Genomic DNA, 57,471 nt, shown 5'->3' with positions numbered 1-57,471 from the left:
GCGAGATGCGGATCGGTCCCAGCTTCGAACTGACGTCGCACCTGATCCAGGCCGTGCGGGCCGGAATGGGGATCGGCCTCGTGCCGAAGGTGCTGGTGGAGGACGAGCTGAGCCGCAACGAACTGGTGTCGATCGGCGATGCGATCACCAGCCAGCGCAGCTATTACCTCGTGTATCCGCCGGAAAACGACACGCTGCCGTCGCTGGTGGCGTTTCGGGAATGGCTGCTGAAATCGTGCTGACGCGCGGGCGGACGGACCGCGCGATCACGCGCGCCATTCATTGAGAATCTGTTCGGCGAGGTAATCGCACGGCGGGCGCGCCGACTGCGCGCTGCGCGCCAACACGACGTCGAGCGCGTCGAGCGGCGGCAACCCTTCGTTCGGCGACAGTTGAACCAGATGCGCGGGAATGCTGCAGCGCGCGAGCGGCGCGACCGCGAGGCCGGCCTCGACCATGCTGAGCAAGCCGAGGAAGCTCGGGCTCTCGTATGACATCCGGAACGGAATCTTCTGCCGGTTCAGCGCCTTGATCGCGTGATCGCGCGCCATGCTGCCGCCGTGCGTGAAGAACGCGACCGGCAGCGGCCGCTCTTCCCACACGTTCCGTTTTGCAGAGCCCGTCCACACGATCGGCTCGCGCCGCACCAGTTCGCCGCTCACGCCCTTGATGCGCGTGAGACAGGCAAGGTCGACGGTGTTGTCCTTCAGCATCGGCACGAGCGCGCTGCTCGGCTGGCCGATCACGCGCACTTCGACGCGCGGATGCATCGCGGCGAACTTGCCGAGCACCTGCGGCAGCAGCGACGAGATGTAATCGTCCGGCACGCCGATCGTCACGCGCCCGCGGATCTCCGGGCGCACGACCGACGCCCACGCCTCGTCGCGCATCGCCAGCATCCGGCGGCCGTAATCGGCGAGCATGCGGCCGTCGTCGGTGGCCGTGACGTTGCGCGTGTCGCGAATGAACAGCGGCTTGCCGAGCGCATCCTCCAGCGCCTTGATCTGCATGCTCACCGCCGACGGCGACCGGTGCACCGCTTGCGCGCCCTGCGCGAACGAGCCGGACTCCGTCACCGCCACCACCATTGCCAGCACATCGAGATCGAGCTTCTTCATGGCATTCAGAAAATCTGATCAATCGATTCAGTTTATCCCGTTTTACTGGCTGCCTCCATCGCTGGACAATGAATGCCATCGACATTCATCGCGGGAAGCAGCAACCATGCACACCTCCGGCTCGCTCTACGGATTCCTGGTCATCGGCGGCATGCTCGCGATCACGCCGGGGCCGAACATGGTCTACGTGATGTCGCGCTCGATCGCGCAGGGGCGCACCGCCGGGCTGATTTCGTTGGCGGGCGTGATGGTGGGCTATCTGTTCTACATGTTCGGCGCCGCGTTCGGGATCACGACGCTGTTCCTGAGCGTGCCGTACGCGGGCACCGTGCTCGGCGTGGTGGGCGCCGCGTATCTGCTCTATCTCGCGTGGCAGGCGGTCCGGCCGGGCGGCCGGTCGCCGTTCGAGGTGAAGACACTGCCGAACGAGCAGCCGCTGCGGCTGCTCGCGATGGGCGCGACGACCAGCGTGCTGAATCCGAAGCTCGCGATGCTGTTCGTGTCGCTGCTGCCGCAGTTCATCGATTACCGGCAAGGCAGCGTGTTCGGCCAGTCGCTCTTTCTCGGTTCGTTGCTGATCGCGGCGTTCGCGTCGGCGAACGGGCTGGTCGCGATCTGCTCGAGCGGCATCGCGAAATACCTGCATGGGCGTCCGGCGCTGCTGCTCGCGCAGCGCTGGGCGATGGGCGCGGTGCTCGGTGGCCTCGGCGTGCAGATGCTCGTCGAGGCATCGAAAATGGCGGGTGCGGCGTGACGCGGGCGGCAGGACGCGGATCGGATGAATTCACGCCCGGCCCGCGCCGCTCGTCGTGACGCAGCGTTCGTCGACGGCCGGCGGCACGCGGCGCCGGCCGTGACGTTCACACGATCGCCACGTCCTGCACACCCGCGCGCATCACGCGGCAACTGCCTGCCGCTGCGCTTCGAGCTCGCGCACGAGCGGCAACACGCGCTTGCCGAAATACTCGACTTCCTCGATGAAATGCAGGAACCCGGCGAGCACGAGATCGACGCCGATCGCCTTCAGCGCGACGATCCGCTCGGCGATCTGTTGCGGCGTGCCGATCAGGTTCGTGCGGAAACCGTCGTTGTACTGCACGAGATCCTCGAACGTGGATTTCGCCCAGTTGCCCTCGCCTTCCGGTGACGCCTTGCCGGCCTCCTTCACCGCATCGCCGAACGCATGCACGGCCTCGACGTGTGCGTGCCGGACGATGTCGTCGAGCACGGCCCGCGCCTCTTCCTCGGTGTCGCGCGCGATCACGAACGCGTTGACGCCGATCCGCACGCGATGGTCGTTCGCGGCGGCCTTCGCGCGGATGTCGTCGATCTGCGCCTTCAGGTTCTCCGGCGTATTGCCGTTCGTGAAGTACCAGTCCGACACGCTCGCCGCGTTGTCGCGCGCCGCGCGCGAACTGCCACCCTGGAATATCTCCGGGTGCGGTTTCTGAATGGGCTTCGGGCTCAGCGTGTAATCGTTGAAGCGGTAGAAGTCGCCCTTGAACGTGAAATTGTCCTGCGTCCAGATGCCCTTGAGCGCCTGGATGAATTCCTTCGAGCGCCGATAGCGTTCGTCGTGCTCGAGCCACGGCTCGCCGATCGATGTGAATTCCCCCTTGAACCAGCCGCTGACGACGTTGATCGCGATGCGTCCATTGGAAATGTGGTCGATCGTCGCGAGCTGCTTCGCGACCACGGCCGGATGCCACGGCCCCGGCAGGATCGCGGCGAGCACCTTCAGTTTCGTCGTCGCATGCAGCAGCGCCTGGCTGAACGAGACCGACTCGTGCTGGAATTCGGCGCCATAGCCGGCCGTGAAGCGGATCTGGCTCAGCGCGTAGTCGAAGCCGGCCGCCTCGGCCGTGCGCGCGAGCTTCTGGTTGTACTCGAGGCTCCAGTCGGTACGCTGCTCGATCGTGCTGACGACGAGGCCGCCGCTGACGTTCGGCACCCAGTACGCGAATTTGACGCCGTCGGCTGCTGGTTCGTGAATGCTCATGAGAGGTCCTGATCGAAGGGGAAAAACGAAAGACGGGCTACGCGGCGGCGACAAGCGCGCGGATGCAGGTCGGGTTCGCAAGGAGCGTGCCATTGTCGACGGATGCACGATCGCGCAGATCATCTGCATCACGAAGTTTCATTCGATCGCCCATCTGTCAAAGCTTTCGCGGCCAAATAACCAGTCATGGAAAGCGTTTCGCCAGCCGCATCGCATCGATATTCCGCAGCGCGATGAACCGACGGAAACAGCGTTGCTGATGCGCTGCTGCTCGATCAGCAGATTCGCGCCCGCCATTCGGCGGATCGCCGCGATCGGACACCATTGCATCGAACGCGATGACGTCGAATCCGCTGTCGCGACAGCGCGCTTCCGCGCCGTTGCATCCTGCGCAGCAATCCGGCTTTCGTTATCAGAAATCGATGTTTCCCGTGCGGCGCAAAACACTGAACACTCTGCTGATCAGGCAGCAACCGGACTGCGGCGCCAGTCGACGCTGGTTCGAACCGTTCGATCGACTTACGTCCTCATCGCCATGACTTCTCTCTTTGCAACGCCGCGCCCGGTCAACCTTCGTGTCGTCACCGCGCAGCCGGACGAATCGCGCGGCGCGCCCGTTCTCGAGCGCTCCACGCACCATGCGCGAGCCCGCACCCGCACGCCCATGTTCGTCGATCCGCGTTCGCTCGCGCTGCTCGAACGCGTGCGGCTCGTCGCGCCGAGCGACGCGAACGTGCTGATCGCCGGCGAGACCGGCACCGGCAAGGAGTTGATCGCGCGCCACGTGCACGACGTCAGCCATCGCGGCGGCGGCCCGTTCGTCGCCGTGAACTGCGGCGCGCTCTCCGACGCGCTCGTCGACAGCGAACTGTTCGGTCACGAGAAAGGTGCATTCACGGGCGCGGTCGGCGCGAAGCCCGGCTGGTTCGAAGCCGCGAACGGCGGCACGCTGTTTCTCGACGAGATCGGCGACCTGCCGCTGTCGATGCAGGTCAAGCTGCTGCGCGTGCTGCAGGAGCGCGAGGTCGTGCGGCTCGGCTCGCGCACGGGCGTTCCTATCGACGTGCGCGTGGTGGCCGCGACCAACGTCGACCTGCAGCAAGCGGTGGCGGACGGACGGTTTCGCGCCGACCTGTTCTACCGGCTCAACGTCGTGCGGCTCGACGTGCCGACGTTGCGCGAACGGCCGGGCGACATCGTGCCGCTCGCGCGCCACTTCCTCGACGAATACCGCAGCCGCGTCGGCCACGGGCCGCGCAGCATCGACCCGCGCGCGGCGCGCCGCCTCGAAGCGCATTCGTGGCCCGGCAATATCCGCGAACTGGAGAACGTGATCCATCACGCGCTGCTGGTGAGCCGCCACGATGCGCTGCAGGACACCGACCTGAACCTGTCGACGTCATGCGTGCGGGTCGTGGTTGCCGGCGCGCGGGAAGCGGCGGGCCGCGTGCCGGGTCAGGAAGCGCTCGAACTGGCACTGTGCGCGCTGTTCGACGAGCCGCACGAGAACCTGTTCGAACGCATCGAGGACACCGTGATGCGGGTCGCGTTCGACTTCAGTCACCGCAATCAGGTCCAGGCCGCGCGACTGCTCGGCATCAGCCGGAACGTGCTGCGTGCGCGGCTGATTCGCGCGAAGGCGATCGCAGCACTCAAGTAAGCACGATCGCGCTGCAGCACGCGGCGCCGCGCGTCGGCGATGCGGGCGCCCGAAGCTTCGGCTTTTGGCAATCCATCGGCGGCATGGACCGGCCAGGCCGATGCGCTGCTCGCCTTCCCCACGGCGAGCAGCGCGTGGTCCAGCCGCTCGCCGTGCAGTACGCCACTATTTCCCGACGACGCCCGTCACGCCGCCGAGCAACGACGTAACGGGCGCGAGCGGATTCGCCGAGGAGCCGGCCACGCCCCCCGCGCCACCGAGCGTGCCAGTGACCGACGACACGAGATTCGCCACCGGCGCCAGCGGGCTCGCCGCACCGGCACCGGTCGTGCCGCCGAGCGCACCGGTCAGCGACCCGAGCGGCGTCGAGCCCAGCCCCGACAGCACGCCGCCGAGCGGGCCGGACGCGCTCGAACCGTTCGACGGACCGTTCTGCACGGTGGTGATGGAAGCGCCCGCGAGACTCACGATCAGGCCGGGAATCGGCGCGACGCCGTTCGGGCCGTTGTAGTTCACGAGTCCACCCGCGTTCGTGACGGTATTGCCGAGCGCGCCGACGAGCGCCCCCACCGCGCCGACGGCCGGCTGCGACGAAACGGACCCCATCCGCGAGCCCGTCGTCGCCAGCGCGCTGCCGACTTGCCCGAGCAGACCGGCCACCGGCTGCCCGAGGCCCGTGGTCGCGCCAATCTGCTGCGTCGCCTGGCCGGCCGTGATGACGAGCGGCGTGACGGCCGAGCTGAGCGGCTGCGTGACCTGTTGCACGGCGCCCGACGCCAGCGTCGCGCCGACCGTGTTGCCTGCCGTGCCGAGTCCGCCGGCCACGGTGTCGAGCACCGCGCCGACGGGTGTCGTCACCGGCGCGAGCGGCGCCAGCGGCCCCGAGCCGAGCGCGCGGACGGTCTGCGCGAGGCCCGCGACCGGATTCGCCGTCGCGCCGACGACGTCGCCAAGGCCGGCGACCGCCGTGCCGACCGGGTTCGACGTCGAACCGATCTTGCCGAGCCCGTCGCTGAGCGCATCGGTCGCGGCGCGCGAAATCGTGCTGACGCTCGAGATCGTGTCGCCCGCGCTGCGCGTCACGGTATTCCCGAGTACCGGCAACGATATCGCACCGACGGTCGAGCCGACGCCGATCGCGAGCGCGCCGGCAGTACTCACGACACCACGGGTGCCGGGGGCGCCACTGGTGCCCCAGCCCCCGTCCGAGGTGTTGCTGCCCGGCGTATTGCCGGCGATGCTTGCGCCGCTGGTGCTCGCGTTCGCGCTCGACGGCGCGGCGACGTCGTTGCCGCCACAGGCGGCCAGCATGCCGGCGGCGGCGAGCAACGCCGCGGACGTGACAATGCGGGTTCGATACATGGTGGTCTCCTCGCGGTCCGGGCGATGGAAATGTTCGATTGAGGACCGGGGGAGAAACAGCATTTTCCATGCCATTGGCGCCAGGCGAACGGGCCTGCCCGCCGCAACGCCAGCCTCAGCGCGCCCGTGCGAGTGCTGCCCGCAATCATGCTCGATACGTTTCGGCCCCCATGAGCGGCTCTGTTTTCGTTACATTCGTGCTACGAATGCTTCGATGTTACGTAACGCCGGCCGCGCGGCGCGCCGCTTTCTGAGCGCGCCGTCTACCATCCAAAGTTCGAAGCCCGGCGGCACGGCATGCGTGCCGCCGGGCTTCGTCCCACCGTCAGGAACCCGTTGCCATGAAAAAGCTCGTGAACCACCCGTCCGATGTCGTGCGCGAAATGCTCGAAGGCATCGCGCGGCAGTCGCCGCATGTCGCGATCCTCGGTGACGAGCAGGTGCTCGTGCGCCGGCCGTTGCCCGAGCCGTCGCAGCGCCCCGTCGCGATCCTGTCCGGCGGCGGCAGCGGCCACGAGCCCGCGCACGGCGGCTATGTCGGCGAAGGGATGCTGAGCGCGGCCGTCTGCGGCGAGGTGTTCACGTCGCCGCCCACCGACGCCGTGCTCGCCGCGATCCGCGCGTGCGCCGGCCCGAACGGCGCGCTGCTCATCGTGAAGAACTACACCGGCGACCGCCTCAATTTCGGGCTGGCCGCCGAACTTGCGCGCGCCGAGGGCATTCCCGTGGAGACCGTGATCGTCGCCGACGACGTGTCGCTGCGCGGCCGCGTCGAACGCGGGCAACGACGCGGGATCGCGGGCACCGTGCTGATCCACAAGCTGGCCGGCGCGGCCGCTGCGCGCGGGTTGCCGCTCGCCCGCGTCGCGGCAATCGCGCGCGACGCGGCCGCCGAACTCGGCACGATGGGTGTCGCGCTCGACGGCTGCACGATCCCCGGCGCCGACAAGTCGGGGTTCAGCCTCGCCGATCACGAGATCGAGCTTGGCCTCGGCATCCACGGCGAGAAAGGCGTCGAACGCACCGCGCCGCTGCCGGCCGACGCGCTGGTCGAGACGCTGCTGTCGAGCATCGTCGCCGACCTCGTGCTCGATCGCGGCGAACGCGTCGCGCTGTTCGTCAACGGTCTCGGCGCGACGCCGGACATGGAACTGGCGATCGTGCTGCGCGCCGCGTACGACAACCTGAGCCGGCGCGGCATCGCCGTCGCGCGGGCTTGGGCCGGCACGTTCCTGTCGGCGCTGAACATGCCCGGCTGCTCGATCTCGCTGCTGCGGCTGAACGACGAACGCGCCGCCCTGCTCGACGCGCCGACGCAGGCGCGTGCATGGCCCGGCGTCGGCGCGGTCAACGCGCACATCCAGGTGGCGGCGGCAGCGGCGCCCGACCAGCCGCTGCCGCCGCTCGATGCGGCCGGCCACGCGTGGGCAGCGCGGCTGCGGCCGGCGCTGCACGCGGTCGCGCAAGCGTTGATCGACAACGAAGCAACGCTGACGGAGCTCGACACGGCCGCGGGCGACGGCGATCTCGGCGCGAGCATGTATCGCGCCGCGCAGGCGATCCTCGCATTGCCGGAAGCCGCGTACGGGACGCCGGCCAGCACGCTTGCGGCGCTGGGCACCGCGTTGCGCCGAGCGATCGCGGGCAGCTCGGGACCGTTTTATGCGACCGCGCTGCTGCGCGCGTCGCGGCGCCTCGTCGATGCTTCGGATACCGCCGCACCCTCGGCGCGCGACTGGGCCGCGGCATTGCGCAGCGCGGTGGACGCGATCTCCGAATTGGGCGGCGCACGTGCCGGCGACCGGACGATGCTCGATGCGCTGGTGCCGGCCGCCGATGCGTTCGATCGCGCGCTCGATCATGAGCGCGCCCCAGCTGACGCATGGGCGCAAGCCGTCGAGGCGGCGGAACACGGCGCGCAGCGAACGGCCGGCATGACGCCGCGCGCGGGGCGAGCGAGCTATCTCGGCGAACGCGCGATCGGCACGCCGGATGGCGGCGCGGTGGCGGTCGCGTGCTGGCTGCGCGCGTTGCTGCCGTACGTGCGGTAAACAGCGACCACGGCACGGGAAAACCCCGATCCCCACATCGTCCTATGACATCGGGCATCGCTAATTGGCGGGATTACTTTGATCCTCGTCGGCGCCCGCCCGGGCGCACGCTGATAGCGAGGACCCCTCATGCGATACGTGCCATCGTGGACTTCCGTTTCCGCCGCCACGTCCGTTCCGGACGAGACGGCTTCCCGCGGCGACGAGCCGCACTGCCTGCCGCGGGTCGCGATCGCGGCCGCCGCCCTCGGCAATGCGACCGAATGGTTCGATTACGGGATTTACGCGTACGGACTCGCCTACATCTCCGCCGCGCTGTTTCCCGGCAACACGGCCAGCGCGACGCTGTTCGCACTCGGCACCTTCGCGATCTCGTTCCTGATCCGCCCGCTCGGCGGCCTGTTCTGGGGCCCACTCGGCGACCGCCTCGGCCGCAAGCGCGTGCTCGCGCTGACCGTTCTCACGATGTCGGGCGCGACCCTGCTCGTCGGCGTGCTGCCGACCTATGCGAGCGCCGGCTGGCTCGCGCCGGCCGCGCTGATCGTGCTGCGCATGGTGCAGGGCTTTTCAACCGGCGGCGAATACGGCGGCGCGGCGACCTTCATCGCCGAATACGCGCCGGATTCGCGACGCGGCCTGTGCGGCAGCTTCCTCGAATTCGCGACGCTTGCCGGGTTCTCGCTCGGCGCGCTGCTGATGCTCGGCTTCGCGCTGCTGCTCGGCGACACCGCGATGCATGCGTGGGGCTGGCGCCTGCCGTTCCTCGTCGCGGCGCCGCTCGGGCTGGTCGGCTTCTATCTGCGTTCGCGCCTCGAGGAAACGCCGGTGTTCCGCGAACTCGAGGAGCAGGCGCACCGGCGCGAGCAGAGCACCGCCGCGACCGCGCTGCCGATCGGTCAACTACTGGTCCGCTACGCGCGGCCGCTGCTGCTGCTCGGCGGGCTCGTCGTCGCACTGAACGTCGTCAACTACGTGCTGCTCGCGTACATGCCGACCTACATGCACAAGGAGCTCGGCGTCAGCGAGAACATGTCGTTGCTGATTCCGCTGATCGGCATGCTCGCGATGATGGTGCTGCTGCCGTTCGCCGGCTGGCTGTCGGATCGCGTCGGCCGCAAGGCGATGTGGTGGATCTCGCTGGTCGGGCTGTTCGTCGCGGCCGTGCCGATGTTCACGTTGATGACGCACGGCGTGCTCGGTGCATTCGTCGGCTTCGCGGTGCTGGGCCTGCTTTACGTGCCGCAGCTCGCGACCATCTCCGCGATGTTCCCGGCGATGTTCCCGACCCACGTGCGGTATGCGGGCATGGCGATCGCGTACAACGTGTCGACGTCGCTGTTCGGCGGCACCGCGCCGATCATCAACGACTGGCTGATCGGCAAGACCGGCAATGCGTTGATTCCCGCGTATTACATGATGGCGGCCTGTGCGATCGGGCTGGTGGCGCTGTCGGGGGTGATCGAGACGTGCGGATGCTCGCTGCGCGGCGAGACGGTGCCCGGGCGACAGCCGGGTTGATACCGGATGCGGCGCGCGCGCCGCTCCCATAAACGGCATCCCTTGCATCGCCCGCGGTCCGACGACGGACGGCGGGCGATGTGCATTTCAGCGCCATGAACCCGCCGGCGGATTGTTGGCGCGAGGACAACACGATGTTCGCAGGCGCGGTGCTTCAGGCGTTCGCCTGGCCTACCTACAATCGCCGACATGCTCGATCGGCATGCGCGCGACACGAAAAGCGCATCATGCACGATCGCGCGCGAACCGCGCTGCGCAGCGTGGAAAGCCCCACTCGATGAAGAGGACGATTGAACATGAACGGATCAATCCACAACGTGCGGCCGGTAACGCCCCCTCTTGGCAAGGAAGCGGCTGGTGAGCTCGTTCCATCCCGCTACGCGGTGCGCATCGGCGACGTCGACGTCGTGCTGATCAGCGACGGCGTTCTGTCGCTACCGACTTCCACGATGTCCACCAATGTGAGCGAGGCGGACCGCAACGAATGGTTCGACGGACGGTTCCTGCAACGCGACATGTTCGACTGGGCGCTGAATATCGCGCTGGTGCGCAGCGCCGATCGCCTGATCCTGATCGACTCGGGCATGGGCGACGGCTTCGAATACTTCACGCGCGCGGGACGGTCGGTGATGCGTCTCGAGTCCGCAGGCATCGATCTCGCCGCGATCACCGACATCGTGATCACCCACATGCATATGGATCACGTCGGCGGCCTGAACGTCGACGGCGTCAAGGCCCGGCTGAGCCCCGACGTGCGCATTCACGTGTCGGCCGCGGAATTGGCGTTCTGGAAGAATCCGGACTTCAGCAAGACGGTGATGCCGGAAACCGTCCCGCCCGCGCTACGCAAGGCCGCGGCGCGATTCGTGGAGCTGTATCGCGAGCACATCGTACCGTTCGACCACACCGTGGAAGTTGCGGCCGGCTTATCGGCGCGCGTGACCGGCGGCCATACGCCGGGACACTGCGTGGTCGATATCGCATCGAACGGCGAACGACTGACGTTCGCGGGCGACGCGATCTTCGAAGTGAACTTCGACCATCCAGACTGGCAAAACGGCTTCGAGCACGATCCGCAAGCGGCTACCAACGTCCGGATCGCGCTGTTCAACGAAGCCGCCGAAACCGGCGCGATGCTGGCTGCGGCGCATGTCGCGTTTCCGTCGATAGGCCACATTGCGAGAGACGGCGACGGCTTCCGCTTCGTCCCTGTCGTGTGGGACTACTGAGTGACGCGTGGAACGCAGCGGGCGCCGTGCGGACCATATTGACGATGTTCGAGCGATTGATGCGATGGTGTTGCGTCGTGGCAAGAAGCACCGCTTTCGCGAATGATCCCACGTGAAGCAAAAACGCCGCCGCACTTCCGTGCGACGGCGTCACTTCGCGCGCTTGCGCGCGCATCGGACCCACAGAAAACTCAGGCTACGATCGAAACATTGCGCTCCGCGACCTCGTCCACCGCTTCCTTCACGATACCGACGATCTCGTCGGCTTCCGCCCGCGTCATCACGAGCGGCGGTGCGAAGCCGAGAATGTCGCCGTGCGGCATCGCGCGCGCGATCACGCCACGCTGCAGCGCCGCGGCCGATACCTGCGCGCCGATCTTCAGCGCCGGATCGAACGGCGTGCGTGCATCCTTGTCGGCCATGAATTCGAGCGCCGCCAGCATCCCGACGCTGCGGACCTCGCCGACGAGCGGATGCGCGCCGAACGCGTCACGCAGCTTCGCGCCGAAATACGCGCCCACTTCGGCAGCGTTGCCGACCAGATTCTCGCGTTCGAGGATCGCGAGGTTCGCGAGTGCGGCGGCCGCGCACACGGGGTGGCCCGAATACGTCCAGCCGTGCCCCATCGGCCCGTGCGCCTGCGAGCCGCGCGCGATCACGTCCCACACCTTCTCGCCGACGATCACGCCCGACAGCGGCGCATACGCACTCGTCAGCCCCTTCGCGACCGTGATCAGATCGGGCGCGATCCCGAAGTGCTGCGCGCCCATCTTCGAGCCCAGACGCCCGAACCCGCAGACGACTTCGTCCGAGATCAGCAGGATGTCGTGCTTGCGCAGCACGGCCTGGATCGCGGGCCAGTAGCCGGCCGGCGGCTCGATGATGCCGCCCGTCCCCATCACCGGCTCCGCGATGAACGCGGCGATCGTGTCGGCACCTTCGCGCGCGATCAGCTTTTCGAGTTCGTCGACGCAGTACGCGACGAACTGCGCTTCGCTCACGCCGGCCGGCGCCTTGCGATACCAGTGCGGACACACCGTATGCTTCACGCGGTCGATCGGCAGGTCGAAATGCTGGTGGAAGCTCGGCAGGCCCGTGAGGCTGCCGGTCACGATGCCGGAGCCGTGATAGCCGCGCTCGCGCGAGATGATCTTCTTCTTGTTCGGGCGGCCGAGCACGTTGTTGTAGTACCAGACGATCTTGACCTGCGTCTCGTTCGCGTCGGAACCCGACATCCCGTAGTAAACCTTCTTCATCCCGGCCGGCGCCCAGTCGATGATGCGCGACGACAGTTCGATGATCGCATCCGACGAGTGGCCGACATACGTGTGGTAGTACGCGAGCTGCTTCGCTTGCGCGTACATCGCGTCGGCGACTTCGGTGCGGCCGTAGCCGATGTTCACGCAGTAGAGGCCGGCGAACGCATCGATATAGCGCTTGCCGTGGTGATCCTCGATGTGAATGCCTTGCGCGCCGCGCACGATCTTGCCGGGCAGCGCGCCGGTCTCGTGGTCGTATGCGTGCGTCGACGGATGCATGAAGTGGGCGCGGTCCTCGCGCAGCAGTGCGTCGATCGATTGTTTCATGATGGGCTCCTTTGAATGGGTCAGGCCGTCGCCGCGACGGGCAGGCCGAGATTGCCGAGGCAGAAATACTTGGTTTCGGTGAACGGTTCGAACCCTTCGGCGCCGCCTTCGCGCCCGAGGCCCGACGCCTTCATCCCGCCGAACGGGATCGGCGCGCCGGTGAATTTCACGCCGTTGACCGACACCATCGCGAAATCGAGCCGCCGCACGAGCTGGAAGATCGTGTCGATGCGCTTCGCGCACACGTAGGCGGCGAGGCCGTATTCGGTGTCGTTGGCCTTGTCGACCACTTCATCGAGCGTGTCGAACGCACACACCGCCGAGATCGGCGCGAAGTTCTCCTCGTCGTACACGCGCATGCCGGGTGCGGCATCCGCGATCACGGTCGGTTCGTAGAACCAGCCGCCGAGCGCGTGCGGCCGCCCGCCCGTGACGATGCGCGCGCCGCGTGCACGTGCGTCGTCGACGCGTGCCGCCGTCGCGTCGAACGCGGCCTGGTGCATCAGCGGACCGACGTCGACATCCGGCTCGAACGCCGGGCCGGTTTTCAGTTCGCGCACCGCGTTCGCGTAGCGGTTGACGAATGCTTCATAGAGCGGGCGCGCGACGAAGATCCGGTTCGCCGCGCAACAGTCCTGGCCGGAGGTCTGGAACTTCGCGCCGACGGCGATCCGCACCGCCTGCTCGAGGTCCGCGTCCTCGGTCACGATGAACGGCGCATTGCCGCCCAGTTCGAGCGCGACCTTGCGAATGCCGGCCTTGGCGGCGGTCTCGGTGACGAGCCGCCCGACGCGCGTCGATCCGGTGAAGCTCACCGCGCGCACGCGCGCATCGCCGACGAGCGTTTCCATCGCCATCTGCGGCTCGCCGAGCACGACGTTGAACACACCGGCCGGGAAACCGCCTTCGTCGGCGAGCTGCGCGAGCGCGAGCGCCGAAAATGGCGTCTCGTGCGCGGGCTTCACCACCACCGCACAGCCGGCCGCGATCGCGGCGGCGGCCTTGCGCGTGATCATCGCGGCGGGAAAATTCCACGGCGTGATCAGCGCCGCGACGCCGACGGGCTCCATCAGCGTGCCGAGATGCGCGCCGTCGATGTGCGACGGGATCGTGCGGCCCGCAACGCGCTTCGCCTCGTTTGCGAACCACTCGACGAAGCTCGCCGCATAACGGATCTCGCCGCGCGACTCGGCGAGCGGCTTGCCCTGCTCGAGCGACAGCAACGCGGCGAGATCGTCGAGATGCCGCAGGATCAGCGCATGCCAGCGCAGCAGCGCCGCGCTGCGCACGGCTTGCGGCGTCCAGCGCCACGTGTCGAACGCACACTGCGCGGCGTCGACGGCCGCGACGATCTGTGCGCGCTCGAGCATCGGCACATGGCCGATCACGGTCTGATCGGCAGGGTTCACGACGGCGACCGTCGCGGCACTGTCGCTGTGGATCCAGCGACCGTCGACGTAGCACGTCGACTTGAACAGAACGGGGTGTCCGGGCAGCATGCTGCGTCTCCTCGTTTGGGTGGGCACGAGCTTCATTCTGTCGTGCCGCCGGGTGCGGAAATTTCGGTTTCGGCGCCCACGCCTTGCGGTTTTTTCCGTATTGGCCCGCGTTCGCGCGAAGTTTCAGTGCCAGTCCGGCGCGCCGCCCGATTCGCACTTCACGACCTTCGTCACGACGTACGTGAAGTACCGCTCGATGCCGAGGTCGTCCATCAGCAGACCATCGATGAAGCGCTGGTAGTGGTCGATGTCGCGCGCGACCACGTGCAGCACGTAGTCGACGCCGCCGCCCGTCGCATAGCACTGCGCGACTTCGGGCGCCGCGCTCACCCGATCCTCGAAGCGCCGCATGTCGGGCGCGGTATGACGCGACAGCGTCACCTCGACGACGATGCGGCTGCCCGAGAACGTGCCGATCCAGTCGACGTCCGCGCGATAGCCGCGGATCACGCCGCTTTCCTCGAGCTTGCGCACGCGCTCCCACGCGGGCGAGATCGACAGGTTCACGGCCTCCGCGAGCTTCGACTTCGTGATGCGCCCGTCGCGCTCGAGGATGCGCAGGATCGCCAGGTCGTATCGGTCGAGCTTGATCACGTCGTGCGCATCCTCATGCGGCCACCGGAATGTTGCGCTCGACGATGTCGGCGACCACCGCGATCGTGTCGCCGGCCTGCACGATGCCCGGGAAGTGCCGGGCCGCGAGCAGGCCGCGCCGCCGCGCGACGTATTCGACCGGCGCGACGCCCGTTCGGTCGATGTCGTGCACGCGCGCGAGCACGTCGCCCGCGTCGACCTCGCTGCCGAGATCGCGGCACATCTCGAGCAGACCGCGATGCTCGCTGGTCGTGAAGCACGAGCCGTCCGGCATGTCGAGCAGCGTGGTCATGCGTGGCGCGGCGCGCGTGCGGCCGCGCTCGCCGTCGCCGTTCGCGAGCACGCCCGCATGCGCGAGAAAGCCGCGCACGCCGCGCTCGGCGATCGCGACGCTCGCGGCCGTCGACGATCCGCCGCCGCCGAGCTCGGTCGACACGAACACCTTGCCGGCTGCCTCGGCCGCGGTGTCGAAAAGCCCGACGCTGTCGAGCTCCAGCATGCGCATCGAGTACGGCGCGCCGAACGCGCGCATCGCGCGTTCGCAGCGCGCTTCCTGGTCGCGGTCATCCAGCACGTGGATCGCCGCGAACGGCACGAAATCGAGCGTGCGGCCGCCTGCATGGATATCGAGCACGTGCGTCGCGAGCGGCAGCAGATGCCGCTGGAAGTAGTCGGCGATCTTCTCGGTGACGGTGCCGTCCGGACGCCCCGGAAAACTGCGGTTGAGGTTGCCTGCATCGATCGGCGACGTGCGGCAGCCGGCGCGAAACGCCGGGTAGTTCATGAACGGCACGACGATCACGCGGCCGGTCACGTCGGCCGCCTTCAGCGAGCCGGCAAGCTTCGACAGCGCGACCGGCCCTTCGTATTCGTCGCCGTGGTTGCCGCCGGTCAGCAACACAGTCGGCCCGTCGCCGCGCTTCACGACGGTCACCGGAATCATGATCGCGCCCCACGCGGAATCGTCGCGCGAGTAAGGCAGCTTCAAAAAGCCATGCTGTTCGCCGTCCGCGTCGAAATCGACGGTCGGCGTGATCGGAGAAGCACGCATCGCCCTACTCCTTCACGAACAGCTTGCGCGGCACGTTGCAGAACGTCTCCACACCGGTCTCGGTGATCAGGATGCTTTCGGTGATCTCCAGCCCCCAGTCGTCGAGCCAAAGGCCCGGCATGAAATGGAACGTCATGCCGGGTTCGAGCACCGTGCGATCGCCCGGGCGCAGGCTCATCGTGCGCTCGCCCCAGTCCGGCGGGTAGCTCGCGCCGATCGGGTAGCCGCAGCGGCTGTCCTTCTCGATGCCGGCACGGCGCAGGACCGCGAAAAACGCGTTCGCGATGTCTTCGCACACGTTGCCGGGCTTCGCGGCGGCGAGCCCCGCCTCGATCCCCTCGACTACCGCGCGCTCGCCTTCGACGAAGTGCGCGGGCGGCTTGCCGAGATAGACGGTGCGCGACAGCGGGCAGTGATAGCGGCGGTAGCAGCCCGCGATCTCGAAGAACGTGCCCGCGCCGCGCGCGAATGTCGTGTCGTCCCAAGTGAGATGCGGCGCGGCCGCGTCGGCGCCGGTCGGCAGCAGCGGCACGATCGCGGGATAGTCGCCGCCGAAGCCGTCCGCGCCGCCGATCCCGGTCGCATAGATCTGCGCGACGAGATCGCTCTTCTTCATGCCGGGCTCGATCGTGTCGACGATATGCGCATGCATGCGCTCGACGATCCGCGCAGCGACCCGCATGTACTCGATCTCGCGCGGCGACTTCACCGCGCGCTGCCAGTTCACGAGCGCCGTCGCATCGACCCAGCGCGCGGCCGGCAGATGCTTCTGCAGCGACGCATACGCCGCCGCGCTGAAGTAGTAGTTGTCGAGTTCGACGCCGATGCGCAACATGCTCCAACCGCGCGCGGCGATCACCTCGGTCGACAGGAAGTCCATCGGGTGGCGGGCCGTCGACTGCACGTAATGATCCGGATAGCCGACGATGTTGTCGTGCGCCATGAACACGGTGCGCTTCGCGCCGTTCGCGTCCTGGCCGCGGCCGTACCAGACGGGCTCGCCGTCCATCGGCAGCAGCACGCACTGGTGCACGTAGAACGACCAGCCGTCATAGCCGGTGAGCCAGGCCATGTTGGTCGGGTCGGTGACGATCAGCAGGTCGATGCCGGCCCGCTGCATGGCCGCGCGCGTCTTCGCGATGCGCGCGGCATACTCGCTGCGCTCGAACGCGAGGCGCGGCGCGGCTTCGTGGGTTTCGATGACTGCGGACATCTGTCTCCTCTCAAGTCGTGAGGTCGTTGTGAAAAGTCGTGCCCACCTCGGCCGCGCGGGCGCGCTGCAGCGCGAGCACGGCAATGGCGGTGTCCTGCGCGCCGGTGCCTGTCAGGTCGCAGATCGTGATGTCGTCGCGATGGGTGCGGCCCTCGCGCTGCCCGGCGATCACTTCGCCGAGTTCCGGAAACACCGCGTCGGGCGCGACCACACCGGCGGCGATCGCGTGCGCGAGTTCGCCAGCCGCACGGGTCTGCTGCAACCGGTCGCAGAAGTAGCGCGCCGCGCCGAACACCGACGGCGCGAGTTCGGTCTTGTAGTCGGCGTCCGAGCCCATCGCCGTCACGTGCAACCCCGGATGCAGATCCTCGGCGTGCACGAGCGGCTCTCGACTGGGAGTGGTCGTCACCGCGATGTCCGCGTCGGCGAGCGCCGCATGCACCGAGCGCGCGACAACCGCGTCGATCCCGTGCGCGGCACGCACGTCGGCCGCGAAGCGCGTGGCACGCTCGGCGTCGCGCGCCCAGACCGTCACGTGCGCGATATCGCGCACGAGCATCAGCGCGTCGAGCTGCAGCCGCGCCTGTTCGCCCGCGCCGATGATCGCCGCGCGGCGCGCATCGGCGCGCGCGAGCCGGCGCGCGGCCACCGCGCCGGCCGCCGCGGTGCGCACGGCGGTCAGGTAGCCGTTGTCGAGCAGCACGGCCTCGGTCAGGCCGGTGCGCGCGGACAGCACGAGCATCAGCCCGTTCAGGCTCGGCAGCCCGAGCGACGGGTTGTCGAAGAAGCCGGGACTGACCTTGATCGCGAAGCTGTCGAAGCGCGGCAGATACGCGGTCTTCACGTCGACCTCACCGTGTCGCGCCGGCAGCGCGAGATTGAGGATCGGCGGCATCGCGACCGCATCGGTCGCGAGCGACGCGAACGCGGCCTCGACCTGGTCGATCGCGGCGAGATCGAGCGGGACCAGTGCGCGCAGTTGCGCCTGCCCGAGCAGCGTGACGGGATGGGCCATGTCAGTTCTCCGAAACGAGCCGGCGATGCACGGCCATGTCGATGTTCGCGCCGCTGACGATCGCGACGATCGGACCGCCGCGATCGCGGTGCGCGATCCGTTCGTCCAGCAATGCGGCAATGCCGACCGCACCCGCGCCTTCCACGACCAGGCGCTCTTCGCGGTACGCATGTGCGATGCCGCGCGCGATCGCCGGCTCGTCGAGCAGCACGACGTCGTCGGCCAGCGCGCGCGTCATGTCGAACGTGTAGCGGTTGTCCAGGCCGATGCCGCCGCCGAGCGAATCGGCAAGCGTCGGCTGTTCATCGATGGCGACCGGTCGTCCGGCCGCGAGGCTCGCGTGCATCGCGGCGCCGCGCGCCATCGACACACCGATCACCTCGATCGCGGGCCGGATCGCCTTCGCGGCAAACGCGACGCCGCTGAACAATCCGCCGCCGGACAGCGGCACGACGAGCGTGCACGTATCGGGCAGCGCTTCGAGAATCTCGACGCCGATCGTCGCCTGCCCGGCGATGATGCGCGGATCGTCGAACGGCGGCACGTACGCGTAGCCTTCGTCGCGCACGAGGCGCCGCGCCGCGGCCTGCGCATCGTCCTGGCTGTCGCCGGCGATCACGACCCGCGCGCCGAGCGCGGCGACCGCGTCGACCTTGTTCGCCGGCACGAGCGACGACATGCAGACGGCGGCCTCGATGCCGAACGTGCGCGCCGCATGCGCGACCGCACGGCCGTGATTGCCGGTCGACGCGGTGACGACGCGCGTCACGCGCCGTGCCGCGAGTTCGGCGAGCGCGTTGGTCGCGCCGCGCAGCTTGAAGCTGCCGGTCGGCTGCAGCGTTTCGAGTTTGAGGTGAACGGAAGCGCCGACCCGCGCGGACAACGCGGCGGACGCGACGAGCGGCGTGACGCACGCATGCCCGGCGATGCATCGGCGCGCGCGGTAGACGTCGGACAGCGACAGGAGGGACATGGATCGCACGCCTCATCATTGATGATGTAGTGCGATCCAGTCTAATGTTCCAAATCGCGCTTTCGAATGTCCTGATACATTGTGCGTCGCTCGCACGACGCCCGCTTCGCTTCAGTGAAAGTCGTGCACGTGCGGATACTGCTCGAACACGCCCGCGATCGTCGCGAGCGCGGCGTTGCATGCGGCATCCGTCGTCTCCGCACCGATGCACACGCGCACCGCGTTCGGCCGCTCGGTGCCGCCGACGAGGAACGGATCGGGCGACGTCACGGCGATCTTGCGGGTCCGCAATTCGCGCACGAGCCGGTCGGCCTGCCAGTAGTCGGGCACGCGCAGCCACGCGGACAGCGCATTCGGATGCGCACCCAGCACATAGGGGCCGAGCGTGGCCTTCACCATGTCCTGGCGCACCGCGAGCCGTTGCCGCTGCAGTTCGACGAGCCGTCGCGCGGTGCCGTCCGCGATCCAGCGCGTCGCGATCTCCGCGATCGGTGACGTCGCCATCCAGCTGCTCACGCGCAGCACGCTCTCGACGCGCAGCGCGAGCCGCCTCGGCATCGCGAGATAGCCGGTGCGCAGCCCGGTCAGCACCGATTTCGTCATGCTCGTGCAGTAGAAGCCGAGGTCCGGAATCAGGCTCGCGATCGGCGTGGCCGTCTTCGCGGGCAGCGGGCCGTATACGTCGTCTTCGATCACGTACACGCCGTAGCGCGACGCGATGCGCGCGATCGACTTGCGGCGCGAATCGGACATCATCGATACCGTGGGGTTATTGAGGGTCGGCGTGCAGACGAGCGCACTGATTCGCTCGCCGTCGCACATTTCCTCGAAATGTTCGGGACGGATTCCGTGTTCGTCCATCTCGAGCCCCTTCAGCGTAAACCCGAGCACGTTCGCGGAGCCGATCACGCCGTGGTCGGTCAGACTCTCGCACAGCACGGTGTCGCCCGGCCCGACGATCGACGCGAGCGCGAGAAAGATGCCGTGCGCGGCACCGTTCGTGATCAGCAGCGATTCGGGATGGACCGGCAGATTCAGCGACGCAAGCCATGCGGCGCCGGCCTCGCGATGCGCATCGAGGCCGGCGATCGGCCGGAACGAGCGGATCCACGGCTGGTCGTCGGCATCGGCCAGCGCCGCGCAGACGGCCCGCCACGCGGCGTCGTGCTCCGGCGTGTGCACGATGCGCGCGATCGAGAAGTCGACCAGTTCGCGCTCGGCCGTATCGAGGATGTAGTTCGACATCGATTCGGTCACGCGCGCGGCCACGAAGCTGCCGCGTCCGACTTCGCAGCGGATCAGGCCCTGTCTTTCCAGTTCCTTGTACGCATTGGTGACGGTCTGAACGCTGACGCCGAGACTCGACGCCACGTCGCGCTGCGGCGCGAGCCGCACGCCCGGCGCGAGGGCGCCGCTTTCGATGTCGGCGGCGATCGCCTTCACGAGCCGCTTGTATTTCGACTCGATCCCGTGCACCGCGCCGATCGCGTCGTGCCAGCGCGCCGATACCTCGGTCCGTCCCATCTCGATGTCTCCGTCGTTGCTTCCGCATGGTCGCTCAGAAAGACACCCGGAGATTATTGTCCTAGTGCAATCGTGTGCGGAGCCAGGACAGTACGACGCGCATCGCGCGATCCCGGTCGGTCGGCACAGCCGGTACGCGATCGTCCGAATCGCATCTTTCTTACAACATCCCTACAACCCACACCTGACCGCCGACCCGCCACGTGCGATCGCCGCGTTCGATCCGGATTGCACGCGACACGTAAGGATCCGCCGCTCGCTTGCAAGTTGACAGCTTGACCAGCGCCGGACCGGCCGCCTAAATTGCTCGTTGCAGGTCTGCGCCCGGGCATGCGGCATGACATGCGAGTGACAAAAACGATAGTTTGCTATCGAATGTTTTTGCCCCTATCATCTCGCCCATGACCAATCTGCACGACCTCCGTCTCGCCGTCAGCAGCCTGCTGGTGCTCACCGCGCGCAAATGGCGCCGCACGAGCGACACCGTGCTGACCGCGTACAACGTGTCCGAAGCCTGTGCGACGCCGTTGCTGATTGCCGGCCGCCTCGGCGAAGGCGTGCGCCAGGGCACGCTCGCCGAACACGTCGGCATCGAGGGGCCATCGCTCGTGCGCCTGCTCGACCAGCTGTGCGCGGCCGGCCTCGCTCGCCGCGACGAGGATCCGCACGACCGCCGCGCGAAGACGATCTCGCTGACGGCTGCCGGCCGCGCGGTCACCGCCAAGATGGAGGAAGACCTGCGCGTGCTGCGCGCCCAGGTGCTCAAGGGCGTCACCCGTGCCGATCTCGAAGCGACGCTGCGCGTGTTGAACGCGTTCAACGCGGCTGACGTGCAGCATCCGGCGTCGCGTCCGTCTCACCCCGCCGATTCCGCGCCATGACCTATCCGAGCCTTCGCGACTGGCTGTTCTCGGGCAAGACGTTCGCCGCGTCGATGCTGGCGTTGTACCTCGGCCTGTATTTCCAGCTGCCGCGCCCTTACTGGGCAATGGCGAGCGTCTACATCGTGTCGAACCCGTTCGTCGGCGCGACGCGCTCGAAGGCGCTGTATCGCGCGCTCGGCACCGCGCTCGGCGCGGCCGCCGCGATCCTGTTCGTGCCGCCGTTCGTCGAGACGCCGCTCCTGTTCAGCATCATCGTCGCGACGTGGTGCGGCACGCTGCTCTACCTCGCGATCTCCGACCGCACCGCGCGCAGCTACGTGTTCATGCTCGCCGGCTACACGATGCCGCTGGTCGCGCTGCCGACGGTGACCGATCCGTCGACGATCTTCGACGTCGCGATCGCGCGGACCGAGGAAATCGTGCTCGGCATCGTGTGCGCGAGCGTGGTCGGCAGCGCCGCGTTCCCGAACCGCCTCGCGCCGACGCTGATCGAGCGCACCGACGCATGGTTCAAGGACGCGGCGTTCTACGGTCGCGAGACGCTGTCGGGGCACATCGCGGGCAAGGCGCTGTCGGCGTGCCGGCAACGCCTCGCCGCGACCATCACCGGCCTCGAATTCCTGCTGAGCCAGTTGAGCTACGACCATGCGCACCCGCGCGTGCTCGCCCGTGCGCAGGCGCTCGCGGGCCGCATGCAGCTGTTCCTGCCGCTGATGTCGTCGCTCGCCGATCCGCTGATCGCGCTGATGCGCGACCTGCACGTGCGGCCACCGGCACTCGACGCGCTGCTCGCCGACGCGGCAAAGTGGTTCGACGCGCCGCTGCCGGCCGTGAAGACCGGCACCGACGGCGACGTGGCCCACGATCCGGTCGCGGACAATCTGCGCGAGCGCATTGCGTCGCTGCAGCCGTCCGACAGCGCGCTCGCGAGCTGGGACGGCGCGCTGCTGTCGAACGCGCTGTGGCGGCTGCATCAGGTCATCGACATCTGGCAGGACTGCCGCTCGCTGCGCGCATTGATCGCGAACGAGTCGGGCGTCTGGCAGCCGCGTTTCCGGCACTGGCGGCTCGGCGGCACCGAACGCTTCTTCGATCGCGGGATGATGCTGTTCTCCACGCTCACCGTCGTGCTCGCAATCGTGGTCGCATGCTCGCTGTGGATCTCGTCAGGCTGGCACGACGGCGCCGCGGCCGTCACGCTCGTGGCCGTGTCGTGCAGCTTCTTCGCCGCGCTCGACGAACCGGCACCGCTGGTGTTCAAGTTCTTCCTGTCGACGGCCGCGAGCGTCGTGTTCGCCGGGCTGTACCTGTTCGTCGTGCTGCCGCACGTGCACGACTTCCCGATGCTCGTACTGATGTTCGCGGGGCCGTTCATCCTGATCGGCACGCTGCTGCCGCGCCCGCAGTTCAACATGGTGACGATGCTCGTCGCGGTGAACACCGCGACCTTCATCAGCATCCAGAGCGCGTACGACGCCGATTTCTTCGTGTTCCTGAACAGCAACCTCGCGGGCGTCGCCGGGCTGCTGTTCGCGTACGTCTGGACGCGCGCGACGCGTCCGTTCGGCGCGGAACTCGCGGTGCGGCGCCTGCTGCGTTCGGGCTGGGAAGACGTCGCACGCTCCGCATCGACGCAGCCGCTCGACGACCAGCGCAACCACGCATCGCGCATGCTCGATCGCGTCACGCAACTGCTGCCGCGCCTCGGCGCGTCGGACGACCACCGCCATCCGTCGATCGAGAGCTTCCGCGACCTGCGCATCGCGCTGAACGCGCTCGACCTGCGCCGCTCGCGCCGCAAGCTGACGGGCGACGTGCCCGACGCGATCGACCGCGTGCTGGCCGGCGTCACCGATCACTACACGCGCTGCGCGGCCGCGAATGCGCGACAGCCTGCACCGCCGGCGCTGCTCGCATCGATCGACGACGCGCTGCAGCGCGTGGCCGGCCGCAACCTGCCCGGCACGGCCGCCGCATCGGCGGGCGACGGCACGACGCACGACGCTCCCGCAGCGCCGACCACGCCCGCGACACACCGCCGGCTGCGCGACACGCTGCACGCGCTCGTCGGCCTGCGCCTGTCGCTGTACCCGGCCGCGTCCGGGCAGCCGCCGCACGCCGCACCGGACGGAGCGCCCGCATGATCCCGCTTTCCAACCTGTCTTTCCGACCGCGACCATGATCGGCGAAATCGACATCTTCGGCGTATTCGTGCCGGCTCCGCTCGTGCTGATGCTGATCGCCTATCTGATCAACATCGTCGTGCGCGCGCTGCTCGAACGCGTCGGCTTTTACCGCCTCGTCTGGCACCGTTCGATCTTCGACCTCGGCATCTACGTGTTCGTGCTTGCCGCGGTCGTCATCGTGTCTCACCATCTCGTGGCTAGCTAACCGTGAAAAAAACCTGGCTCTCGGCAGGGCAGATCCTGCTCACCCTGATCGTCGTCGTCGTGGCCGCCCTCGTACTGTGGCGGATCATCAACTACTACATGTTCTCGCCGTGGACACGCGACGGCCACGTGCGCGCCGACGTGATCCAGGTCGCGCCCGACGTGTCGGGGCTCATCACCGCGGTGCAGGTCGCCGACAACCAGGAGGTGAAGCGCGGCCAGGTGCTGTTCGTGATCGACCAGGCCCGCTACACGCTCGCGGAGCGCCTGGCCGAAGCGACGCTCGCGCAGCGTCGCGCGACGCTCGCTCAGGCGAAGCGCGAATATGCGCGCAACCTGCAGCTCGGCAACCTGGTCGCCAGCGAGCAGGTCGAGGAAAGCCGCACGCGCGTCGAACAGGGCGAAGCCGCCGCCGCCGATGCACAGGTGTCGCTCGACACCGCGAAGCTCAATTTGCAGCGCACGACGATCGTGAGCCCCGTCGACGGCTACCTGAACGACCGCGCGCCGCGCGTCGGCGAATACGTACCGGCCGGCCGCGCGGTGCTGTCGGTGGTCGATCGCAACTCGTTCCGCGTCGACGGCTACTTCGAGGAAACCAAGCTGCGCGGCATCCATATCGGCCAGCCGGTCGACATCGTCGTGATGGGCGAGCCGCATCCGCTGCGCGGCCATGTACAGAGCATCGTCGCTGCGATCGAGGATCGTGACCGCACACAGGGCGCGAACCTGCTGCCGAACGTGAACCCCGCATTCAGCTGGGTGCGGCTCGCGCAGCGCGTGCCGGTGCGCGTCGTGCTCGACGAGGTGCCCGACGACTTCCGGATGATCGCCGGCCGCACCGCGACCGTCGCGGTGCGCACCGACACGCGCCGCGACGACAATGCGAAGCCGGCCGCCGGCGCGTCCGCGGCATCCGCACCCGCGACCGTCAGCGCGACGGGAGCATCGCAATGAAGCGGCACGGCCTGCGCCTCGCGGCGGCACTCGCGCCGCTCGCGCTCGCACTCGGCGCGTGCAAATCCGTCGGCCCCGACTACAAGCTGCCGCAGCAGGCATACGTGAATGCGCCGCTCGCGAACCACGCGCTCGACGACGCGAACGGCACGCTCGTGTCGCGCGACGCAGTGCCCGGCAACTGGTGGCAGCTGTACGACGATCCCGTGCTCGACGAACTCGTGCGCAGTGCGCTGAAATCGAACACCGACCTGCGCGTCGCCGCGGCCAACCTCGCGCGTTCGCGCGCAGCGCTGGAAGTCGCGAACGAACAGGGCGGCTTCTCCGGCAGCGCGGAAGCAGCCGTGCAGCGCGCGCAGGAATCGGCCGAACAATATCTGCTCGAAAACAAGTTGCCGGTCGTGAACGAAGGCGCGGTCGGCATCAGCGTGTCATACGAGCTCGATCTGTTCGGCAAGCTGCGGCGCGGGGTCGAGGCCGCGCGCGCGGACAGCGAAGCCGTGCAAGCGGCCGCCGACCTCGCGCGCATCACCGTCGTCGCGGACGTCGTGCGTGCATACGTCGAATCGTGCTCCGCCGGCGACGAACTCGCGATCGCGAAGCAGTCGCTCGCGCTGCAGCAGCAGCGCGTGAAGCTGTCGCAGCGCCTGCGCGATGCGGGACGCGGTAACCAGACCGACGTTACGCGCGGCGTCACGCAGGTACGCACGCTCGCGGCCGACATCCCGCGCTTCGAAGGCCGCCGCAAGATCGCGCAATACCAGCTCGCCGCGCTGCTCGCGCGTTCGCCCGCCGACCTGCCGAAGGCGGTCGCCGAATGCGAGCGCCTGCCGAAGCTGCGCCAGCCGATTCCGATCGGCGACGGCGCAGCGCTGCTGCGCCGCCGTCCCGACGTCCGCGAAGCCGAGCGTCAGCTCGCCGCCTCGACCGCACGGATCGGCGTCGCGACCGCCGCGCTGTATCCGTCGATCAGCATCGGCGCGTCCGCCGGGTCGGTCGGCGTCGCCGCCGATCTGTTTTCGTCCACTACGAATCGCTGGTCGTTCGGACCGCTGATCAGCTGGTCGTTCCCGGTCAACGGCCAGCGCGCGCGCGTGCGCGAAGCCGAGGCGGCGACCGGCGGCGCGCTCGCGCACTTCGACGGCGTCGTGCTGAACGCGCTGCGCGAGACGCAGTCGAGCCTCGCGACCTATGCGGCCGACGTGCAGCGCACCGACGCGCTGCGTACGGCCTACGAATCGGCGCGCAGTTCCGCTGACGAAACGCATCGGCTGTATACGGCCGGTCGCGAGTCGTTCATTTCGGATCTCGATGCGACACGCACGCTGACGAGCGTGCGTGCGCAGGTCGCCGCGGCCGAAGGTCAGGTTGCCGCAGACCAGGTGAAGTTGTTCCTCGCGCTCGGCGGCGGCTGGGAAGGCGATGCAACGGCCGCTGCGGCGCAGCAGACGTCGACGGCGGGCACGCCGGCTGCTGCGTCGGCCGCTGCGAAGCAGTAAGCGCGCGCGGCACGGCGTGTACGACACGCCTGCCGTCGCGCAGCATCGTGCGCCGTTTCGCATGTCCGGTATGTCGATGCCCACGTCGCGCTTGACTTGCATTGCCGGTAAACTCGTCCGCGGTTTCCGCCGTTCGCTCGTCGCCCGCCGGGCGGCCCCCCTTTCCTGGAGAGTCATCATGCGCACCAGCGCCCGTAATCAATTCGCCGGCCAGATCAGCGCCGTCAAGCCCGGTGCCGTCAACGACGAAATCACGCTGCGTACCCAGGACGGCCTCGACATCGTCGCCGTGATCACGCATGGCAGCGTGGCATCGCTCGGCCTCGCGGCCGGCGCGAAGGCCTTCGCGCTCGTCAAGGCATCGTCGGTGATCGTGATGGTCGACGTGGACGGCAGCAAGGTGTCGGCGCGCAACTGTGTCGCGGGTACCGTGTCGTCGATCGCGAAGGGCGCGGTCAATTCGGAAGTCGTGATCAAGGCCGCAGGCGGCGCCGAGATCGTCGCGATCGTCACCAACGACAGCGTCGATCGTCTCGGCCTTGCGAGCGGCAAAGCCGCGTCCGCGCTGTTCAAGGCATCGAGCGTGATCGTCGGGGTCGAGTGATTCTCCGGTGATTGCAATGACGACGTCCGCGCTCGAGCATGCGCATCGACGCATATTGCAAGCGCTGCTGTCCGGCGCGGCCGACACCGATTCTCCGGATGCACGTCTGTTCGGTGAACTCATTGCGGCACGCGCATGCCGCAACGAACTCGCGCTGCTCGGCCTGTCTCCCGCCCGGCTGAACGGCCTGCTTGCCCGCCGGTTTCCGCGCCTGAGTTCCGCCGATGCGGCGGCGCTCGCGCCGACGGCCACCATCGCACCGCTGCCGGCCGCGCACGCGCAATTCGTCGCGACGCTACATGCGCTGTTGATGCGGGATGCACATCCCGCCGTCGCGCACGACGATGCCGACTGCGTCGCTGCAATCATCGCGCATGCGTGCCTGCGCCCCGATCACCTGTGGCGCGATCTTGGCCTTGACGGACGCGACGCGGTAACCGCGATGCTCGATCGCTATTTCCCCGCGCTTGCCGCACGCAATGTCGCGCAACTGCGCTGGAAGAAATTCCTCGCCCAGGAAGTGGCCGCATCGCTCGGCCTGCCGCCCGGGCCCGCGCCCGGATGCCCGGGCTGCGAGGATTTCGGATTCTGCTTCCCCCCGGGACGATAACCGCGACGGCGGCCTGCGCAGCTTGTCGGTGCGCATCATTTGACCGATGATGCGCGACATCCCGTCTGCGCGTTTTCCCGCGCGTTCGTTCGACCGCAACGCTCACTGGAGAACCAGCCTTGACCGACTTTGCGAGTCCCAATCTGCCGTCGCGCGATTTCGAAGCCACGTCGCTGTTCTACGCGAAGCTCGGGTTCGTCGAAACCTGGCGCGACGACGGCTGGATGATCCTGAGACGCGGCGATCTGCTGCTCGAATTCTTCCCGCATCCCGCTCTCGACCCGGCCACGAGCTGGTTCAGCTGCTGTTTCCGGCTCGGCAACGTCGATGCGTTTTTCGATGAAGTGCTCGCCGCCGGCATTCCGGAACGGACGACCGGCTGGCCACGCGCGCATCGGCCGAAGCGCGAGGCATGGGGCGGCACCGTCGGCGCGCTGATCGACCCGGACGGGTCGTTGATCCGGTTGATTCAGACGGAAGATTGAGTCGCAATCGAACGACGTCGACGCGACCCCGCGGGCACCCGATAACGTCCCCATAAACAGCTACTTTGCGATGCGCATTGCATGCCGCGCGCGTCGTTCTCCTTTGCCGCGCAATCAGTGCCGATGGCGGTGATGAATGTCCGGGAAATGCGCGTGACTGTGCGTGATCGGCAAGTGCACGTGCGGATGCGTGTGCGGTTCATCACCGTCATACGGAAAATCATGCGTGTGCTGATGATGTTCGTCATGCCGATGCCGGTGCGTATGCTCGAGTCGTTCATGCGCGTGCTCGTGTTCGTGCCGTTCGCGCACGTGCAGCCAGATGCCGAGCGCCATCAACGCGGCCGCGATCCAGAACGTGACGGACGGCAGCGCCGGCCAGATCAGCAGCGACAGCACGACGCCGAACAGCGGCGCCACCGAAAAATACGCGCCCGTGCGCGCACTGCCGAGATGGCGCAGCGCCACGACGAACAACACAAGACTGATCCCGTAGCCGCCGAGGCCGGTCAGCATCGCGGCGGCCGCGGCCGGAATGGCGGGCAGTGCCGCGCCGGTCGCGAGCGCGATACCGATGTTCACGGGCCCGGCGACCAGGCCCTTCGCGCACGCGATGACCATCGCATCGTTCGCGGCGACCTTGCGGGTCAGGTTGTTGTCGATCGCCCAGCACAGGCATGCGCCGGCAATCAGCAACGCGCCGACCGGCACACCCGCGCGCCCCGGCCCCCACGACAGCAGCGTGCCGCCGGCGACGATCGCGACCATGCCGAGAAACACCTGGAGATCCACGTTCTCGCGAAACACGACCCACGCGATGACCGCCGTCAGCACGCCTTCGAGATTGAGCAGCAGCGCACTTGTCGCAGCCGGTGTGCTCGACAGTCCGAGCATCAGCAGCGCCGGACCCGCGACGCCGCCGGCCGCGATCGCGCCGGCGAGCCACGGCAGGTCCGAGCGTTGCAGCGGCGCGGCGTTCTCGGCCGGCGCGCGGCGGCGGCGCAGCCCGCGCAACAGGATTCCGACGCCGAGGCCGATTCCGCTGCCGAGATAGAACAGGCCGGCGACCATGAACGGCGACATCGCGCCGATCAGTGCCTTGGCGAGCGGCGTCGCGGCGCCGAACAGCGCGGCAGCCGTGAGCGCGACGAGAATCGCGGAATGTCTCGGGTTCATGATGCGGTCTTTGCGTAGCGCGTTGTGCGTATGAAATCGGCAAGCTTCGTGTGACGCGGTGACGCGTACGCCTTGCCGGTGCCTTTCAGTTTCGGGGAATGTTGTGGGAGTTGCGCTGGCTTTCAGGTACCTGTCGCGTCATGCGCTGCCGGTAACGTGCCGGGCCGACGATTCGTGCCGAGGAGATTATCGCGTGTATGTCACGGCTCGCCAACCGACGGGCGAGCACCCGTGCGGTGCGTCCGTACATCGCCCTGCGGTTTCTCGAATACGACCGCACGTCGCGTCTGACACCGGCTCACGCGCGACATATTCGCGTGTATGCGCATCCGGGATTCATCTGCAATCCATCTACATTAGGAAAACGAATTATCTGGATAACGCATGAGCGGGTGGATGTGGGCCACCAACACGATGACGCACGCGTCGACCATCCGCGCACGCGCATCGATGCGCAGTCGCGCGCGACGCCCGACTGCGCAACGTTCGCAGGGTTGCGGCACAACTGCGAATTCATGATGCACGCCGACCCTTATCCATGTCGCCATGCTTGCCCGTGTGACAGATGCCTTGCGCACACGGCGGCCGACGACACGCTTTCGTCGTCAGTTCGATGGTCGTTCGATGGTCGTTCGATGGTCGTTCGATGAGGATGGGAGTGAGGCTGGCGGCGCCGCCAGCGGAGGCAGTCCCGACTTGCCCCGGGGGACAGGTCGGTCTGTCATGTGATGCACTGCATGCGCGGTGCAGGCAGGTCGTCACCGCGCGGTCGCGCGGCGACACATCGCGTGTTACTCGCTCGCGGCCGTTTGCTGCTCGGGCTGCGGTGCTGCGTCGGCCGGTGCTTCCCCGGCTGCCGGCTGCTGCGCGGCGGCGTCGGCCTGCGCTTCTGCCTTCGGCTGCTGCGGTGCCCCCTTCGCCGCTTGCGCGCCGCCCTTGTTGCCCGGACGGCGCGACTTCAGCCGGCGCGCACGCGCCGCGTCGTCGTGCGTCACGCGCCCCGCTTCGTTACCTTGCAGATCGACCCGCACCGCGTCTTCGACGAGACACGACCAGTAACGATTGCCGCGGCACCACGTGGACATCGCCTCGCGCAGCTCGGCCTCGCTCAGGCCGACGGCTTGCGCCTCGCGAGCGAGGTCGTCCCAGATACCGACCTTCAGCGGCACCTTCGGCGCCGGATTCTTCGGGAACGCGCGTGGGAAGCGGCGCTGCAGTTTGCCGATCGCGACGATGACCGGATCGACCGGCGTCGACGGCTTCGCCGAAGCGGGCTTCGCGCCGGATGACGCTTTGGCCCCGGCACCCGATTTGGCCCCACGAGCGGGCCGGTCGCCGGACTTCGGCTTCGCGCCTGCGTCCGGTTGCGTAGCCGGTCGCTTCGCGTTGCGCTCCTGCTTGGCCTTTGCTGCGAGCTGCGCCCGCAATTCGGCAAGTTGTTCAAAACCCATAAATTCAATCCACCAGGAATATAAGGTGTGGTTCGTGCAGCCATTCCGCACATCGGCGTTCGCCGCATCGCCTGCGGCTCGTCTGCCACCGACGCGGATCATTGCGGGGCCGCATCGCCACCACCACTGTTTCAGGCACCCGGCCACGATGCCGGATAAAGGCAGGAGTGGAAGTATACCGGTACGCGCGGCAGTCGGTTGACTCACCGGTTCGCATTTGACGGATCCGGGGGAGCGGCAATTCGTCCGCGCGGTCGTGTTGCGCATTATGGCGGCGTTTTCGCGGTGAATCGACACTTGCGTTACGTAGTGTCGCTACTGGCACTTTCGGCCTCAACGCGCCAGCCACGCGGTGCATCGATTACTCCACAATGCGAAATGAAGAGCAATGGTACGGATAGCGAAGACGTCAGATTCCGCCGATTCGCATCGTCCGAAAGACCGAGCTTTCCCATGCAATCCGTGCGGTGTGGTGAATGTGCATCGATCCCTGCCGCCAGGTTATTGGTTGCGTCCGCATCGATCGTCGAGCGCACGCAGGCATCGGGAAGTGCGTAGCAGGGTGCGAATCGATACCGTGGGCAGTTCGCGTGGCCGGCTTCACTACGCGCCGTTCAGCCGACGACGCCGGTCGCGCGACACGGAGCGAATACATGAATCCCGAACACGACCTCCCGCACGACGGCGTCATGCGCGAAGAGATTCACCATCGGCACATCGACATGCTCGGCTATCGGCGCAGCGACGGGCTGTTCGAAGTCACGGCCTGTCTCGTGGACCGCCAGACGAGCGATTTCACGCCGCTCGGCGGCAGGCTCCGCTTCGGCCAGCTCGATCGCCGGCAATCAGTACACGCCGAGTGCAAGACCTGCAGCGAGTCCCGCGCCGATCTCCGCGCAGCGCGCGAGATCCTCGCTTCCAATCGTCTTCGGCGCGAGGATCCGTTCCGGCGTTTGCGCATGGGTGCAGACAATCAGGCCCGGCGACACATTCTTGAGCCGCCATCCGGTCGCGATCCTGTCGATCTGACGCAGCGCGTTCTGTCCGTCGCTGCCGGCGCAGATCATCGCCGCATACGGTCGACCGTTCACGCGATCGAGCGCTGCGTAGTAACAGCGATCGAAGAAATCCTTCATCAGCCCGGACATCGCGGCGAGATTTTCCGGCGTAGCGAACAGGTAGGCGCCAGCGGCGAGCACGTCGGCCGCGCTAGTCGCATCCGCACGCTGCAATCTGACGTCGACGCCGGATTGCTCGCGCGCGGCATCCGCGGCCGCTTCGGCCATCTGCTTCGTGCCTCCGGTCATCGTGTGATAGACGATCAACAGCATCTTCATCGATTTTCGCTCGCGTTCGGTTTCATTTGCACCTGCCGCATGCGTCGGTACGGCTCAATCCGGCTACGTCGACGTGTGTACCAGTGCCTGCGTTCGCCGGTTGTCGAATGGCGCTTTCCTTGAGGCGGAGGATGAGGCTCGCGTTGCAGATATCGACGTGACTATTCCGCATCGCGCTTCGCGCGACGCGCGGTCAGTCTTGCACTGTACGTGACACATCGGCGTGATCCGCGCGCGCGTAGTATGCAAGAAACATGTCGGCAGCCGTTTCCGCGACCTTCTGTTGTTCCTGCACGCCGAGCGGCGGCTGGCCCATTGTCACTTGCGGCCAGAACGCGAACGCTTTCACGATCCCGTGCAGTTGATGCGCGGCAAATACGGGATCGGTCACCGACAACCGGCCAGCCGCCGCGGCAGCACGAATCCAGACCGTCACGTCTTCTTCGCGCTCGCTCATGCGTTCGACCATGTCGCGCGCGCGTTCAGGCGAATGGATGGCCGCGCCGATCGCGACGCGGGCGAGCGCAAGAAACGCGTCGTCGTTCAGCAACCGCAACTTGCGGCCCAGCAGCGCAAGCAGTTGATCGCGCAGCGGGACGTCAGCGCGGTAGGCCGGCGCGCCGGTGGTCTGCGTCGCGTCCCACAGCTGATGCAGGATCGCCGCGAACAATGCTTCCTTACCCGGGAAATGGTTGTAGACGGTGCGCTTCGACACGTCCGCGCGCGCGGCGATGCGATCCATGCTGGTCGCGTCATAGCCGGCCGCGAGGAATTCGTCGATCGCCGCGGCGAGTATTGCCGCACGCTTTCGGTCGGTCAGCCGTTGAGGAGAGGTGCTCGTATTCATTCGAAAAATTTTACACCCCGGAGTTTACTTTTCTCAGAGGCAAATTACACTACCCGGTGTACTTAATTTTCCGGACGATCGACATGGCGTCGCCTCTTGTATTTCTTCATCGCGTACTGGGATTCGCCGCCGCCAGGCGTGGCCGCACACTGTCCGGCGAGTCGCCGCAACACAACGGCGACCGCTTCAGCAACGTTGCTCCGCGACCGGCCGAAGGTTTCGGCAAAACGCTCGGCATCGCATGGAACATGCTGGTCAACAAGCCACGCAACACGGTTCCGACAGGCGCATTGCCCATCGATTCACTGACTCGCGAACAACTCGACGCAGCCCCCGACCGCAGCCTGTATCGGCTAGGGCATTCGACGCTGCTGTTGAAACTTCGAGGCGAATTCTGGCTGACCGATCCCGTATTTGCCGATCGCGCATCGCCGTTCCGGCACATCGGCCCGAAGCGCTTCCATGCGCCGCCGATCGCGCTCGAGGACCTGCCGCCGTTGCGTGGCGTGCTCCTGTCGCACGATCACTACGATCACCTCGACCGTGACACGGTGCTCGCGCTTGCGGCGACCGCTGGCGTGTTCGTCACGACGCTGGGCGTCGGCGACCGCTTGATCGACTGGGGTATCGACGCGCAAAAGGTACGTCAGCTCGACTGGTGGCAAAGTGTGGACGTCGATGGCTTGACGCTGACCGCGACACCAGCACAACACTTCTCCGGACGCAGCCTGTTTGACGGCAACAGCACGCTATGGGCGTCATGGGTCATCGTCGACGACGATCTGCGGGTGTTCTTCAGCGGCGATACCGGCTACTTCGACGGTTTCCGGACAATCGGCGAACGGCTTGGGCCCTTCGACGTGACGCTGATCGAGACCGGGGCATACGACCCGCAGTGGCCCTACGTGCACTTGCAGCCGGAAGAAACCGTGCAGGCGCACATCGACCTGCGCGGGCGCACGCTGATGCCGATTCACAACGGCACGTTCGATCTCGCGATGCACCGTTGGCAGGAGCCCTTCGAGCGCATCACCGCGTTGGCAATGGTACTAGGCGTCAAGCTGTCTACGCCCAGGATGGGCGAGCGGCTGGATCTGGATGCACCGCATCGCGGTGAACGTTGGTGGCGCACAGTCGATGAGCCAGCCAAGACTCCCGCAACGAAGGCACGCCGGTGGCAGCTGCCGTGCGCATCGCAGGCGACGAAGTAGGTTTGCTGCCCGCGGCGGTTTTCCGGGCGGAAACGCCGCGACGGTGAATTCTCGTTGTGCTATGCGGCGTGGTAGCGGACTTTTCTGTCGATCGTCAGCGACGATGATCAATCGCCCCCGATAGCGCGCATCCGGCGAAGGCGGAGATATACGCACGGTCGATTCAGTTGTTGCGATGCGCTTCGCCCTTTTGACGCAAAGTCTGCACATTCACGCGGCATCCGCACTGCGATGGACAGACGGGGGCGGGGCTCAAATTCGATATCGAGCAGGCGCCCGCTTCGATTTCTCGCGACGCCAGGTCTGCAGTCCGGCCCCGTCGGCGCAACGCGTTGTCACGTGACAACTGGCGATGAAGGACGCGCCACACCTATTGATGTCCCCGCTGGCGGATTCCGCGATGCCCCAGGTCGTCAATAGGCCGGTCGAATTACACGTTGCCCTCGCGAGACGTATCGATCATCACAAAACACGTATCATACGTTACGAAATTGTTGGGCTCGTCGTTATCCAGGCCGAATCGCGCGCGCCAAATTCATACGCCCCTATTTCACCTGGCGTCCGCACTCATTTTGCGTGAAACAACATGAAGAAAGTAGTGCAAGCCATTGCCTGACAAGGATTTCCGGGGCCCTGCCCTTTTGGGAGAATTGTTTCACGCCCTGCCGATTTTCGCCATCTCACCCTCACCAACGCGCGAGAATTTGCGTCCGTAAGCCCAAGAATGGCTGACACCATCACAAGACTCAATATCTGTCCCGTCCTGCACTACCTCGCCATCGTCGCCAGCGGATACCGTCATTTATTGGGGCCATATCACACCCCTCTCCTCTGGAATTAGCGCCCCGGGTGATTGAGAGTATGCGCTGCTGGAGGTCTAGAAAGGACGTCAATCGGGGCGGACAACAGAGATCACTCCCATATCCTCAGCTAATCCAGCACCTTCCTCTCAGACGGCACCACCGAAGACGCGGCGTCGGCGTCAAGCCGCTCATTCAGGCATCCATCCGTAACGGTTGTCACGTGACAACAAATCGATAGCTTGCGCACCTGTGACGTGGCTCAATCGAACACAACGCGGTCATGTGTCGAACGGACTTCCTCACACTCGCGACTTCTGCAACGGGTGCGTTATGGACGGTGATATGTGGCCAGTATCAACGCTTAGGTTGGTTGTCACGTAACAACCCGGATCAGTCGCAGCATGGGTATCTGCCGTCATATCCGGGGTAGGCCTCCGCAATAAGGAGCGGGGAAGAAGAAAACATCGGCATTACCTCCGCACATCGTGTCTGCATGCTTGCCGCCCAGCAGTATGGGGGCTTAGCCAGCCAGATCGGCTTGTCACGTGACAACCCTAGATATCCGACGCAACTCAGTGCCATGGGCTGCTTGCAAAACCGCGCCAGAATTCCTGGTGATAGGGCGATCACACGTGGGTATCGACCGCCTGCTCCCAAGTCCTCACCATTCGATTAGCACCGTCCATCTCTCGAATGAATTGTGATGTATTTTTATTTTTCATTCGCGCAATAGTCATAAAACCTTCAAGGCATTTGATCGGCTTGTCACGTGACAACAACATCCATCAGAAAATTTTTCGCATCGTCCAGCAATTTCTGGACTTTTCAACAATAACTGAATATATTACGCAAAACTCCTTGGGGAATTTAATGGCTTTCAAGATCGCCGTCAGTAATCAAAAGGGTGGTACTGGAAAGACCACCATCTCCGTCAATATCGCTGCAGCTTTCGAGGCGGGCGGCAACAAGGTCGCCTTGATCGACGCCGACCCTCAAGGCACATCGGTCAGATGGGTGACGAGCGGCGAAAATACGCTCCCGATGACGGTTCTGTCGTTGGCCCCCGCAGGCCGAGGCATCGGCGGCGAGATCAAGAAGCAGGATGCAAATTTCGATGTGATCGTCGTCGATTGCCCCGGCAACCTCGAAGACCCGCGCATCGCATCCGTGCTCGAAGTCGCCGACTTCTGCCTCGTGCCGCTGTCGCCATCGCCGGCCGACCTGTACAGCACCGTCGCGATGATTCGCATGATCGAATCGATGCGTGCCGTTCGTAACCCGAATTTATCTTCTGCGCTGATGCTAAATAGTGTCAATGGAAAAACTAAAATGCGAGAAGAAATTTTAAAAATTCTAAGAGCTGAAGAAATAGGGGAGCATCTGCTCGACAGCCAGATTGCGCAGCGCGAGGTCTACCGGCAGACGTTCGCGCTCGGCACCACGATCCATCATCACAATCGATACCTGAAAGGGCTGAAGGAAGCCCGCGCGGAAATCGAGAGACTGGTCACCGAAATGGCCCAATACATCGCGTCGACGCGCGCTACCGGAGCCGCTCATGGCTAAGGACACATCCAAAGAGAAGAAGCCGACCGGCAATCTGCACCTCGCAGCCGGCTTGCTGCGGGGGCTCGCCCAGGAAAACGCCGCGTTGGAAACGCGCCTGCCCGAGCCGACGCCCGTGTCGAATCCCACCGCCGAAGCCACAACGCCCGTCGTCTCGACCGCTGCCCCCCCCTCCGACGCGCTCGATCTCGGCGCGCCGCAGAAGGTCGCGGTCAAGGACTGCATCCCGAACCCGTTCAACCCGCGCGTGTTCTATTCCGAGTCGAGCCTGCACGAACTCGCACTGACGCTGAAGCGGGAAGGGCAGATTGAGCCGATCAAGGTCACGCGTCTTCCGGAATTTCCCGGCAAGCTCGTCGTGATCGACGGGCAACGCCGCTTGCGCGCGACGAGCATCAACGGCGACGAGACGATCAACGCGACGTTTCGCACTGACCACACGCCCGAGCAGCTCTACACGATCGCGTATCGCGCCAACCACGACCACGAACGCCAGACCATCTTCGACGATGCAGTCGCATGGAAGCGTCTCCTCGACGAAAAGGTATTCCCCGACCAGAACACGCTCGCGGAGAAGATCGGCAAGGACAAGGCATCGATCAGCAAGACACTGTCGCTGAACGCACTGCCGAACACACTGCTCGAACGGATGGCCAGCGCGAACGACGTGGTCGGGCTGCAGGCGGCGTACTTCCTGAAGCTGATTTTCGAGCGCCTGGGCGAACCGGCTGCCGACCGTCTGCTCACGGCAGTGATCGACCGAAAAAAGTCGGTGCGCGACCTCGAGAATTTCCTGCGCGCACAGAGCGACGGCAACAAGAAGACCGGGCGCACGCGTTACAGCGTTCGCCACGATTTCGCGCTCGAATCACGCGCGATCGGTCAGTTGAAGACCTATCCGGACGGGCGTCTGGATCTGCAACTGAAGGGAGTCGATGCGTCTCATCAGGAAGCGCTCGCCGACCGGCTCAAGACCGTAATCGACGCGTATGTCGCCGAACTGGCGGTAGTCGCGCAAAAGTAAAAGTAGGCGCCCAAAGCAAAGGCCGCGCACCTGCATCGCACCGCGCAGCCGGATGAAGTCCGGTGCACGGCGCATGTCAGGCTGCGAGGCCTTGATCAGTTGGTCGCGAGGCTGCTTTTCAGCAGGAATTCCAGCAAGTCGTCCGAGGTCGGTTCGCCCCAGGTATCAAGCGCCAGCCATCGGAAGAAACTGGTCTGCGCCAGCTTGCTCGCCTTCTTCTTCGGCGACAGCGTGAGATCCTTCGAACCGGCCACCGTCTCGTTGTAGCGCTCGATCAGCTTGGTCTGGTCGTCGATCTCCAGCTCGCGGAAGTACGCGCCGGCTTCGTCGACCTTCGCCGCCAGGTATTTGTCGCGAATCTGTTCCTGCTTGCTCTGCCCGGATTCCTTTGTCGGCGCGGCCGTTTCGGTCCCCTGACCGTCGGCCAACGTATAGCCGTGCGTCAACGCCTTGCGGAAATACGCGGCCACGTTGTCGACCGGCGCTGCGTTCTTCTTCGTAGTCCGATTGAGCGTATAGGCGATCGCCGCCTTGATGCGCTGCACACCGTACTGCGTGATCAACCGGCGCGCTTCCGAACGCGGGATGCCGAACTTGGCGACCTCGTCAACGAGTGCTTCGTTCTTGACATCGCCTTCCTCGACCGTATCCGCGCTCTGCTTGCGCGTCACCTTGAACTGTACGGCCTCCACACTGCGACCTGACTTGTGTTCGATCAGCTCGAGCGTATGGTCGGAAACTTCGTTCACCTCCTGAATGCACGGCACCAGGACCTTGCTCTTGAAGAGCTTGTACTCCTTGTACGACTGCGACGCCTTGTCCTGACCGAGAATGAGGTCGCGGAATTTCGGCAGCGGGATCTTTGCCGTGATGCCGATCCCCTCGTAGCGCACCGTGTTTTCCCAAAGGGCAAGCGAGTGCGAACGCCGAAACTCGCGCGCGATCCGCATATCGATGAGCGCGTAGATTTCCGGATTGAGTAGCTCGCTGCGAATCTGGTCGGAGAAGCTGTACTTCAGCACCGATTGCTCGAGCTCGGCGCCGGCGAGCAGGCCCGACGCCTTCCACACCGTCGAGCGATCCGCGGCAAGGTAGTCCCAGTTGACGACGGTACTGATCAGCGAGTTGACCGTATCCTTCACATACTTCGTGTTGTTGCTGTTCAACCCGCTCTCATGCGACAGCGCGGCGATCGAGATCGAGAAGCTGGTCCGGCCGGGTTCGAACGCTTCCTGACGAAGGGCGTTCTTGATCAGCGAGCTGAACATCTTGCGCTGCTGCAGGCCGATCTTTCCGGACTTCGGAGCGATATGAATTGCCTGGACCGCCTTGCGCAGCAGATCGGGGGGCTCGGGCGTCTGAAATAGCGAAACCTGCTTGTCGGAGCCTTTGATTGCGGGCTTGCGCGGCATCGTGATGTCCGGAGAAGGTGACCGTATTGATGGCGGACTTTATACCTTTTCGAGTTATCGGGCAATGTCTTCTTCTCCAGTATCACTTCCAATATCGCCGCTAAGCCCTCGTATTAAAAGGAACAATTCCATTTTTACGATTTGTGCGGAACCCCATATCCATATACCTTTCCGCCAAAATCAGCTCCCAAAACCTGCTACCTGTGTGGTCTGTAGCCAGAATCCGGCACGGGACTTGCCCAATTGAAGGTAGCCATTCATGGGAAATAATCCGGAAGAACGGGATCGGTGAACCCGATTCGTGGTGCCCTGCAACACGGTCTGCATTCCCCCCATAACACACTACCTTTAGCACATCCCATGAATGGTTACCTATCCAGATCCTCCAACTCGGTGTTTTGCCTTCATCTGCGCTCGGCAGCCGAAAATATCTCCCATGAATGACTACCTTTGGATTTCCCCACAGAAGGTTACCTTTCCGCCGGCCTGATACTGTTTATGGGACCCCAGCTCCGAGGGGATAAGCAGGGCTAGATCATTCTGTCCGCGACGGCACCCATAAACGACTACCTGGAATCCATCCCATAACCGGCAACCTCACATGAAATGCTGTGCCCGCCACCGTAGACGAATCAGCAAGGACGCACCATAAATGGGTACCAATAGATCCCCCCATAAAAGGTTACCTGAGGCGTTTTTGGGCCAAAATCCCATAACAGGCTACGCGTGCCCCATATCCACAACCGCCATTTCCCACAGCGCGGTACCCGATTCCCCAAATCCACAGACCTTAAACCCCATATCCTTCCGCCTGTGCCCCCATGAATGGGTACCGAACACCTGTCAAAGCCTTGTCAGACAAGGCTTTGAGCCGTCTAAAAGTAGTTAAAGAAGTAAACGTGGTTTACCAAAGATGTAAACACACGTGTGCCTGTGCAGAAAAAGCAACCCCATAAACCGCTACCAAAGCAAACCTGTGAGGCTCGACGAGCACAGCAATTCTGGGCCTAAGGCCTGTGGAACCCTCGATCTGGGCCTTATTTTGCAAGCGTCCCAGCCCTGACAAGGCTCCCCGTGAAGGTGAGTACCTACTAACAAACACTCAAACGTAGAAACTTATGGGAGGAAATCCCCGCTTTCAGTCCGTAGGTTCCCATCTATGGGATCGAAAAAGGCCCCCAGCGGTATGTTTCCCATCCGGGATTACGCGCAGACTACGGCCGCTGCGGCCAACAAGGGAGTGCCGCCGGTTCTCGTCATGGCAGTGAGAAATCATCGTAATTCATTCTCAAGCGGTTTTTTTAGCGTCTGAGTCGGTGCTTCCGTGGAAAAGTCTTCGACTGTCACGTGTTGGTCTGTCTGGGGCTTTCTGCTCGATGACCCGTGCACAGACGAAATGGACTGGCTCTTGCACCGGTCACTCTCCGTCGCGGTTTTCTACCTTTGAACCGGCATTGGAATTGCCACCGTGTCCCGACCGGCGCGACGAAAACCCATCGCTGTGCCGAGCGAGACGCCGACCGCGCCGATAGATAACAACAATCTTGGCAGCTGCCTCGAACGTGAAGCTGGCGCCATCAATATGGCTCACCCTCGTCGAACCCGTACTTGAATCCCGAAAATTCTCACCGGTGGAAGTTACCGCGTCCTGTAAAAGCTCACCTACAAGGTGTCCGTCGGATGAACAAACCGTGCGCGCGACGCCCCGTACCAGATGCGATCACCCGATGGAAAAGCTGTAAGGCACGCGCGCAGCGCCTGGTGTGTCGCCGTCCTTGCCGCATAGACTCGAGACTCTTCGCGACGTCGGTACGATGACTAGCGTCGCGCATTCGCTCATACGACCATTAGCGTGGTGCCCGTGCCAATCGTGAACAAATGCCTATCGAAGCGTTCACCTTGAGCGGCGGAGGTCGTCTCTACCCGCAAACGTCATCTCCCACATCTGGCGACGAATAGAACTGAACAGGTAGCCGCGCGTGCGACGATCGGTTACCCGATCGTTCGCATCGTGTCGACGTGCGGGGAATGCGGCAGGCTCGGTACAGAATGAAGCGTGGTCGTTTATGGGAGGAACCGTCGTTCGCGCGGCAACGAATCACAACATGGCGCACAGGTTCGCGATTCCGTTGCATATCCCGCTCATGAGGCGACGATCGCGTTGCGCGAGCAGCGATTCCAGGGGAGAAACGGTCGGCGTCGTGCGAGTGCGTAAAGCACCGAAATCGATCTCATCTTCATCGGCAATCTGCACCGTATCGGTGGAACGATCCGCTTCGTCACGCGGTTGCCGCGGTCGTGCGCGTTGCGTGATTCCCGAGCACGATGCATCACCCTGGCCCCTGCGAAACGCGGAGCGGCGCGGGACACATGACGATACGACGTCCCCATACGCGTATTCCCAACAATGTCCGCATGATGGCGCCACATTTTTTGCAACGCGGTTATGATGCAAAGGCCCTGACCGCGACATGAAGACCGACCAGGGGCAGGGGCGGTATCTCGATGTGCTTTCACTCCGTGACCAATCAGAAAAGAGAGTTCAGCGATGCGAATCCAGATCAAAAAACTGACGCTGGCTGCTACGGCAGCAGCGTTCCTCTTCGGCTCGGCTGCTCCCGTATTCGCGCAGACCGACGCCAGCGCACCGGCCGCATCCGCATCGGATGCGAAAGCGGCGAAGCGTGAAGCACGCAAGGCAGCACGGGCAAAACGCAAAGCCGAACACAAGGCAGCGCGCGCGAAGAACAACGCCGAACTGAAGAAACTCGAAGACGCTGGTTACAAGCCGGCGGCCAACGATCCGAACTATCCGCAGAATCTGCAGAACGCTCAGAAGAAGGCGGGCGAAGCCGCTGGCGCAAGCCAATAAGCGTTCCCCCCCACGAGACAAACCCCGGCGCGATCCGGGGTTTGTCGTTTCTGCTGCTGAAACGCGATGCGCAACCGGTCACCATGGAGGTGTGATATTCGACTCAATTGATTCGATATCCTTTGTTTATCGGTGAGGTGATTGCCAACCCGATGCGTTTAGTCTTCCTGCGCTCCTTGAACGACACGCGCCATTCTGCTGGTTAAGTCTCATAGGAATCCTACGGACTGCGCCAGATCGCTGGATGAATCACGAGGCGAAAAGCGATCATGCGCGAGCAATACGGCTCCGCGCAAAGGCACATGAAACCCGCACCAATCGAGCCGGTGCGCATTGCGCGACGACTGGTCGCCGACATACCGACCTGGTCAGCGCCGCGCGTCCGCCGCTGCGTTCCCCGTTGCTTTCAGCCAGTCCTTGAATGCCCGCACGGCTTCGTCTTCCGCGCGCGCAGTTGCCACGTAAGTGAAATAGCGCCACGGCGGCAGTGCCGGTTCGCTGAACGGCTGCACCAGCCGGCCTTCGGCGATGTCGTCCGCGACGAGCGCGATCGGTCCCATTGCGACGCCGAGGCCGTCGAGCGCGCCTTGCAGCGTCAGATAGAAATGCTCGAGCGTGAGCGAATGCCTAGGCACCAGATTCGCGTGCCCGGCCGCCGCGAGCCACTCGGGCCACATACCGGGATACGTCGCCGCATGCAGCAGCGTGAAGCCGGCGAGATCGGCCGGCGTACGCAACGGCCGGCCCTCGAGCAGCTTCGGCGCGCATACGGGCAGCCGGATTTCGGAAAGAAACTCCTCGGCAACATATCCGTCGATCGCCTGCGGGCCGCCGCGCACGATCAGGTCGACCTTGTCGCGTAACTTCTCGATGGGCTCGTTCGACGTGGACAGCCGAACCTCGATGGCCGGATGCGCGACCTGGAACGACGACAGCTTCGGCACGAGCCAGCGCAGCGAAAACGTCGCGGGCGCGCTGACGCGCAGCACGCGCTGCTGCCCCTGGCCGAAATGCTGCGCGGTGGCGAGCGCGATTCGGTCGAACGACGCACCGACCTCGGCAAGGTACACGCGACCGGCGTCGGTCAGTTCGACCCGCCGGTTGTGCCGCTCGAACAGCGGTCTGCCAAGCCATGCCTCCAGTTGCTGAACATGCCGGCTGATCGCGCCATGCGTCACGCACAGCTCGTCGGCGGCGAGCGTGAAACTGCCGAGGCGGGCCGCGGCTTCGAACGCGCGCAGCGAATTCAATGGAGGAAGTCGTCGGGCCATGTATCGCCTCGCGTGAAATTAACTCACGCGACTGCTCAGATTTAATCGTTTGATCGGGTAATCCTGCTCCGCCAATATGGCACACAAACGGCCGATGCGGCCGGAATGAGTGTCTGGATTTCTCACATGGAGTATGGAGCATGCCGAACGTGGTGGTGGTGGGCGCCCAATGGGGTGACGAAGGCAAGGGACGCGTCGTGGACTGGCTGGCGGCGCAGGCCGATCTCGTCGCACGCTACAACGGCGGCCACAACGCGGGGCATACGCTGGTCGTCGGCGACAAGACGTACAAGCTCGCGCTGTTGCCGAGCGGCATCGTGCGCGGCAAGCGCGGCGTGATCGGCAACGGCGTGGCGCTCGATCCGGAAGCGCTGCTGGCCGAGATCGGGCGGATGGCCCAGCTCGGGCTGTCGGTGACGCCGGACAATTTGTCGATCGCGGAGAATGCCACGCTGGTCCTGCCGATTCACCGTGCGATCGACCAGGCGCAGGAGCGTCTGCGTCGCGAACCCATCGGCACCACGCTGCGCGGGATCGGGCCAGCTTACGAGGACAAGGTTGGGCGCCGGGGGCTGCGGGTCGCCGATCTGGCGGAGCCGTGCCAGCTTGCCGACAAGCTCGACGTGCTGGTCGATTACCACAATGCATGGTTTCGCGGCCTGGGGCTCGAGGAGTGCTCGCGCGACGCGATGCTGGCAACGCTGGTCGACATCGCGCCGAAGATTCTGCCGTTCGTGCGTCCCGTGTGGGCCGACCTCAATGACGCGAACGACCGCGGCGAGCGCATCTTGTTCGAGGGCTCGCAGGCCGTGATGCTCGACATCGACTGGGGCACGTATCCGTTCGTGACGTCGTCGGGCACCGTTGCATCGGCCGCGGCGGCCGGCACGGGCCTCGGCGCGTCCAAACTAGGTCACGTGCTGGGTGTGACCAAGGCATACGCGACACGCGTCGGCGGTGGACCGTTCCTCACCGAACTGAACGACGCCACCGGCGAAACGCTGCGCGCACGCGGGCAGGAGTTCGGCGTCAATACGGGCCGGCCGCGCCGCTGCGGATGGCTCGACGCCGCGCAGTTGCGGCAGGCCGTCCGGATTTCGGGTATCGATTCGCTCGCGCTCACCAAGCTCGACGTGCTCGACGGCGTCAAGTCGATCCAGCTGTGCGTCGGCTACGAACTTGACGGCGCACGTGTCGACCATCTGCCCGCGAGCCTCGATGCGCAGGCGCGTGCAACGCCCGTCTACGAAACGTTCGCCGGGTGGAGCGGCACCTTGAAGGGTGTACGCGAGCGCGCGGCGTTGCCGCGTGCCGCACAGGATTTCGTTGCGCGCGTCGAGGCGATTGCGGGCGTGCCGGTGTCGATGATCACGACCGGCGCCGAGCGCGACGACACGATCGTGCTGAGCAATCCTTTCGACCCGCTCTGAGCGCGACGCTACACGTGCGATGTGTGCCCCGGCAGGCCGCGATGCCGCCTGCAACGATCCGGTGCCGGTCGTCCTTCGACATGCGGCGCCGCATGAGCGATCGCCCACCGATGCGGCGCACGGCAAACTGGACACGTCTGCACCGCTGCGGTACTGTTCCGCACAATTCGCGCCAGACCGGAACGTGCCGGGGCGGGCGCCGCTGCAAGGCGATTTCAATCCCGGGGACATGTCGATGGACACGTTACAGATGATGCGCATTTTCGTCCGGGTGGCGGAGGAGGGCAGCTTCACGAGCGCGGCCCAGCGCCTGGACATCACCACCGCCTACGCATCGCGTTCGGTCGCGCAACTCGAAACGCACCTGCGCACCCGTCTGCTCAACCGGAGTACGCGCCGCATCGCATTGACCGACGCCGGACAGCGCTATCTCGACCGCTGCCAGCGTATCCTCGGCTATATCGACGAAGCGGAAGCCGAGGCGGCCGACGCGCAGGCGAAGCCGTCGGGCCGCCTGCATGTGCATGCGACGACCAGTTTCGGTCAGGCCTACCTGGTGCCGGCGGTGGTGCGATACCGGGAGCGCTATCCGTCGGTGGCCGTCGAGCTCACGCTGTCGCAGCACGTGCCCGACATCATCGACGAAGGCTACGACGTGTCGCTGCAACTGAGCACGACGGAGCTGCCCGACTCGGGGCTGGTGTCGCAGCGGCTCGGCGAAGTGCACAGCGTGCTGTGTGCGTCGCCGGCATACCTGAAGGAACGGGGCACGCCGCGCACCGTGCGCGATCTCGAATCGCATGCGTGCCTGCAGATCGTCACGCCGATCTTTCCGCGCGACCGGTGGCATCTCGACGGCCCCGACGGTCGCGAGACGTTCGAACTGCCGCTGCCGGATTTCCAGGTCAACATCGCCGATGCGCTCGGCGCCGCATTGCGCGCCGGCCTCGGGATCGGCTCATTGCCGATGTCGACCGCGGTGCCTGCTCTGGCTAGCGGTGCGCTGGTGCGCGTGTTGCCCGAGTACCGTCTGCAGAAGCTGACGGTCTATACGCTGTATGCGTCGCGCCAGTACCTCGACGCAAAGATCCGCACGTTCGTCGATTTCCTGCGCGAATGCGTGCCGGAAATGTTGTCCGCCGACGAGGCGGCGCTTCGTGGTTCCTGCGAGTCGTGAGCGACGGCGGACAACGAGTCCCGGGTCGAATGATTCGGCACTCGCAACGTAGTTCATGAATCGCCGTTCAGCCGTGCCAGATATTTTGCATACCGAAGTTGATGGCAATGGCGCAGCGGGGTTCTGGAAACTGTGAGGTATTCCGGAGCAGGCCGTGGCGCTCGCGTCACGAATTCATCCCGTAAACGACAGCGCCACGGCTGCAAGCCCGTGGCGTTTCGCTTCATGTGCATCGCTGCCCAGCGGCGGTGGAGAGCCGCTGCGGTATTACTGCTGCTTGTCCCAGAGCGTGCGTCCGAAGAACGTGAGTGTGCGATCCCACGCAATCTGCGACCACACCGGATCGAACTGCGTACCGCCGATGCGGCCCGGGCCGACGGCCGTTTCGTTCGCGAACGCGTGATGCGCGAGATAGCGGTGGAATTCGACGTCGACCTTTGCGTCGGTCAGTTTCTTTTCCAGCGCATCGACCTGATCGATCGCGAAGAACGCATCCTGCGTGCCCCAGTGTCCCATCAGCGGCACCTTGATCTTCGACGGATCAAGGTAGTCGAGCGGGGGCAGGCCGTACCAGGTGACGCCGGCGTCAGCATCGGCAAACTGCAGCGAGAGTAGCGTGAGCGCACCGCCCATGCAGAAGCCGGTGATCGCCACGCGCGACGCGCGCGTCTTCACGTACTGCACCGCGCCGGGAATGTCCTGCGATGCCGCGTCGCCGAAATCGAGGCCCGTCATCAGGTGATGCGCTTCTTCCTCCTCGACCGTCGACTTGCCGCGATACAGGTCTGGCACCAGCGCGATGTAGCCGCAGCGCGCGAGGCGATCGGCGACGCCGCGGATCTGGTCATTCAGGCCCCACCATTCTTGAATGATGACGACCGCGGGTGCACCTTCGGTCTTTTCCGGCGTGGCAAGGTAGCCTTGCAGTTCCTGGCCGTCCGGACGGCGAAACTTGATCATGGAACCGGATGTTTGAGACATGAAACCGCTCCTTTTCGAAAAATGCGATGAGTGCGGCATCGGATCGGCCAGCGAGTGCGGTACGCCCGGTGAGTCGAGGCTTCGCTCGCGTTCGCTTCGGCCGGCGCCGACCACGCGGCCATTCTATGCGCAACGCCGGAGATCTGCGTGAAGGTCACATTGCGGCGGCCGACTCGCGCCCACGCATGGGTCGGGCTTCGTGCAGCGCGCATGTTGCATGCAGCGAAAGCGAAACACCCCGCCCCCGATGAACGGGAGCGGGGTGTTTCGTCGGCAGCGGGCGTATCGTGGTGCGCGCCGAATCGGCCGTCTTACTGACCGAAATAGACCGGGTCGCGAGCGTTCTGTTTGACCGCGATCGCGCGGCCTGTGCGCACGCCGGCCGCAGCCTGTGCGCCGTAACCCGTTGCGTCGCTGTTCGTCACGCGTGCCTGCGCGGTCTGCAGTGCATTCGGGTAGTGGACGTCGGACACTTCCGGCTTGTACCCGGCCTGTTCGAGCTGGACGAGTTCTGCGCGGACCTGGGCGCGCGTCAGTTGTTCCGACGGATTCGACTGAGCGAATGCGCCAAGGGATGCGGACAGGGCAGCGGCAGCGGCGACTGCATAGATGAGCGACTTCATGGTGACCTCCGGTTTTCGTAGATTTCGCGCTTCGCTTGATGCGTTGAGCGGTTGATTGCATCGTAGCGATCGCGATACCGGTCGGAAATACGCGTTCCAGCGAATAATTATTGCAACTGGGTAAACGATTCAGAGGGAAACGGGGTTTTGTCTGATGGTTGTTGACATGCCAGAGGGCGGTCACGGGTTGCAGTTGTCGCAGCATCGCGTCACTTTGGCGATGGTTATTCATCAGAAAAATTGTTACGTGACAACTTCGCGACGTGACCGGGCGATTGGATATCCGCGAATTTCACAATTCCCGCTTCACGGCGAATCTTCAACCACGCGCAGCGCGCAGGAAAGGCCGTTTCGCCGCCACCGGGAACTGCGAGCCACGCGGGCGGCTGAAGACCGAATTCACTCGTCTTCGGCAAAACGCCTATAATGATTGGGCAAATTGCCGGAGAGGAGCCATGAGCACGATCGCGTTTCATCCATCGGGCCTCGCGCACCCGCGCCAGGCTGAGTTCACGATCCTCGAGCAACTGCTCGCGATTCGCGTGCGTTCGGGTGCCGATCTCGCCGAGCTGGCGAGTGCGCGCGTCGACGTCGCGGTGATCGACCGGCTGGCGGAACGTGGCCTGAAGTCCGATGAACTCGCTTTCATCATTCCGCGGCGCACGCTGAGCCATCGCCGTCAGGCGCATGAGCGCCTGTCACCTGAGGAGTCCGACAAGGCGATCCGGCTGGCGCGCATCGTCGCGCAGGCGACGGCCACGTTCGGTGACCAGGACAAGGCGATGGCGTGGCTGCGCAACGGGCTCCAGCGCTTTGGCGGACGCACGTCGCTCGACATGTCGAGTACCGAGCATGGCGCGCGACTCGTCGAAGAAGCCCTCACGCAGATCGACGAGGGGTACTTCGCTTGACGACGCTGTGGCGGATCAGCAATTACGCGGACCTGAAAGGCGTTGGCGGATTGCGGGCCGGGGGGCGCTGGCATTTTGCCGGGCAGCCCGTCGTCTACCTCGCCGAGCATCCGGCGCTCGCGCTGCTCGAGACGCTCGTTCACTTCGAAATCGCCACCGTCGCGCAACTGCCGAGCGGATACCAGTTGCTTCGCATCGAGGTGCCTGAATCGGTGGACGTTGCCGAGATCGCGGATGGCGATGCGCCGGCCGACTGGCGAGAGAACGTCGACTGGACCCGCAGTGCCGGCACCGAGTGGCTGCATACGCAGCCGAGCGCCTTGCTGCGCGTCCCGAGCGTCGTCGTGCCGCATGCGCACAACTTCCTGTTGAATCCGCTGCATCCTGCCGCATCCGACATCCGTATCGCGGAAGTCATTCAATCGCCGTATGACAGTCGGATTCTGCGGCTGATCCAGTCGAACCAGATCGAATAGGACCGCACGTCGTTGCGTGCACAACGCCGATCGGCATTCTCGAGAACTTCGACCTGACACCGCTGAAGCCGACGGCGATCGATCTAGACGGTGGCAAGCCGACCGTCGCTGGCGTACATCTGATCGCCGAAGCCGCACGTCTCGCGTATGCCGATCGCGACAAGTACGTGGCCGATACGGATTCCGTGCCGCTGCCGGGCGGCACGTGGGACACGTTCCTGAACAAGCCGTATCTGAAGTCGCGTGCCGTATCGATCGACGCGAGTCGCCGCATGCGCACCGCGCAGCCCGGCAATTTCGGCGCTGGGCCGCTCGGCGTCGACACGACGCTGATCGAGCACGGCACGGGCCAGTTCACGATTGTCGATGGCGGCGGCAACGTGCTGATCGCGAGAAGCTGGTTGTCTGGCTGCACCGGCGGCTGGCCGACACACGTTATTCAGGAAGCCTACAGGAATGGTCGTGTTCAGTGCTAGCCGATACTTCGTGCCCGATGTGCCGATGCATGCCGTCGAGTGACGCCAATCACGCGCCGAGCACGATGATTGTCAAACAGTGTGAGTCAATCGTCAGCATTTGCAACTGAAGTAACAGTCCCCGCAATTCGATGGTTTTGGACGTTGGCGCGGCTACATTAGCTCCACCTGCCGCACGTCGCGGCGAGGCATGCGACCAGCCGCACGAAGGCGGCCCGCAGCAACAACGTCTTTGGGGAGAATGACCATGAACAAGATTCGCACGATTCTGCTTGGCGCCGCGCTGACGGCAATCGCATCGGCTGCTTTCGCACAAACGGCGCAGACGGGCGCGGAAGGTTCCGCCGGCGTCGGTGCACAAGTCCAGACGCCGCTGCTCGGCGGTGGTGTGGGCGTGCAGGCAGGTGCAGGCGCGAATGCCGCGGGCTCGGGTTCGGGCGCAGGCAACCTCGTCGGTGGTGCGCTGAACGGCGTGGGCAAGACGGTTGGCGGCGTCGGCTCGGCAGCGGGCAATGCGGTCGGTGGCGCGACGCAGGCAGTCGGCTCGGCCGCCGGCTCGGCGAAGGATGCCGCGGCATCGGCCGTGCACGCGACGAAGTCGCACGTGAAGCATGTCGCGAACTCCGCAAAGAGCCACGCGCAAGGCGCGGTGTCGACGGCGGGTGATGTCGCCGGCGGCGCGAAGGCGAAGGCCGGCGAGGCGCTCGAGGGCGCGACGAACGCGGTGCAGGGCGGCGCTTCGGTCGGCGTGAAGGGTTCGGCGTCGGCGCAAGGCGGCGCGCTGTAAGCGATACGTTTCCCGCCGAGGCCCGGCCCGCTTCGATGCGGGCCGGGCTTTTTTCATTGGGGCGCGCCGCGCATCGTGGTCGCGTTGGTGTGCCGTGGATCGAAACAGATGGTCCGCGCACCCTCTGCCCAATGTCTGCCCGCCATGCTTAGATGGCGGGGCTCCCCGTCTCCGGGCCACCTTCGGGCGGCGTCGGTCGATTCAGGCAAGCATGTCCGATCGGCATCGTGACGACAGATGACTCCGAAGTGCCCCCGGCCTGCCCGGCGTGGTCCGATAACATTCCGAGGCATCACAATCATGACCATCCTGTTCCGTCTTCTCGCGCCCGCTTGCGTGCTGTGACGCGCACGGGACGACCATCGAGGGTGCCGTCGGCCGTGGATCTCGGAAGGCCATGCGAGGCATCGCGACTACCGTGTTTCGGGGTTGCGGGTTCGTCGAGGCTGCGCGATAACTCGGATTGAGGGCATCGGGTCGCACCTTCCCGACACCCGCTTTCAGGTACCATCCCGACCCGCTGGCGACAGGTGGCATCATCGCCCGGACGAGCGTTGGATCGCGATGATGCAACGGCGACGGTCCGGTTCGTACCTCGCCCGCGTTGCGTCGCTCGACGGCGCACAATGCTTGTCGACATCGCCCCTTCGTCCTGAAACAGAGGAATCTTCGTGAAGTTCATCCACGCGGCAGACATTCATCTTGACAGCCCGTTGCACGGCCTGAGCGCGTATCCCGACGCGCCGGCCGCGCAGTTGCGCAACGCGTCGCGCGAGGCGCTGCGGCAGCTCGTGGATCGTGCGATCGAAGAGGCGGTCGCCTTCCTCGTGATCGCCGGCGACCTGTACGACGGCGACTGGAAGGACCACAACACCGGCATTTTCTTCGGCCAGCAAATGGGCCGCCTGCGCAAGGCCGGCATTCGCGCATTCGTGCTCGGCGGCAATCACGATGCCGAAAGCGAGATGACGAAGAAGCTGACCTTGCCCGACAACGTCACCGTGTTCGGCCATCGCAAGCCGGAAACCCATCGGCTGCCGGAATTCGACGTCGCGCTGCACGGGCAGAGCTTCAAGGACAAGGCCGTCGTCGACAATCTCGCGACCGGCTATCCGGATCCCGTGCCGGGGCATTACAACATCGGCGTACTGCACACCGCGCTCGAAGGCTATGCGGCGCATGCGAACTATGCGCCGTGCACGCTGGCGGAACTGCACGCGAAGGGCTACGACTACTGGGCGCTCGGCCACGTGCACGAGTTCCAGCAATGGTCGGGGCCGTCGACCGTCGTGTTTCCCGGCAACCTGCAGGGTCGCCATATCCGCGAGACGGGCCGCCGCGGCGCGGTGCTCGTGACGGTCGAGCAGGGGCGCACGCAGGTCGAGCGCCTGTACCTCGACGTGCTGCGCTGGGAAGCCCTGTCGGTCGACGCATCCGATTGCTTCACGGTCGCCGACCTGTCGAGAAAGATCGGCCAGTCGCTGGAGGCGCTGTTGACCGTCGACGGTCACGTGCCGCGCGCGGTGCGCGTGACGGTCACGGGGCGCACGCCCGCGCACGGTCTTTTCTTCGGCCGTGCGCCGCAATTGCGCGCGGAGGTGCTGAATCAGATCGGCATTATCGGCAACGAACGGCTGTGGCTGGAGAAGGTCCGTCTCGCGACATCCGCGCCCGAGCAGCCGCAGGGCGAGAGCGAGCAGCTCGAGGCGCTGGAGGATCTGAAGCAGATCCTGGCCGACGCCGCGCAGGATCCGGATTTTCTCGCGCTGCTCGAACGCGACCTGAAGCCGTTCGTCGGCAAGGTGCGCAGCGACGTGAAGGAAGAGGTGCCGCTGCTGACGATGGCGCGCGCGGGCGAACTCACGGCGCTGGTCGAGCAGGTCGGTCCCGCGTTGCTCGCGCGGCTGGCGAGGGGGGAATAAGCGATGCGCATCAGCCAGCTCGATCTGATCAAGTACGGCAAGTTCACCGACGAGACGCTGCGCTTTCCGTCGGCGGGACAGGATTTTCACGTGATCGTGGGGCCGAACGAGGCCGGCAAGTCGACGATCCGGACGGCCGTGTCGGAACTGCTGTTCGGGATGAAACTGCAGACGCCGCTCGACTTCCTGCATGCGACGCCCGACCTGCGGATCGGCGGCGTGCTGGAGGGGGGCACCGGCGCGCTCGCATTTCATCGTGCCCGCGGGCGCAGCCCGTTGCGCACGCCCGCCGACGACAAGCTGCCGGACGACTATCTCGCGGCCATCCTCGACGGCGCGACGCGCGAGTTTTTCGAGCAGATGTACGGGCTCGATCATGGGCGGCTCGTCGATGGCGGCCGGAGCATTCTCGATGCGTCCGACAAGCTCGGCCAGGTGCTGTTCGAATCGGCGGCGGGTGTCGGCACGCTCGGGCCCGTGCGCGAGGAGCTCGACGCGCGTGTGGGCGAGCTGTGGGCGCCGCGACGCAGCGGCAGCGCGTTTGCGCAGGCCGAGACGTCGTTCAACGATGCCGTCGGCGAACTGAAGGCGGTCCAGGTGCGCACGCGCGACTGGGTCGATCGCAAGGAGGCGCGCGATGCGGTCGAGCAGGAGATCGAGCACGCGCGCGTGGAGCAACGCCGCCTTGAAGCGCTGCGCTCGAAGCTCGAGCGTGTGCGGCGGTTGGCGCCATACCTGAAGGAATTGACGATCAAGGAAGCGGCGCTTGCCGAACTGGGTACCGTCGTCGAGCTGCCGCCGACCGCGTATGCCGACTTGCTGAAAGCGCAAGGCGATCTCGCTGCGGAACAGAAGGTGCTCGAGGAGCGACGTGCGGACCTGCTCGCGAAACGGCAGGCGCGCGATGCCATCGAGCCGGATGTCGACGCGCAGGCGCTCGAAGGCGACATCGAAGCGCTCGACCGATTGCGCGGCGCATGCATGAATCACGCGCAGGATCTGCTGTTGCTCGGCGCGGACGTGGAGCGGCATCTGACCGCCGCGGGCTCCGCGGCCGCGCAGCTTGGCTGGCCGGTTGACGAAGCGTCGCTGCGCGCGGCACTGCCGACCGCGCTGTCGCTGAAGACGGTCGCGAACCTCTTGCGCGACCACGGCGCGCTGCATCAGGCGCTGGCCGGCGCGCGCGAATCGCTCGACGAACGCATGCAGGAACTCGTGCAGGCGCAGGAACAACTCGCGCGTCTGGCTACCGTCGATGTGCCGGAAGTGCTTCGTGCCGCGCTTGTCGACGCACAGGGCTTTCGCGGTAGCGGCCAGCGCGAACTCGCGCTCGAGCGCGATATTTCCGCCGCCGAGCGCACACTCGACGACGCGCTCGATGCGCTCGGCCAGTGGCGCAAGCCGGTCGACGCGCTGCGTGTGCTCGACGTGCCGTCGGCGGCGCGGCTCGGTGCGCTGCTCAACGAAGCCAGCGAGCGCTCGAGCGCGGCGGCCGCCGCACGCGATGCACGGGACGTTGCGCAGGAAGAATACGAACGGCTCGAACTGCAGGAGAAGCATTTCGCCGAGACGCACAAGGTCGTCACGACCGCCGAGGTGCTGGCGGCGCGCGCGCGTCGCGACTGCGCGTGGGGCGACATCCGCGACGGCGTGGTCGATCTGGCAACGGGCGCGCCGGCCGTCGACGATGCGATTCGACTTGCAGACGAACTCGTCGATGTGCAGCTCGGCGCCACGCAGGCGGCGGCGACGCTGCAATCACTGCGTCAACAGGTCGAATCCTCGCGTGCCGTGTTGATGCGCCGGCAGGCGGCCATGGACGAGCGCGAACGCGAACTCACCGTGCATCGCGACGCGTGGTCCGAGCTGGCGACGACGGCAGGCGTGCCCGGCATGCCGCTGGCGGCGATGGGCGACTGGCTCGCGAAGCGCGACGCGGTGTTTGCCGCGCAGTTCGAACTTGACCGCCAGCGCCGCGAATTCGCGACGATCCGCGATGCACGCGCCGGCGCGGAAGCCGCGTTGCGTTCGGCGCTGCGGCTGGTTTCCCGCGGCGGCGACGCCGACGGGCTGGCGGCACTCATCGCGATCGCCGAGACGTTCGTGCAGTCGGCGGAGAAGACGCTTGCGCAGAAGGACAGCCTCGAGGACCGCGCGCGCGAAGCCGAACGCGGATGCGCGACGGCCCGTTCGCGCGCCGGCCACGCCCAGGCCGCCTACGATGCGTGGCAAGCACAATGGCGCGATGCGCTCGCCGACGCGAAGCTGTCCGCGAATGCGGTGACGCTGGCTGCGGCGGAAGGGGCGCTCGAGCTCGCGAACGCGGTGACGGACGAACTGGCCGACGCCGATGCGCCGCGCAACCGGATTGCCGCGATGCGTGCCGAGCTGGCTGCGCTCGAGGCCGGCGCCCGGCGGCTGGCCGAAGCGCTCGAACCCGAATGGCTGGCGAGCGGCGACTGGCTGGACGTAGCGCGCCGATTGACGATGCGCGTGGCGGCCGCGCGGGAAACCGCGCGTGCGATCGATCGTGCCGAGGACGCAGTGCGGCAGGCCGACGGCAAGGTCGCCGACGCGGTCGCCGTGGTGGCGGGTGCGGACGCACGCATTCAGCCGTTGCTGCAACTGGCCGGCGTCGCGTCGATCGACGCGGCGCTGCCGCTGGCCGAACGATCGGATCGGCAGCGCCAGCTTCGACAGGCCGTCGACGCCGCGAAGGAGGCACTGGTGCGCGACGGCGACGGGTTATCCCAGCCGGCCGTCGAGGCCGAGGTCGCGGAACAGGACATCGCCGACGTGCCCGCGCATCTCGAAGCGGTGAAGCAGTCGCTTGGCGACATCGGCACGCGCCTGAACGCGCTCGCGCAACAGCAGGTCGTCGCCCAGCAGGCATTCGGCGCGATCGACGGCCAGGCGAACGCGGCCGTGGCCGAGGCGAAGCGGCAGGAAGCGCTGGCCGCGATGGGCGACGCGGCTGAACAATATCTGGAAGCAGCGACCGCGAGCCGTCTGCTGAAGTGGGCGACCGATCGCTATCGCGACCAGAAGCAGGGGCCGATGCTGCGCCGCGCGGGCGAGATTTTCGCGGGGTTGACGCTGGGCGAATTCGCGCGGCTGACCGTCGACACCGAACGGACGCCGCCCGCGCTGTACGCGCGACGCACGAAGGGCGCGTCGGTCGAGGTCGCCGGCTTGAGCGAAGGAACGCGCGACCAGTTGTTTCTCGCGCTGCGGATCGCGGCGCTCGAACTGCAACTCGCCAGCAGGACCGCGCTGCCGTTCGTTGCCGACGATCTGTTCATCAACTTCGACGATGCGCGCGCGAAGGCGGGACTCGAGGCACTGCGCGATCTGTCGACGCGAACCCAGGTGCTGTTTCTGACGCACCACGATCACCTGCTGCCGCTCGTGCGCGATGTGTTCGGCGCGCAGGTGAACGTGGTGGGGCTGGAGCGCGAGGCGGCCGGCGCATGACGGCGCGCGGCCCGATGTTCCGATATGTGGGAATGGTCATCGCGTACAGGTAGTATGTGCGGTTCCGAAACGCACGTGACCGGTTCAGCCGGTCGCGGGTCCGGCCACACGAGGGATCGACATGAACAAGCTGGTAGCTGCCATCGCGTTCGCGGCGGACAAGCATCGCAATCAGCGGCGCAAGGACGATGAGGCATCGCCGTATATCAACCATCCGATCGCGTTGGCCGCCGTGCTGGCCAACGAAGCCGGCATCGAGGACGAGCGCGTGATCGTGGCGGCGGTGTTGCACGACACGATCGAGGATACGGAGACCACCGAGCAGGAACTGCTACGGCTGTTCGGCAAGGACGTCGCGGACATCGTGATGGAAGTCACCGACGACAAGTCGTTGCCGAAGGACGAGCGCAAGCGCGTGCAGGTCGAGCATGCGGCGACCATCAGCCGGCGCGCAAAGCTCGTGAAGCTCGCCGACAAGATCTGCAACCTGCGTGACATCGCGCGGCATCCACCCGCGGACTGGCCCCTCGAGCGCAAGCAGGCGTACTTCGACTGGGCGAAGTCGGTCGTCGACCGGATGCGCGGCGTGCATCCGTGCCTCGAAGGGATCTTCGACGCCGCGTATGACGCGCGGCCGGCGGACTGACGCACAGCCATGCAGGCACCCCGATCCCGCTCCCGATCAGTCGCGCGGTCGTTGCCCGCGGTGGCGGGCGTCGACGTGGGCGGCGACAAGAAGCGATGCGATCTCGTGATCCTGCGCGGCGCGACGATCGTTTGCCGCGAGGAGCGGATCGCGCCCGAAGCGCTGCCTTCGCTGTGTATCGAGCATGACGTGGTGGCGGTCGGCGTCGACGCACCGAGCCTTTGGTGGACGGGCAGCGGACGCCGGGCTGCCGAGCAGGCGCTCGCGCGTGAACGGATCTCGTGTTTCCCGACGCCATCGCGCGAGCAGGCCGTGGCCAGCGCGTCGGGCTTCTTCGACTGGATGTTCACGGGAGAGCGCGTCTACCGCGCGCTGGCCGACGCCTATCCGCTGCTGACCGACGCGCGCTATGCCGGCGGGCGCGTGAGCTTCGAGACTTATCCGTACGCGATTACCTGCGCGTTGCTTGGCAAGGCGATCGCGTCGGCGAAGCAGAAACGCAACCAGCGCCGGCAATTGCTGACCAAACTCGGGATCGACGTGTCGACACTTCGATCGGTCGACGCGCGGGACGCGACGTTGTGCGCATTGACTGCGCAATACGTGATCGACGGAAACGCGCACGCATATGGCGATGCGGAAGGCGGGTATATCCGTGTGCCGATCGTCGGCGAGACGATCGTTCTCGATACGCTCTAGTCACGGGCCGCGGCTGGCCGATGTCCGTGAACCCGTGACGGAAAGGTGAGCTTTTTCGGGAGATGTGTTGGGCCGTCGACGGCGAGGTGTCGACCAGCGACAGCCGGTCGGTATGTACGGCGCAGTTGGCGTGCGCAACATATATGGAGTCGATGCACCGCGCGCTTCTCGGTCGTGATGCTCAGTCTTCGAGAATGGACTTCGGTACGCTGGAGAGATCGCAGGCAGCTGCCTGTTCGAAATAGCCTTGCGCATCGTCGATCATCACGACCGCGACGTCGATGAGTTCGTCGAGTCGCTGCAGCAGCGATTCGCGCCAGTCGATGTCTTCGTCGCGCTCGGGCGTCTTGTCGAGCTGCTCGATGATCGAGTCAGCCGTTTGCAGGAACGGGATCGCCTGTTGATAGTTTTCGATCGAGACCATCGCTGCGTTGCGCGCGCCGACGAGTCGTTCACGATGCTCGTCCGCCAGGTCGGACACGCCGCTGATGCGCGGCAGGACATTCGAGATGCGTTGCAGGAGCGGCGGGACCTGCTCTTCGAGCATGACGGCGCGCTCGCGCAGCGCGGCGTATTCATCGCGGAGATCGGCGTCGCCGGATTGAGTGGTGCTGTCCATCGTCGGTATGAGTGCGTTGTTCGATCGCGGCATGATACTCGACGACGTGCGCTCTCTTGTTTGTGCCGTGGGGTGGTGTCCGGCGCGAGGCAAATACGGAGCGCGGTTGAACAGAGGGCGTATTCAATCTGCTGTATAGGATAGGAGGAAAGAAGGACTCGCCCCGGATTCGTCGCGGGCTCCTTGCGTAGCATGCGGTATGCAGGGCGTCAGGCCGAAGCCCCCGTGCGCTGCCGCGCACGGGGGCTTTTTCAAAATATTTTCACAAAAGGGTTGCGGAGGTCGAGGCGGGTGCTTAGAATCACGCCTCTTTCGCGCTAACGGCAACGCGGCGCGGGAGAGGAAGGGAAGCGGTGCGCTCGAGTATGGGTTGTAGAACCCCGGCGCACACGAAGTTGAGCCCCAGCCGTCGCAACGAAGTAGTTCAGAAAGTTGTTGACGAGCTGAAAAAGACGGTTC

General features: G+C 65.7%; 49 protein-coding genes and 2 pseudogenes (1 of these 51 only partly in view). 30 read left to right on the top strand and 21 right to left on the bottom strand.

Features of this window, described 5'->3' with window-relative positions:
- Window positions 1–242 carry the 3' portion of a LysR substrate-binding domain-containing protein gene (locus ACV22W_RS28090; RefSeq protein ID WP_448022740.1) on the top strand. The gene continues 652 nt to the left of window position 1, outside the view, so 242 of the gene's 894 nt are visible here — the last part of the coding sequence; the start codon falls outside the window, past its left edge; it ends in the stop codon at window positions 240–242.
- Window positions 243–266: 24 nt separating this feature from the next.
- Here ACV22W_RS28090 and ACV22W_RS28085 read toward each other — a convergent pair whose 3' ends face one another.
- Window positions 267–1,118 carry a LysR substrate-binding domain-containing protein gene (locus ACV22W_RS28085; protein ID WP_448022739.1) on the bottom strand — a complete coding sequence of 284 codons (852 nt, stop codon included), beginning with the start codon at window positions 1,116–1,118 and terminating at the stop codon, window positions 267–269.
- Window positions 1,119–1,224: 106 nt separating this feature from the next.
- On the opposite strand from ACV22W_RS28085, the gene ACV22W_RS28080 reads away from it, so the two are divergent.
- The gene (locus ACV22W_RS28080) at window positions 1,225–1,872 is read left to right on the top strand and encodes a LysE family translocator (RefSeq protein ID WP_448022738.1); all 648 of its coding nucleotides are present in this window, start codon (window positions 1,225–1,227) and stop codon (window positions 1,870–1,872) included.
- A 141-nt stretch (window positions 1,873–2,013) separates the two neighbouring features.
- Here the strand turns inward: ACV22W_RS28080 and sfnG are convergent, their stop codons facing one another.
- Window positions 2,014–3,117: a dimethylsulfone monooxygenase SfnG gene (gene sfnG, locus ACV22W_RS28075; RefSeq protein WP_448022737.1), complete on the bottom strand. Its 1,104-nt coding sequence runs from the start codon at window positions 3,115–3,117 to the stop codon at window positions 2,014–2,016.
- A 138-nt stretch (window positions 3,118–3,255) separates the two neighbouring features.
- Complete coding sequence (locus ACV22W_RS28070) at window positions 3,256–3,564, bottom strand: hypothetical protein (RefSeq protein ID WP_448022736.1); 309 nt, start codon at window positions 3,562–3,564, stop codon at window positions 3,256–3,258.
- A gap of 88 nt (window positions 3,565–3,652) precedes the next feature.
- On the opposite strand from ACV22W_RS28070, the gene ACV22W_RS28065 reads away from it, so the two are divergent.
- Complete coding sequence (locus ACV22W_RS28065) at window positions 3,653–4,777, top strand: sigma-54 interaction domain-containing protein (protein WP_448022735.1); 1,125 nt, start codon at window positions 3,653–3,655, stop codon at window positions 4,775–4,777.
- A 165-nt stretch (window positions 4,778–4,942) separates the two neighbouring features.
- Here ACV22W_RS28065 and ACV22W_RS28060 read toward each other — a convergent pair whose 3' ends face one another.
- Window positions 4,943–6,139, bottom strand: coding sequence for a collagen-like triple helix repeat-containing protein (locus ACV22W_RS28060; RefSeq protein WP_448022734.1), 1,197 nt, complete (start codon window positions 6,137–6,139; stop codon window positions 4,943–4,945).
- Window positions 6,140–6,480: 341 nt separating this feature from the next.
- Between ACV22W_RS28060 and ACV22W_RS28055 the strand changes: the two genes are divergently transcribed.
- The 3 genes from ACV22W_RS28055 to ACV22W_RS28045 all read left to right on the top strand — a co-directional run bounded on the left by ACV22W_RS28055 (window position 6,481) and on the right by ACV22W_RS28045 (window position 10,937).
- The gene (locus ACV22W_RS28055; RefSeq protein WP_448022733.1) at window positions 6,481–8,190 is read left to right on the top strand and encodes a dihydroxyacetone kinase family protein; all 1,710 of its coding nucleotides are present in this window, start codon (window positions 6,481–6,483) and stop codon (window positions 8,188–8,190) included.
- 129 nt (window positions 8,191–8,319) lie between these two features.
- Window positions 8,320–9,708 (top strand): MFS transporter, encoded by a 1,389-nt coding sequence (locus ACV22W_RS28050; RefSeq protein ID WP_448022732.1) that lies wholly within the window; start codon window positions 8,320–8,322, stop codon window positions 9,706–9,708.
- Between the two features lie 296 nt (window positions 9,709–10,004).
- Entirely contained in the window at window positions 10,005–10,937 is a 933-nt protein-coding gene (locus tag ACV22W_RS28045) for an MBL fold metallo-hydrolase (protein WP_448022731.1), read from the top strand.
- A gap of 191 nt (window positions 10,938–11,128) precedes the next feature.
- On the opposite strand, the gene ACV22W_RS28040 is transcribed toward ACV22W_RS28045, so the two are convergent.
- The 8 genes from ACV22W_RS28040 to ehuR form a co-directional block, all read right to left on the bottom strand.
- The gene (locus ACV22W_RS28040) at window positions 11,129–12,523 is read right to left on the bottom strand and encodes an aminotransferase (protein WP_448022730.1); all 1,395 of its coding nucleotides are present in this window, start codon (window positions 12,521–12,523) and stop codon (window positions 11,129–11,131) included.
- Window positions 12,524–12,543: 20 nt separating this feature from the next.
- Window positions 12,544–14,022, bottom strand: coding sequence for an NAD-dependent succinate-semialdehyde dehydrogenase (locus ACV22W_RS28035; protein ID WP_448022729.1), 1,479 nt, complete (start codon window positions 14,020–14,022; stop codon window positions 12,544–12,546).
- 123 nt (window positions 14,023–14,145) lie between these two features.
- The gene (locus ACV22W_RS28030) at window positions 14,146–14,616 is read right to left on the bottom strand and encodes an Lrp/AsnC family transcriptional regulator (RefSeq protein WP_059530774.1); all 471 of its coding nucleotides are present in this window, start codon (window positions 14,614–14,616) and stop codon (window positions 14,146–14,148) included.
- A 13-nt stretch (window positions 14,617–14,629) separates the two neighbouring features.
- On the bottom strand, window positions 14,630–15,667 hold the full coding sequence (doeB, locus tag ACV22W_RS28025) for a N(2)-acetyl-L-2,4-diaminobutanoate deacetylase DoeB (protein ID WP_448022728.1): 1,038 nt from the start codon (window positions 15,665–15,667) through the stop codon (window positions 14,630–14,632).
- Window positions 15,668–15,671: 4 nt separating this feature from the next.
- Window positions 15,672–16,880 (bottom strand): ectoine hydrolase DoeA, encoded by a 1,209-nt coding sequence (gene doeA, locus ACV22W_RS28020; protein WP_448022727.1) that lies wholly within the window; start codon window positions 16,878–16,880, stop codon window positions 15,672–15,674.
- A 10-nt stretch (window positions 16,881–16,890) separates the two neighbouring features.
- Entirely contained in the window at window positions 16,891–17,895 is a 1,005-nt protein-coding gene (locus ACV22W_RS28015) for a cyclodeaminase (protein WP_448022726.1), read from the bottom strand.
- A 1-nt stretch (window position 17,896) separates the two neighbouring features.
- Window positions 17,897–18,868 (bottom strand): hydroxyectoine utilization dehydratase EutB, encoded by a 972-nt coding sequence (gene eutB, locus ACV22W_RS28010; RefSeq protein WP_448022725.1) that lies wholly within the window; start codon window positions 18,866–18,868, stop codon window positions 17,897–17,899.
- A 111-nt stretch (window positions 18,869–18,979) separates the two neighbouring features.
- A complete protein-coding gene (ehuR, locus tag ACV22W_RS28005) occupies window positions 18,980–20,392 on the bottom strand; it encodes a MocR-like ectoine utilization transcription factor EhuR (RefSeq protein ID WP_448022724.1) in 1,413 nt (470 codons plus the stop codon).
- Window positions 20,393–20,793: 401 nt separating this feature from the next.
- Here ehuR and ACV22W_RS28000 point away from each other — a divergent pair, with 401 nt between their 5' ends.
- The 8 genes from ACV22W_RS28000 (at window position 20,794) to ACV22W_RS27965 (ending at window position 27,821) form a co-directional block, all read left to right on the top strand.
- Window positions 20,794–21,273, top strand: coding sequence for a MarR family winged helix-turn-helix transcriptional regulator (locus ACV22W_RS28000; protein ID WP_175911992.1), 480 nt, complete (start codon window positions 20,794–20,796; stop codon window positions 21,271–21,273).
- Window positions 21,270–23,420, top strand: a complete 2,151-nt coding sequence (locus tag ACV22W_RS27995; RefSeq protein WP_448022723.1) for an FUSC family protein — start codon at window positions 21,270–21,272, stop codon at window positions 23,418–23,420. The genes ACV22W_RS28000 and ACV22W_RS27995 overlap by 4 nt, the downstream gene beginning before the upstream one ends.
- 34 nt (window positions 23,421–23,454) lie before the next feature.
- Window positions 23,455–23,667, top strand: a complete 213-nt coding sequence (locus tag ACV22W_RS27990) for a DUF1656 domain-containing protein (protein ID WP_044849171.1) — start codon at window positions 23,455–23,457, stop codon at window positions 23,665–23,667.
- A 2-nt stretch (window positions 23,668–23,669) separates the two neighbouring features.
- The gene (locus ACV22W_RS27985; RefSeq protein WP_448022722.1) at window positions 23,670–24,623 is read left to right on the top strand and encodes an efflux RND transporter periplasmic adaptor subunit; all 954 of its coding nucleotides are present in this window, start codon (window positions 23,670–23,672) and stop codon (window positions 24,621–24,623) included.
- A complete protein-coding gene (locus tag ACV22W_RS27980) occupies window positions 24,620–26,122 on the top strand; it encodes an efflux transporter outer membrane subunit (protein WP_448022721.1) in 1,503 nt (500 codons plus the stop codon). Before ACV22W_RS27985 ends, ACV22W_RS27980 begins: the two co-directional genes overlap by 4 nt.
- A 178-nt stretch (window positions 26,123–26,300) precedes the next feature.
- Complete coding sequence (locus ACV22W_RS27975; RefSeq protein ID WP_059690987.1) at window positions 26,301–26,726, top strand: TOBE domain-containing protein; 426 nt, start codon at window positions 26,301–26,303, stop codon at window positions 26,724–26,726.
- A gap of 16 nt (window positions 26,727–26,742) precedes the next feature.
- A complete protein-coding gene (locus ACV22W_RS27970; protein ID WP_448022720.1) occupies window positions 26,743–27,336 on the top strand; it encodes a nitrogen fixation protein NifQ in 594 nt (197 codons plus the stop codon).
- A 119-nt stretch (window positions 27,337–27,455) separates the two neighbouring features.
- Window positions 27,456–27,821: a bleomycin resistance protein gene (locus tag ACV22W_RS27965; protein ID WP_448022719.1), complete on the top strand. Its 366-nt coding sequence runs from the start codon at window positions 27,456–27,458 to the stop codon at window positions 27,819–27,821.
- A gap of 114 nt (window positions 27,822–27,935) precedes the next feature.
- On the opposite strand, the gene ACV22W_RS27960 is transcribed toward ACV22W_RS27965, so the two are convergent.
- Window positions 27,936–28,997, bottom strand: a complete 1,062-nt coding sequence (locus ACV22W_RS27960; protein ID WP_059690984.1) for a DMT family transporter — start codon at window positions 28,995–28,997, stop codon at window positions 27,936–27,938.
- Between the two features lie 197 nt (window positions 28,998–29,194).
- On the opposite strand from ACV22W_RS27960, the gene ACV22W_RS27955 reads away from it, so the two are divergent.
- Window positions 29,195–29,647 (top strand): hypothetical protein, encoded by a 453-nt coding sequence (locus ACV22W_RS27955; RefSeq protein WP_448022718.1) that lies wholly within the window; start codon window positions 29,195–29,197, stop codon window positions 29,645–29,647.
- 141 nt (window positions 29,648–29,788) lie between these two features.
- Here ACV22W_RS27955 and ACV22W_RS27950 read toward each other — a convergent pair whose 3' ends face one another.
- On the bottom strand, window positions 29,789–30,448 hold the full coding sequence (locus ACV22W_RS27950; RefSeq protein WP_448022751.1) for a ProQ/FinO family protein: 660 nt from the start codon (window positions 30,446–30,448) through the stop codon (window positions 29,789–29,791).
- A 653-nt stretch (window positions 30,449–31,101) separates the two neighbouring features.
- On the opposite strand from ACV22W_RS27950, the pseudogene ACV22W_RS27945 reads away from it, so the two are divergent.
- A pseudogene (locus ACV22W_RS27945) lies at window positions 31,102–31,260 on the top strand (DUF2889 domain-containing protein); the annotation flags it as partial.
- Window positions 31,261–31,293: 33 nt separating this feature from the next.
- Here the strand turns inward: ACV22W_RS27945 and ACV22W_RS27940 are convergent.
- Both ACV22W_RS27940 and ACV22W_RS27935 read right to left on the bottom strand, forming a co-directional pair.
- Window positions 31,294–31,785, bottom strand: a complete 492-nt coding sequence (locus ACV22W_RS27940; RefSeq protein ID WP_448022717.1) for a flavodoxin family protein — start codon at window positions 31,783–31,785, stop codon at window positions 31,294–31,296.
- 193 nt (window positions 31,786–31,978) lie between these two features.
- A complete protein-coding gene (locus ACV22W_RS27935; protein ID WP_448022716.1) occupies window positions 31,979–32,632 on the bottom strand; it encodes a TetR/AcrR family transcriptional regulator in 654 nt (217 codons plus the stop codon).
- An 83-nt stretch (window positions 32,633–32,715) separates the two neighbouring features.
- On the opposite strand from ACV22W_RS27935, the gene ACV22W_RS27930 reads away from it, so the two are divergent.
- The 3 genes from ACV22W_RS27930 (at window position 32,716) to ACV22W_RS27920 (ending at window position 37,236) form a co-directional block, all read left to right on the top strand.
- Window positions 32,716–33,843: an MBL fold metallo-hydrolase gene (locus ACV22W_RS27930; protein ID WP_448022715.1), complete on the top strand. Its 1,128-nt coding sequence runs from the start codon at window positions 32,716–32,718 to the stop codon at window positions 33,841–33,843.
- A gap of 1,673 nt (window positions 33,844–35,516) precedes the next feature.
- The gene (locus tag ACV22W_RS27925; protein ID WP_006759638.1) at window positions 35,517–36,212 is read left to right on the top strand and encodes a ParA family protein; all 696 of its coding nucleotides are present in this window, start codon (window positions 35,517–35,519) and stop codon (window positions 36,210–36,212) included.
- Window positions 36,205–37,236 (top strand): ParB/RepB/Spo0J family partition protein, encoded by a 1,032-nt coding sequence (locus tag ACV22W_RS27920; RefSeq protein WP_448022714.1) that lies wholly within the window; start codon window positions 36,205–36,207, stop codon window positions 37,234–37,236. The genes ACV22W_RS27925 and ACV22W_RS27920 overlap by 8 nt, the downstream gene beginning before the upstream one ends.
- 95 nt (window positions 37,237–37,331) lie before the next feature.
- Here ACV22W_RS27920 and ACV22W_RS27915 read toward each other — a convergent pair whose 3' ends face one another.
- Window positions 37,332–38,648: a replication initiation protein gene (locus tag ACV22W_RS27915; RefSeq protein ID WP_175912160.1), complete on the bottom strand. Its 1,317-nt coding sequence runs from the start codon at window positions 38,646–38,648 to the stop codon at window positions 37,332–37,334.
- Between the two features lie 2,548 nt (window positions 38,649–41,196).
- On the opposite strand from ACV22W_RS27915, the gene ACV22W_RS27910 reads away from it, so the two are divergent.
- Window positions 41,197–41,520: a DUF4148 domain-containing protein gene (locus ACV22W_RS27910; RefSeq protein ID WP_448022713.1), complete on the top strand. Its 324-nt coding sequence runs from the start codon at window positions 41,197–41,199 to the stop codon at window positions 41,518–41,520.
- A gap of 368 nt (window positions 41,521–41,888) precedes the next feature.
- On the opposite strand, the gene gcvA is transcribed toward ACV22W_RS27910, so the two are convergent.
- A complete protein-coding gene (gene gcvA / locus ACV22W_RS27905; protein WP_448022712.1) occupies window positions 41,889–42,791 on the bottom strand; it encodes a transcriptional regulator GcvA in 903 nt (300 codons plus the stop codon).
- A gap of 140 nt (window positions 42,792–42,931) precedes the next feature.
- Here gcvA and ACV22W_RS27900 point away from each other — a divergent pair, with 140 nt between their 5' ends.
- Together ACV22W_RS27900 and ACV22W_RS27895 are read left to right on the top strand one after the other, a co-directional pair.
- Window positions 42,932–44,221: an adenylosuccinate synthase gene (locus ACV22W_RS27900; RefSeq protein ID WP_448022711.1), complete on the top strand. Its 1,290-nt coding sequence runs from the start codon at window positions 42,932–42,934 to the stop codon at window positions 44,219–44,221.
- A gap of 235 nt (window positions 44,222–44,456) precedes the next feature.
- Complete coding sequence (locus ACV22W_RS27895; protein WP_448022710.1) at window positions 44,457–45,398, top strand: LysR family transcriptional regulator; 942 nt, start codon at window positions 44,457–44,459, stop codon at window positions 45,396–45,398.
- A 267-nt stretch (window positions 45,399–45,665) separates the two neighbouring features.
- On the opposite strand, the gene ACV22W_RS27890 is transcribed toward ACV22W_RS27895, so the two are convergent.
- Window positions 45,666–46,379: a dienelactone hydrolase family protein gene (locus ACV22W_RS27890; RefSeq protein ID WP_448022709.1), complete on the bottom strand. Its 714-nt coding sequence runs from the start codon at window positions 46,377–46,379 to the stop codon at window positions 45,666–45,668.
- Window positions 46,380–46,690: 311 nt separating this feature from the next.
- A complete protein-coding gene (locus tag ACV22W_RS27885; RefSeq protein WP_448022708.1) occupies window positions 46,691–47,002 on the bottom strand; it encodes a DUF4148 domain-containing protein in 312 nt (103 codons plus the stop codon).
- Between the two features lie 455 nt (window positions 47,003–47,457).
- Here ACV22W_RS27885 and parS point away from each other — a divergent pair, with 455 nt between their 5' ends.
- The 8 genes and pseudogenes from parS to ACV22W_RS27845 all read left to right on the top strand — a co-directional run bounded on the left by parS (window position 47,458) and on the right by ACV22W_RS27845 (window position 56,393).
- Window positions 47,458–47,913, top strand: coding sequence for a type II RES/Xre toxin-antitoxin system antitoxin (gene parS, locus ACV22W_RS27880; protein WP_448022707.1), 456 nt, complete (start codon window positions 47,458–47,460; stop codon window positions 47,911–47,913).
- Complete coding sequence (locus tag ACV22W_RS27875; RefSeq protein ID WP_448022706.1) at window positions 47,910–48,389, top strand: RES family NAD+ phosphorylase; 480 nt, start codon at window positions 47,910–47,912, stop codon at window positions 48,387–48,389. The genes parS and ACV22W_RS27875 overlap by 4 nt, the downstream gene beginning before the upstream one ends.
- Before the next feature lie 29 nt (window positions 48,390–48,418).
- Window positions 48,419–48,814: pseudogene (locus tag ACV22W_RS27870) on the top strand (gamma-glutamyltransferase); the annotation flags it as partial.
- A 298-nt stretch (window positions 48,815–49,112) separates the two neighbouring features.
- Window positions 49,113–49,652 (top strand): hypothetical protein, encoded by a 540-nt coding sequence (locus ACV22W_RS27865; protein WP_059509348.1) that lies wholly within the window; start codon window positions 49,113–49,115, stop codon window positions 49,650–49,652.
- 671 nt (window positions 49,653–50,323) lie between these two features.
- Window positions 50,324–51,574 carry a metallophosphoesterase family protein gene (locus ACV22W_RS27860; RefSeq protein ID WP_448022705.1) on the top strand — a complete coding sequence of 417 codons (1,251 nt, stop codon included), beginning with the start codon at window positions 50,324–50,326 and terminating at the stop codon, window positions 51,572–51,574.
- A 3-nt stretch (window positions 51,575–51,577) separates the two neighbouring features.
- The gene (locus ACV22W_RS27855; RefSeq protein ID WP_448022704.1) at window positions 51,578–55,048 is read left to right on the top strand and encodes an AAA family ATPase; all 3,471 of its coding nucleotides are present in this window, start codon (window positions 51,578–51,580) and stop codon (window positions 55,046–55,048) included.
- A gap of 121 nt (window positions 55,049–55,169) precedes the next feature.
- Entirely contained in the window at window positions 55,170–55,694 is a 525-nt protein-coding gene (locus ACV22W_RS27850; RefSeq protein WP_448022703.1) for an HD domain-containing protein, read from the top strand.
- Between the two features lie 9 nt (window positions 55,695–55,703).
- Window positions 55,704–56,393: a DUF429 domain-containing protein gene (locus tag ACV22W_RS27845; protein WP_448022702.1), complete on the top strand. Its 690-nt coding sequence runs from the start codon at window positions 55,704–55,706 to the stop codon at window positions 56,391–56,393.
- A 181-nt stretch (window positions 56,394–56,574) separates the two neighbouring features.
- Here the strand turns inward: ACV22W_RS27845 and ACV22W_RS27840 are convergent, their stop codons facing one another.
- Entirely contained in the window at window positions 56,575–57,045 is a 471-nt protein-coding gene (locus ACV22W_RS27840) for an ATPase (RefSeq protein WP_448022750.1), read from the bottom strand.
- Between the last annotated feature and the right edge of the window lie 426 nt (window positions 57,046–57,471).

The sequence above is a fragment of the Burkholderia sp. AW49-1 genome (assembly GCF_053427845.1).
The sequence above is the reverse complement of the archived record's forward strand: the minus strand, read 5'-3'. Positions and strand labels throughout refer to the sequence as shown.

Excerpts from the sequence above, each read along its gene's own strand:
- ACV22W_RS27855 (WP_448022704.1), top strand. The coding sequence starts at position 51,578 with ATGCGCATCAGCCAGCTCGATCTGATCAAGTACGGCAAGTTCACCGAC.
- ACV22W_RS27895 (WP_448022710.1), top strand. The coding sequence starts at position 44,457 with ATGGACACGTTACAGATGATGCGCATTTTCGTCCGGGTGGCGGAGGAG.
- ACV22W_RS27840 (WP_448022750.1), bottom strand. The coding sequence starts at position 57,045 with ATGCCGCGATCGAACAACGCACTCATACCGACGATGGACAGCACCACT.
- ACV22W_RS27845 (WP_448022702.1), top strand. The coding sequence starts at position 55,704 with ATGCAGGCACCCCGATCCCGCTCCCGATCAGTCGCGCGGTCGTTGCCC.
- ACV22W_RS27940 (WP_448022717.1), bottom strand. The coding sequence starts at position 31,785 with ATGAAGATGCTGTTGATCGTCTATCACACGATGACCGGAGGCACGAAG.
- ACV22W_RS27890 (WP_448022709.1), bottom strand. The coding sequence starts at position 46,379 with ATGTCTCAAACATCCGGTTCCATGATCAAGTTTCGCCGTCCGGACGGC.
- ACV22W_RS28035 (WP_448022729.1), bottom strand. The coding sequence starts at position 14,022 with ATGCTGCCCGGACACCCCGTTCTGTTCAAGTCGACGTGCTACGTCGAC.
- ACV22W_RS27910 (WP_448022713.1), top strand. The coding sequence starts at position 41,197 with ATGCGAATCCAGATCAAAAAACTGACGCTGGCTGCTACGGCAGCAGCG.
- doeA (WP_448022727.1), bottom strand. The coding sequence starts at position 16,880 with ATGTCCGCAGTCATCGAAACCCACGAAGCCGCGCCGCGCCTCGCGTTC.
- ACV22W_RS27850 (WP_448022703.1), top strand. The coding sequence starts at position 55,170 with ATGAACAAGCTGGTAGCTGCCATCGCGTTCGCGGCGGACAAGCATCGC.
- ACV22W_RS27925 (WP_006759638.1), top strand. The coding sequence starts at position 35,517 with ATGGCTTTCAAGATCGCCGTCAGTAATCAAAAGGGTGGTACTGGAAAG.
- sfnG (WP_448022737.1), bottom strand. The coding sequence starts at position 3,117 with ATGAGCATTCACGAACCAGCAGCCGACGGCGTCAAATTCGCGTACTGG.
- ACV22W_RS28085 (WP_448022739.1), bottom strand. The coding sequence starts at position 1,118 with ATGAAGAAGCTCGATCTCGATGTGCTGGCAATGGTGGTGGCGGTGACG.
- ACV22W_RS27900 (WP_448022711.1), top strand. The coding sequence starts at position 42,932 with ATGCCGAACGTGGTGGTGGTGGGCGCCCAATGGGGTGACGAAGGCAAG.
- ACV22W_RS27975 (WP_059690987.1), top strand. The coding sequence starts at position 26,301 with ATGCGCACCAGCGCCCGTAATCAATTCGCCGGCCAGATCAGCGCCGTC.
- ACV22W_RS28050 (WP_448022732.1), top strand. The coding sequence starts at position 8,320 with ATGCGATACGTGCCATCGTGGACTTCCGTTTCCGCCGCCACGTCCGTT.
- ACV22W_RS27980 (WP_448022721.1), top strand. The coding sequence starts at position 24,620 with ATGAAGCGGCACGGCCTGCGCCTCGCGGCGGCACTCGCGCCGCTCGCG.
- ACV22W_RS28040 (WP_448022730.1), bottom strand. The coding sequence starts at position 12,523 with ATGAAACAATCGATCGACGCACTGCTGCGCGAGGACCGCGCCCACTTC.
- ACV22W_RS27970 (WP_448022720.1), top strand. The coding sequence starts at position 26,743 with ATGACGACGTCCGCGCTCGAGCATGCGCATCGACGCATATTGCAAGCG.
- ACV22W_RS28065 (WP_448022735.1), top strand. The coding sequence starts at position 3,653 with ATGACTTCTCTCTTTGCAACGCCGCGCCCGGTCAACCTTCGTGTCGTC.
- ACV22W_RS28060 (WP_448022734.1), bottom strand. The coding sequence starts at position 6,139 with ATGTATCGAACCCGCATTGTCACGTCCGCGGCGTTGCTCGCCGCCGCC.
- ACV22W_RS27885 (WP_448022708.1), bottom strand. The coding sequence starts at position 47,002 with ATGAAGTCGCTCATCTATGCAGTCGCCGCTGCCGCTGCCCTGTCCGCA.
- ACV22W_RS27935 (WP_448022716.1), bottom strand. The coding sequence starts at position 32,632 with ATGAATACGAGCACCTCTCCTCAACGGCTGACCGACCGAAAGCGTGCG.
- gcvA (WP_448022712.1), bottom strand. The coding sequence starts at position 42,791 with ATGGCCCGACGACTTCCTCCATTGAATTCGCTGCGCGCGTTCGAAGCC.
- ACV22W_RS27955 (WP_448022718.1), top strand. The coding sequence starts at position 29,195 with ATGTCACGGCTCGCCAACCGACGGGCGAGCACCCGTGCGGTGCGTCCG.
- ACV22W_RS28055 (WP_448022733.1), top strand. The coding sequence starts at position 6,481 with ATGAAAAAGCTCGTGAACCACCCGTCCGATGTCGTGCGCGAAATGCTC.
- ACV22W_RS27960 (WP_059690984.1), bottom strand. The coding sequence starts at position 28,997 with ATGAACCCGAGACATTCCGCGATTCTCGTCGCGCTCACGGCTGCCGCG.
- ACV22W_RS27915 (WP_175912160.1), bottom strand. The coding sequence starts at position 38,648 with ATGCCGCGCAAGCCCGCAATCAAAGGCTCCGACAAGCAGGTTTCGCTA.
- ACV22W_RS27990 (WP_044849171.1), top strand. The coding sequence starts at position 23,455 with ATGATCGGCGAAATCGACATCTTCGGCGTATTCGTGCCGGCTCCGCTC.
- parS (WP_448022707.1), top strand. The coding sequence starts at position 47,458 with ATGAGCACGATCGCGTTTCATCCATCGGGCCTCGCGCACCCGCGCCAG.
- ACV22W_RS27865 (WP_059509348.1), top strand. The coding sequence starts at position 49,113 with ATGAACAAGATTCGCACGATTCTGCTTGGCGCCGCGCTGACGGCAATC.
- ACV22W_RS27995 (WP_448022723.1), top strand. The coding sequence starts at position 21,270 with ATGACCTATCCGAGCCTTCGCGACTGGCTGTTCTCGGGCAAGACGTTC.
- doeB (WP_448022728.1), bottom strand. The coding sequence starts at position 15,667 with ATGCGTGCTTCTCCGATCACGCCGACCGTCGATTTCGACGCGGACGGC.
- ACV22W_RS28015 (WP_448022726.1), bottom strand. The coding sequence starts at position 17,895 with ATGGCCCATCCCGTCACGCTGCTCGGGCAGGCGCAACTGCGCGCACTG.
- ACV22W_RS28000 (WP_175911992.1), top strand. The coding sequence starts at position 20,794 with ATGACCAATCTGCACGACCTCCGTCTCGCCGTCAGCAGCCTGCTGGTG.
- ACV22W_RS27950 (WP_448022751.1), bottom strand. The coding sequence starts at position 30,448 with ATGGGTTTTGAACAACTTGCCGAATTGCGGGCGCAGCTCGCAGCAAAG.
- ACV22W_RS27930 (WP_448022715.1), top strand. The coding sequence starts at position 32,716 with ATGGCGTCGCCTCTTGTATTTCTTCATCGCGTACTGGGATTCGCCGCC.
- ACV22W_RS28045 (WP_448022731.1), top strand. The coding sequence starts at position 10,005 with ATGAACGGATCAATCCACAACGTGCGGCCGGTAACGCCCCCTCTTGGC.
- eutB (WP_448022725.1), bottom strand. The coding sequence starts at position 18,868 with ATGTCCCTCCTGTCGCTGTCCGACGTCTACCGCGCGCGCCGATGCATC.
- ehuR (WP_448022724.1), bottom strand. The coding sequence starts at position 20,392 with ATGGGACGGACCGAGGTATCGGCGCGCTGGCACGACGCGATCGGCGCG.
- ACV22W_RS28080 (WP_448022738.1), top strand. The coding sequence starts at position 1,225 with ATGCACACCTCCGGCTCGCTCTACGGATTCCTGGTCATCGGCGGCATG.
- ACV22W_RS27920 (WP_448022714.1), top strand. The coding sequence starts at position 36,205 with ATGGCTAAGGACACATCCAAAGAGAAGAAGCCGACCGGCAATCTGCAC.